General features: G+C 68.1%; 56 protein-coding genes, 2 tRNA genes, 1 pseudogene and 1 riboswitch (2 of these 60 cut by a window edge). Of the genes and pseudogenes, 37 read left to right on the top strand and 22 right to left on the bottom strand.

Annotated features, from left to right (window positions below; genetic code table 11):
• The 7 genes from HNP47_RS10085 to HNP47_RS10055 all read left to right on the top strand — a co-directional run.
• Positions 1 to 923, top strand: partial view of an alpha/beta hydrolase gene (locus HNP47_RS10085; RefSeq protein ID WP_184279446.1) — the 3' portion only. It extends 544 nt beyond the left edge of the window; the window shows 923 of its 1467 coding nt (coding positions 545-1467); its start codon lies off the left edge, out of view; the stop codon is at positions 921 to 923.
• Positions 924 to 928: 5 nt separating this feature from the next.
• Positions 929 to 1303: a hypothetical protein gene (locus HNP47_RS10080; RefSeq protein ID WP_184279445.1), complete on the top strand. Its 375-nt coding sequence runs from the start codon at positions 929 to 931 to the stop codon at positions 1301 to 1303.
• Between the two features lie 9 nt (positions 1304 to 1312).
• Positions 1313 to 1774 (top strand): tol-pal system-associated acyl-CoA thioesterase, encoded by a 462-nt coding sequence (ybgC, locus tag HNP47_RS10075; RefSeq protein WP_184279444.1) that lies wholly within the window; start codon positions 1313 to 1315, stop codon positions 1772 to 1774.
• 27 nt (positions 1775 to 1801) lie between these two features.
• Complete coding sequence (locus HNP47_RS10070) at positions 1802 to 2236, top strand: hypothetical protein (RefSeq protein ID WP_184279443.1); 435 nt, start codon at positions 1802 to 1804, stop codon at positions 2234 to 2236.
• A gap of 140 nt (positions 2237 to 2376) precedes the next feature.
• Positions 2377 to 3129, top strand: coding sequence for a protein TolQ (gene tolQ / locus HNP47_RS10065; RefSeq protein ID WP_184279442.1), 753 nt, complete (start codon positions 2377 to 2379; stop codon positions 3127 to 3129).
• Between the two features lie 3 nt (positions 3130 to 3132).
• Positions 3133 to 3585: an ExbD/TolR family protein gene (locus HNP47_RS10060; protein ID WP_066554427.1), complete on the top strand. Its 453-nt coding sequence runs from the start codon at positions 3133 to 3135 to the stop codon at positions 3583 to 3585.
• Positions 3586 to 3590: 5 nt separating this feature from the next.
• Positions 3591 to 4469 (top strand): cell envelope integrity protein TolA, encoded by an 879-nt coding sequence (locus HNP47_RS10055; protein WP_184279441.1) that lies wholly within the window; start codon positions 3591 to 3593, stop codon positions 4467 to 4469.
• Between the two features lie 3 nt (positions 4470 to 4472).
• On the opposite strand, the gene HNP47_RS10050 is transcribed toward HNP47_RS10055, so the two are convergent.
• The gene (locus HNP47_RS10050) at positions 4473 to 4895 is read right to left on the bottom strand and encodes a TA system VapC family ribonuclease toxin (protein ID WP_260394780.1); all 423 of its coding nucleotides are present in this window, start codon (positions 4893 to 4895) and stop codon (positions 4473 to 4475) included.
• 8 nt (positions 4896 to 4903) lie between these two features.
• On the bottom strand, positions 4904 to 5137 hold the full coding sequence (locus HNP47_RS10045; protein ID WP_184279439.1) for a CopG family transcriptional regulator: 234 nt from the start codon (positions 5135 to 5137) through the stop codon (positions 4904 to 4906).
• Between the two features lie 141 nt (positions 5138 to 5278).
• Between HNP47_RS10045 and tolB the strand changes: the two genes are divergently transcribed.
• The 11 genes from tolB (at position 5279) to HNP47_RS09990 (ending at position 15881) form a co-directional block, all read left to right on the top strand.
• The gene (gene tolB, locus HNP47_RS10040) at positions 5279 to 6643 is read left to right on the top strand and encodes a Tol-Pal system beta propeller repeat protein TolB (protein WP_184279438.1); all 1365 of its coding nucleotides are present in this window, start codon (positions 5279 to 5281) and stop codon (positions 6641 to 6643) included.
• Between the two features lie 140 nt (positions 6644 to 6783).
• The gene (gene pal, locus HNP47_RS10035) at positions 6784 to 7347 is read left to right on the top strand and encodes a peptidoglycan-associated lipoprotein Pal (RefSeq protein ID WP_055753951.1); all 564 of its coding nucleotides are present in this window, start codon (positions 6784 to 6786) and stop codon (positions 7345 to 7347) included.
• 127 nt (positions 7348 to 7474) lie between these two features.
• Positions 7475 to 8617, top strand: coding sequence for a DUF3667 domain-containing protein (locus HNP47_RS10030; protein ID WP_184279437.1), 1143 nt, complete (start codon positions 7475 to 7477; stop codon positions 8615 to 8617).
• Between the two features lie 41 nt (positions 8618 to 8658).
• Positions 8659 to 9504: a tol-pal system protein gene (locus tag HNP47_RS10025; protein WP_184279436.1), complete on the top strand. Its 846-nt coding sequence runs from the start codon at positions 8659 to 8661 to the stop codon at positions 9502 to 9504.
• Positions 9402 to 10739, top strand: coding sequence for a tRNA lysidine(34) synthetase TilS (gene tilS / locus HNP47_RS10020; protein ID WP_311770067.1), 1338 nt, complete (start codon positions 9402 to 9404; stop codon positions 10737 to 10739). Before HNP47_RS10025 ends, tilS begins: the two co-directional genes overlap by 103 nt.
• An 86-nt stretch (positions 10740 to 10825) precedes the next feature.
• Positions 10826 to 12781, top strand: a complete 1956-nt coding sequence (ftsH, locus tag HNP47_RS10015; RefSeq protein ID WP_055753954.1) for an ATP-dependent zinc metalloprotease FtsH — start codon at positions 10826 to 10828, stop codon at positions 12779 to 12781.
• A gap of 93 nt (positions 12782 to 12874) precedes the next feature.
• Positions 12875 to 13705: a dihydropteroate synthase gene (gene folP / locus HNP47_RS10010; protein ID WP_184279435.1), complete on the top strand. Its 831-nt coding sequence runs from the start codon at positions 12875 to 12877 to the stop codon at positions 13703 to 13705.
• 63 nt (positions 13706 to 13768) lie between these two features.
• Entirely contained in the window at positions 13769 to 14125 is a 357-nt protein-coding gene (locus HNP47_RS10005) for a DMT family protein (RefSeq protein WP_184279434.1), read from the top strand.
• A gap of 42 nt (positions 14126 to 14167) precedes the next feature.
• Positions 14168 to 14512: a multidrug efflux SMR transporter gene (locus tag HNP47_RS10000; protein ID WP_184279433.1), complete on the top strand. Its 345-nt coding sequence runs from the start codon at positions 14168 to 14170 to the stop codon at positions 14510 to 14512.
• Positions 14509 to 15309, top strand: coding sequence for a bifunctional hydroxymethylpyrimidine kinase/phosphomethylpyrimidine kinase (gene thiD / locus HNP47_RS09995; protein ID WP_184279432.1), 801 nt, complete (start codon positions 14509 to 14511; stop codon positions 15307 to 15309). The genes HNP47_RS10000 and thiD overlap by 4 nt, the downstream gene beginning before the upstream one ends.
• The gene (locus HNP47_RS09990; RefSeq protein ID WP_184279431.1) at positions 15306 to 15881 is read left to right on the top strand and encodes a nucleotidyltransferase family protein; all 576 of its coding nucleotides are present in this window, start codon (positions 15306 to 15308) and stop codon (positions 15879 to 15881) included. Before thiD ends, HNP47_RS09990 begins: the two co-directional genes overlap by 4 nt.
• On the opposite strand, the gene HNP47_RS09985 is transcribed toward HNP47_RS09990, so the two are convergent.
• Positions 15878 to 16267 carry a DUF983 domain-containing protein gene (locus HNP47_RS09985; protein WP_184279430.1) on the bottom strand — a complete coding sequence of 130 codons (390 nt, stop codon included), beginning with the start codon at positions 16265 to 16267 and terminating at the stop codon, positions 15878 to 15880. The genes HNP47_RS09990 and HNP47_RS09985 overlap by 4 nt on opposite strands.
• Positions 16268 to 16390: 123 nt before the next feature.
• Between HNP47_RS09985 and HNP47_RS09980 the strand changes: the two genes are divergently transcribed.
• Positions 16391 to 19240 carry a lipopolysaccharide assembly protein LapB gene (locus HNP47_RS09980; RefSeq protein WP_184279429.1) on the top strand — a complete coding sequence of 950 codons (2850 nt, stop codon included), beginning with the start codon at positions 16391 to 16393 and terminating at the stop codon, positions 19238 to 19240.
• A 78-nt stretch (positions 19241 to 19318) separates the two neighbouring features.
• Here HNP47_RS09980 and HNP47_RS09975 read toward each other — a convergent pair whose 3' ends face one another.
• From HNP47_RS09975 to HNP47_RS09965, 3 genes are all read right to left on the bottom strand, one after another.
• The gene (locus tag HNP47_RS09975) at positions 19319 to 19597 is read right to left on the bottom strand and encodes an HU family DNA-binding protein (RefSeq protein ID WP_017506838.1); all 279 of its coding nucleotides are present in this window, start codon (positions 19595 to 19597) and stop codon (positions 19319 to 19321) included.
• Between the two features lie 114 nt (positions 19598 to 19711).
• Positions 19712 to 20524 carry a flagellar type III secretion system pore protein FliP gene (fliP, locus tag HNP47_RS09970; RefSeq protein ID WP_039244769.1) on the bottom strand — a complete coding sequence of 271 codons (813 nt, stop codon included), beginning with the start codon at positions 20522 to 20524 and terminating at the stop codon, positions 19712 to 19714.
• On the bottom strand, positions 20521 to 20811 hold the full coding sequence (locus HNP47_RS09965) for a flagellar biosynthetic protein FliO (RefSeq protein ID WP_153923046.1): 291 nt from the start codon (positions 20809 to 20811) through the stop codon (positions 20521 to 20523). The genes fliP and HNP47_RS09965 overlap by 4 nt, the downstream gene beginning before the upstream one ends.
• Before the next feature lie 145 nt (positions 20812 to 20956).
• Here HNP47_RS09965 and flgB point away from each other — a divergent pair, with 145 nt between their 5' ends.
• Genes flgB through HNP47_RS09950 form a run of 3 tightly spaced genes read left to right on the top strand, consistent with a single transcriptional unit; the run spans position 20957 to position 22120 of the window.
• Positions 20957 to 21361: a flagellar basal body rod protein FlgB gene (gene flgB / locus HNP47_RS09960; RefSeq protein ID WP_017506835.1), complete on the top strand. Its 405-nt coding sequence runs from the start codon at positions 20957 to 20959 to the stop codon at positions 21359 to 21361.
• Positions 21362 to 21387: 26 nt separating this feature from the next.
• Complete coding sequence (gene flgC, locus HNP47_RS09955) at positions 21388 to 21807, top strand: flagellar basal body rod protein FlgC (protein ID WP_369796239.1); 420 nt, start codon at positions 21388 to 21390, stop codon at positions 21805 to 21807.
• A gap of 10 nt (positions 21808 to 21817) precedes the next feature.
• Positions 21818 to 22120, top strand: coding sequence for a flagellar hook-basal body complex protein FliE (locus HNP47_RS09950; RefSeq protein ID WP_045809720.1), 303 nt, complete (start codon positions 21818 to 21820; stop codon positions 22118 to 22120).
• Positions 22121 to 22127: 7 nt separating this feature from the next.
• On the opposite strand, the gene HNP47_RS09945 is transcribed toward HNP47_RS09950, so the two are convergent.
• The 4 genes from HNP47_RS09945 to HNP47_RS09930 form a co-directional block, all read right to left on the bottom strand.
• Positions 22128 to 22664: a polysaccharide biosynthesis/export family protein gene (locus HNP47_RS09945; protein WP_184279428.1), complete on the bottom strand. Its 537-nt coding sequence runs from the start codon at positions 22662 to 22664 to the stop codon at positions 22128 to 22130.
• Between the two features lie 249 nt (positions 22665 to 22913).
• A complete protein-coding gene (locus HNP47_RS09940) occupies positions 22914 to 23993 on the bottom strand; it encodes an FAD/NAD(P)-binding protein (RefSeq protein ID WP_184279427.1) in 1080 nt (359 codons plus the stop codon).
• Positions 23897 to 24244 (bottom strand): FAD-dependent oxidoreductase, encoded by a 348-nt coding sequence (locus tag HNP47_RS09935; protein ID WP_184279426.1) that lies wholly within the window; start codon positions 24242 to 24244, stop codon positions 23897 to 23899. Before HNP47_RS09935 ends, HNP47_RS09940 begins: the two co-directional genes overlap by 97 nt.
• 99 nt (positions 24245 to 24343) lie before the next feature.
• The gene (locus HNP47_RS09930) at positions 24344 to 25204 is read right to left on the bottom strand and encodes a WecB/TagA/CpsF family glycosyltransferase (RefSeq protein ID WP_184279425.1); all 861 of its coding nucleotides are present in this window, start codon (positions 25202 to 25204) and stop codon (positions 24344 to 24346) included.
• 224 nt (positions 25205 to 25428) lie between these two features.
• Between HNP47_RS09930 and HNP47_RS09925 the strand changes: the two genes are divergently transcribed.
• The 8 genes from HNP47_RS09925 to ptsN all read left to right on the top strand — a co-directional run bounded on the left by HNP47_RS09925 (position 25429) and on the right by ptsN (position 31276).
• Positions 25429 to 25515, top strand: a tRNA-Leu gene (locus tag HNP47_RS09925).
• 145 nt (positions 25516 to 25660) lie between these two features.
• The gene (locus HNP47_RS09920; protein WP_184279424.1) at positions 25661 to 26275 is read left to right on the top strand and encodes a ribonuclease D; all 615 of its coding nucleotides are present in this window, start codon (positions 25661 to 25663) and stop codon (positions 26273 to 26275) included.
• Between the two features lie 7 nt (positions 26276 to 26282).
• A complete protein-coding gene (gene lptC / locus HNP47_RS09915; protein ID WP_045809723.1) occupies positions 26283 to 26942 on the top strand; it encodes an LPS export ABC transporter periplasmic protein LptC in 660 nt (219 codons plus the stop codon).
• The gene (locus tag HNP47_RS09910; protein WP_055754030.1) at positions 26939 to 27433 is read left to right on the top strand and encodes an LptA/OstA family protein; all 495 of its coding nucleotides are present in this window, start codon (positions 26939 to 26941) and stop codon (positions 27431 to 27433) included. The genes lptC and HNP47_RS09910 overlap by 4 nt, the downstream gene beginning before the upstream one ends.
• Before the next feature lie 29 nt (positions 27434 to 27462).
• Complete coding sequence (lptB, locus tag HNP47_RS09905; RefSeq protein ID WP_184279423.1) at positions 27463 to 28254, top strand: LPS export ABC transporter ATP-binding protein; 792 nt, start codon at positions 27463 to 27465, stop codon at positions 28252 to 28254.
• 254 nt (positions 28255 to 28508) lie between these two features.
• A complete protein-coding gene (gene rpoN, locus HNP47_RS09900; RefSeq protein ID WP_184279422.1) occupies positions 28509 to 30011 on the top strand; it encodes an RNA polymerase factor sigma-54 in 1503 nt (500 codons plus the stop codon).
• A 74-nt stretch (positions 30012 to 30085) separates the two neighbouring features.
• The gene (gene hpf, locus HNP47_RS09895; protein ID WP_184279421.1) at positions 30086 to 30730 is read left to right on the top strand and encodes a ribosome hibernation-promoting factor, HPF/YfiA family; all 645 of its coding nucleotides are present in this window, start codon (positions 30086 to 30088) and stop codon (positions 30728 to 30730) included.
• A gap of 78 nt (positions 30731 to 30808) precedes the next feature.
• Positions 30809 to 31276 carry a PTS IIA-like nitrogen regulatory protein PtsN gene (ptsN, locus tag HNP47_RS09890; RefSeq protein ID WP_184279420.1) on the top strand — a complete coding sequence of 156 codons (468 nt, stop codon included), beginning with the start codon at positions 30809 to 30811 and terminating at the stop codon, positions 31274 to 31276.
• A 32-nt stretch (positions 31277 to 31308) separates the two neighbouring features.
• Here ptsN and HNP47_RS09885 read toward each other — a convergent pair whose 3' ends face one another.
• The 5 genes from HNP47_RS09885 to HNP47_RS09865 all read right to left on the bottom strand — a co-directional run bounded on the left by HNP47_RS09885 (position 31309) and on the right by HNP47_RS09865 (position 39456).
• Positions 31309 to 31560 (bottom strand): DUF1150 domain-containing protein, encoded by a 252-nt coding sequence (locus HNP47_RS09885; protein WP_017506777.1) that lies wholly within the window; start codon positions 31558 to 31560, stop codon positions 31309 to 31311.
• 64 nt (positions 31561 to 31624) lie between these two features.
• Entirely contained in the window at positions 31625 to 32062 is a 438-nt protein-coding gene (locus tag HNP47_RS09880) for an Hsp20 family protein (RefSeq protein WP_184279419.1), read from the bottom strand.
• 115 nt (positions 32063 to 32177) lie between these two features.
• Complete coding sequence (locus HNP47_RS09875) at positions 32178 to 33491, bottom strand: ammonium transporter (protein ID WP_184279418.1); 1314 nt, start codon at positions 33489 to 33491, stop codon at positions 32178 to 32180.
• 29 nt (positions 33492 to 33520) lie between these two features.
• Positions 33521 to 38032, bottom strand: coding sequence for a glutamate synthase large subunit (gene gltB / locus HNP47_RS09870; RefSeq protein WP_184279417.1), 4512 nt, complete (start codon positions 38030 to 38032; stop codon positions 33521 to 33523).
• The gene (locus HNP47_RS09865; protein ID WP_184279416.1) at positions 38029 to 39456 is read right to left on the bottom strand and encodes an NAD(P)-dependent oxidoreductase; all 1428 of its coding nucleotides are present in this window, start codon (positions 39454 to 39456) and stop codon (positions 38029 to 38031) included. Before HNP47_RS09865 ends, gltB begins: the two co-directional genes overlap by 4 nt.
• A gap of 232 nt (positions 39457 to 39688) precedes the next feature.
• Between HNP47_RS09865 and HNP47_RS09860 the strand changes: the two genes are divergently transcribed.
• The gene (locus HNP47_RS09860) at positions 39689 to 42100 is read left to right on the top strand and encodes a membrane-bound PQQ-dependent dehydrogenase, glucose/quinate/shikimate family (RefSeq protein ID WP_184279415.1); all 2412 of its coding nucleotides are present in this window, start codon (positions 39689 to 39691) and stop codon (positions 42098 to 42100) included.
• Between the two features lie 92 nt (positions 42101 to 42192).
• On the opposite strand, the gene HNP47_RS09855 is transcribed toward HNP47_RS09860, so the two are convergent.
• Positions 42193 to 43455, bottom strand: a complete 1263-nt coding sequence (locus HNP47_RS09855; protein ID WP_184279414.1) for a glutamate-5-semialdehyde dehydrogenase — start codon at positions 43453 to 43455, stop codon at positions 42193 to 42195.
• Positions 43452 to 44609 (bottom strand): glutamate 5-kinase, encoded by a 1158-nt coding sequence (gene proB / locus HNP47_RS09850; protein ID WP_184279413.1) that lies wholly within the window; start codon positions 44607 to 44609, stop codon positions 43452 to 43454. Before proB ends, HNP47_RS09855 begins: the two co-directional genes overlap by 4 nt.
• A gap of 67 nt (positions 44610 to 44676) precedes the next feature.
• Here proB and HNP47_RS09845 point away from each other — a divergent pair, with 67 nt between their 5' ends.
• The 4 genes from HNP47_RS09845 to HNP47_RS16400 all read left to right on the top strand — a co-directional run bounded on the left by HNP47_RS09845 (position 44677) and on the right by HNP47_RS16400 (position 50131).
• Entirely contained in the window at positions 44677 to 45456 is a 780-nt protein-coding gene (locus HNP47_RS09845; protein WP_184279412.1) for a ZIP family metal transporter, read from the top strand.
• 230 nt (positions 45457 to 45686) lie between these two features.
• A complete protein-coding gene (locus tag HNP47_RS09840) occupies positions 45687 to 47924 on the top strand; it encodes a glycoside hydrolase family 3 N-terminal domain-containing protein (RefSeq protein ID WP_184279411.1) in 2238 nt (745 codons plus the stop codon).
• Positions 47925 to 48021: 97 nt separating this feature from the next.
• The gene (gene carA / locus HNP47_RS09835) at positions 48022 to 49182 is read left to right on the top strand and encodes a glutamine-hydrolyzing carbamoyl-phosphate synthase small subunit (protein ID WP_184279410.1); all 1161 of its coding nucleotides are present in this window, start codon (positions 48022 to 48024) and stop codon (positions 49180 to 49182) included.
• A gap of 4 nt (positions 49183 to 49186) precedes the next feature.
• A complete protein-coding gene (locus tag HNP47_RS16400; RefSeq protein ID WP_260394773.1) occupies positions 49187 to 50131 on the top strand; it encodes a hypothetical protein in 945 nt (314 codons plus the stop codon).
• 10 nt (positions 50132 to 50141) lie between these two features.
• On the opposite strand, the pseudogene galE reads toward HNP47_RS16400, so the two are convergent.
• The 5 genes and pseudogenes from galE to HNP47_RS09810 all read right to left on the bottom strand — a co-directional run.
• Positions 50142 to 51131 (bottom strand): annotated as a pseudogene (gene galE, locus HNP47_RS09830) (UDP-glucose 4-epimerase GalE); the annotation flags it as partial.
• 78 nt (positions 51132 to 51209) lie between these two features.
• Entirely contained in the window at positions 51210 to 51476 is a 267-nt protein-coding gene (locus HNP47_RS09825; protein ID WP_184279408.1) for a hypothetical protein, read from the bottom strand.
• A 216-nt stretch (positions 51477 to 51692) separates the two neighbouring features.
• Positions 51693 to 51767 (bottom strand) — tRNA-Glu (locus HNP47_RS09820).
• A 52-nt stretch (positions 51768 to 51819) separates the two neighbouring features.
• Positions 51820 to 53001, bottom strand: coding sequence for a cystathionine gamma-synthase (metB, locus tag HNP47_RS09815; protein ID WP_184279407.1), 1182 nt, complete (start codon positions 52999 to 53001; stop codon positions 51820 to 51822).
• The gene (locus tag HNP47_RS09810; protein ID WP_184279406.1) at positions 52998 to 54050 is read right to left on the bottom strand and encodes a homoserine O-succinyltransferase; all 1053 of its coding nucleotides are present in this window, start codon (positions 54048 to 54050) and stop codon (positions 52998 to 53000) included. Before HNP47_RS09810 ends, metB begins: the two co-directional genes overlap by 4 nt.
• A 75-nt stretch (positions 54051 to 54125) precedes the next feature.
• A riboswitch (SAM riboswitch) is annotated at positions 54126 to 54242 on the bottom strand.
• A 187-nt stretch (positions 54243 to 54429) separates the two neighbouring features.
• Here HNP47_RS09810 and HNP47_RS09805 point away from each other — a divergent pair.
• On the top strand, positions 54430 to 54570 hold the full coding sequence (locus tag HNP47_RS09805; protein WP_184279405.1) for a hypothetical protein: 141 nt from the start codon (positions 54430 to 54432) through the stop codon (positions 54568 to 54570).
• 103 nt (positions 54571 to 54673) lie between these two features.
• Positions 54674 to 55221: the start of a homoserine dehydrogenase gene (locus HNP47_RS09800; RefSeq protein ID WP_184279404.1), read on the top strand. 1204 nt of this gene lie beyond the right edge of the window; the window shows 548 of its 1752 coding nt (coding positions 1-548); its start codon is at positions 54674 to 54676; its stop codon lies beyond the right edge, outside the window.

Raw genomic sequence — 55221 nt, 5'->3', positions numbered from 1 at the left:
TCGCCGACGATGTGAAGGACATGGCCCAGGCCCTGGGTCTGGCCAAGATCGACCTGTGGGGCGGATCGTACGGGCCGCGCATCGAGGCGGCGGTGATCACCCACCAGCCCCAGATCGTGCGCGCCGCCGTGATGGACAGCCCCTGGCCGCCCGAGGGCAACTGGGCCGTCGGCACGCCCGAACAGGTTTCGGCGGCGGTGAAAATCATCCTGGCCAAATGCGCGGCCCAGGCGGCCTGCGCGGCGCAGCATCCGGACCTTCAGGCGCGGTTTGAGGCCGAGGCGCGCAAATGGCTGGCCGGTCCAGTGACGGGCAAGGACGGGCGCACCTTTAACGTCGACGACCTGTCGGCCTTCTTGATGGACACGACCTATAGCGCGACGGGCGTGCGCAGCCTGCCGGTTGATCTGGACAAGATCATCGCCGGCGACCTAACGCCGGTCGCGGAGATCGCCGAGGACCGCACCTACTATTTCGAGGGGCAGCACATGGCCCATCTGTGCAAGGAGGAACTGCCGTTCGAGTCCAAGGCGCGGCTGGCGGCGGGGGCGTCGGGCGATCCGGTGGCTGAAGTGCTGGTCCCGTCGCTGTCGCGGCTGTTTGACGTCTGCGCGGCAGTGGGTGAACGGCCGGCGCTGCCGATCGAGAATCTGCCGGTCCAGACCGACATCCCGACCCTGTTCGTCGCCGCCGAGATCGATCCCGGGTGCCCGCCGCCGCTGACCGAGGCGGCCGCCAAGGGCTATGCGAACAGCCAGGTGGTGATCGTGACCAACGCGACCCACGGCGTCATCAACGCCAGCCCCTGCACGCGCAAGATGGCGCGCGATTTCCTGCGTGATCCGTCCAAGCCGGTGGATCGGACCTGCCTGCCCGCCTCCGACACGCCGCTGGACTTCACCCTGGATGCGCCCGCCGCATGAGGGTGATGCGCCATGGAAGCCTGCTTCAGCAGCGTGTGATGATCGCGGCGGCGCTGGTTCTGGCCCTGTGCGCGGTCGGCGTCTGGATGCTGATGCAGCCGGCGCACACCCCGTCGCCCGAGCCGGCCGATGCGCGGGTGATGCGCCAGATCCGCACCCAGGCGGGGCGCGGCGCCGAACTGCGCTACGCCGAGAACGGGCAAAGGCGATCGGTATGCGGCTATGTCGGGCGCGCCGCCGGCGGGCCGGCGGTGGGCTTCGTTTCCATCCCCAATCGCATCCTGTTCAGCGACGATCCCCTGCCGACCGAGTTCCGCGAAATGCGCCAAAGCTACTGCCCCGGATTTTTGGAGAGGCCGGGATCGCAGGTGGTGCGCTAAAGTCCGTCCATGAACATCGACCAACCCACCGCCGGCCGTTTCGAGGGGCGCGATCACCTGTTGCCGGTGCGCGTCTATTATGAAGACACCGATTTCACCGGCCTGGTCTATCACGCCAACTATGTGCGCTATTTCGAGCGGGGACGGTCCGATTTCCTGCGCGCCATCGGGGTGGGGCACGCCGATCTGCTGGAGGAGGCCGAGCCGCTGGCCTTCGTGGTCTCCGAGTTAAATATCAGATATCTGAAACCGGCGCGGATCGACGACGCCCTGGTGGTGCGCACCGTCTATGAGCAGGTGAAGGGCGTGCGGCTGATCATCCGCCAGAGCGTGGAGCGGGCCGGCGAGGTGTTGTGCCGGGCCGAGGTGACGGCGGTGTGCATTCATCTGGACGGGCGGCCGCGACGGCCGTCGAAGGGTCTGGTCGAGAAGGTCACGCCGTGGCTGGCGGCCAGTGGAACGGCCGACTAGGATCGCGCCAACGAGGGGGAAAACGTCATGCCCGCAGAAACCTACAAGATGTCCGCCAGCGCGGTGATCGTCACGATCCTGCTGTTCGTGCTGCTGGTCGGCGGCGGGCTGGTGGGCTGTCCCTATTACAAGGTCTGGGAACGCAAGATGGCGGGCCAGGCCGAGCTGCAATACCAGCAGGGCGCGCGCCAGGCCCTGATCGCGCAAGCCGCCGCCGAGGACGAGGCGGCGATCAAGCGGGCCGAGGCGGCGACGCGCCGGGTCCTGGGTTGGACCGATGCGGCCAAGCGCGGCTGCGCCGAACTGGGCCGGGCGGGCGATCGCCAGTGCGAGGAGCAGCTGCTGAAGGACGCCGCCACCTATTCCATCGCCAAGGAAGGCCACGAGGGCGTCATCATCAGCGTCGGCGCCCCGGTCTCTGTCGCGGTCGATCCGAACGCGCGGCGGACGGCGTCCGAGTAACCTTCCGTTAACCCTTATGACGCGCCTGTCAGATGACGGGCGGACGGGTCGGGGCTAAACGGGCCGGACGCCACACAATGGTCACGTCCGCTCGGTCGAAGAGGGTACGTGACGATCTCGATTCCGCCCGGAGCGCCTGAATGACCACGCCTGTCGACGCCGCGATGATGAACCCGGTCGAGCTGTTCCTGACCGCCGACTGGGTGGTCAAGAGCGTGATGATCGGGCTGGCGGCGGCCTCGATCTGGTCGTGGACCATCATCATCGACAAGGCGGTGCGGTTCACGGCGCTGAACAAGCGCGCCGATGAGTTCGAAAAGTCGGTTCAGTCCGGCCGGTCGCTGGAAGAGGTGGCGTCTCAGGCCGGACCCGAGCCGGACCATGCCCTGCCACGCATGCTGGTGATCGCCCTGTCGGACTGGCGCGAGGCGCGTCAGCGCGGGGCGTTGAACGAGCACCAGGGCGACCTGCTGCTGGTGCGCATCGACAAGGCGATGAACAGCCTGATCTCGCGCGAGGGCCAGCGGATCGAGAACGGCCTGGGCGTGCTGTCGGTGGTGGCGACGGCCTCGCCCTTCATCGGCCTGTTCGGCACGGTGTGGGGCATCATGAATGCGTTCGGCAGGATCGCGGCGGCGGGCAACACCAATCTGACGACGGTGGCGCCGGCCATCGCCGAAGCCTTGTTCGCCACCGCCATCGGTCTGGCTGCGGCCATCCCGGCCTATATCGCCTACAACAAGTTCTCGATCGACGCGGGCAAGTTCACGGGGCGCCTGGAGGCGTTCGCCGACGACCTGCAGGCCGCCGTGGCGCGCCGACTGGGCAGCCCGTCGGCCCCGCCGCCTCCGCCCCCGCCGTCCAGCGACCTCAGCCTGAAGCGGGGCGTCTGAGCCATGGCCCTGGGCGGTGGTGCGAGCGGCGGCGGGCGTCGAGGGCGCAGAGGGCGTAAAGGGCCCCTGACCGAGATCAACGTCACGCCCCTGGTGGACGTGATGCTGGTGCTGCTGATCATCTTCATGATCTCGGCGCCGCTGCTGACGGTGGGCGTGCCCGTCGAGCTGCCCAAGACCGAGGCCAGCGCGGTCGAGATCAAGTCCGAACCCCTGTCGGTCAGCATCGACCAGCAGGGCGCGATCTTCGTCGGCGACAGCGAGACGGCGTTCGACGCCCTGTCCACGCGCCTGTTGACCGAGGCGGGCGGCGCCGACAAGGCGGCCGAGCGGCCGGTGTTCGTGCGGGCCGACGGCCGCGCGCCCTATCAGGCGGTGGCGCGGGTGATGGCGCGGTTGAGCGCCTCGGGCTTCACCAAGCTGAACCTGATCACCGACACGGCGCCGGAGGCCTGAAGCCGTTGCGTCGGCCGAGCCCCGCCATCCTCGGATCGCTCGCCCTGCACGCCGGGGTGGTCGCGCTCGCCTTCTTGATGGTGTCGCACAAGATGGACGAGGACGAGACGCCGCTGGTGGCCTCGGTGCCGGTAACCATCGTCTCGAAGGAGGTGATCCAGGCGGCGCCGGCGGATAATCCGCAGCCCGAACCCTCGCCAGACGACGCCGCGACCGCCCCGGTGCAGCAGCCCGATCCCGTGCTGCCGACGCCCGAGCCGACGCCGCCGCAACCCCAGCCGCGCCCCACCCCGACACCGCCGCGGCCCACGCCGCCGCGCCCGGCCCCGACGCCCACGCCGACGCCGAGGCCCACGCCGACGCCGACGCCGCCGCGTTCGACGCCTCGACCCCAGCCGCCGACGCCTGCGCCGCCGACCAAGGCTCAGCCGACCCCGCGCCCGGCGACGCCCGCACCCGCCCGCCCGGCGCCCCAGCGCACCGAGCCGAGCCTGGATCTGGACGCCTTGGCCGGCCCGACGCGCCCGACCAACAATCGCGGCCGACCGGCGACGGGGCAGCAGGGGGCGGGCACGGCGTCCCAGGCCACGGGGCCGCAGATCACGGCCATCTTCAATCAGGTCTATCCGAACTGGATTCTGCCCTGCGACATCCCCGGCGCGGATCAACTGCGCATCCAGGTCGAGTTGACCCTGTCGGCCGATGGACGGATCACGCGCGGACCCAGCCTGATCAACGCCCAGTCGTCGAACGTCTACCGCGCCGCCGCCGACGGCGCCCTGCGCGCCCTGCGCCAGACCGCGCCCTTCGACGTGCCGCAGGGTTTCCCCGGCGGGGTCTATCGCCCGACCTTCAACACCGAACGGGCGTGCCGCAATCGCTGACTGTCAGGCCGTTATGAGATGCAGGGCAGCCTTGCCGCCCTTCACCGCGTCGGGCGCCAGTCGTCGGTCGAACGTGGCCAGCCGCCCGCCGTTCGAGACGGCTAAGGCCAGCAGATAGGTATCCGTCAACTGGCCCGAGGTGAGCAGGCGATTCTGCGCGATCAAACGGTCGCCCAGCAGACTGATGTCGTCGGGCCAGAACGCATGGCCGGGTTGGCTCAGCAAGGAATGAAGCGCGGGCAACACCTGCGCAGGCGCGCCCGGCGAGTTCGGATATTTCGGATTGCTGAGGATTCGAAGCGCGCCGTTTTCGGTCAGCGGGCAGGTCGCCCAACCAGCCTGATGCTCATTTGCGAACCAGGCGTGGGCGGTGAGATGCTCGGTATGGGCTGGATCGATCAATGCGATCAGGACGCTGACGTCCAAAAGCGCGATCAAGGCAGCTCATCGCGCAGAGCGTTGATCTGTTCGGTCGTCACCACAGCGCCCTTGCGGTGCGGCAGGAGGCGAATGCCGTTACGAAATTCGGGCGACGTGTCCGGCTTGGCCTGCGCGATCGAGCGGCGCGCAAGATCGGAAATGACTTCGCCCACAGAGGTTCGGGTCTGAACCGCGATGGCCCGTGCGGCGTTTAGCACGTCGTCGTCGATGGCGAGTGTAGTGCGCATGGCTTAAAGATAATGCATCACGCATCACGCATCAATGATCGCTCCCGTCCCGAATGTCGCCCCATTCCCCGTGAAGCTGGCGAAAGTCGAACGGCCCGGCGATAAGGGGCGGCGATCCTTCGAGACTTATGGGAGCATCTGATGCGTCTGAACCTTCTTCTGGCCTCCGTGGCGGCTGTCGCAATGGCGGCGCCCCTGACCACCGCCGCCCAGACGCCTCAACAAACGCAGCCGGTCGAGGTCGAGATCGATCAGGGCGTGCTGCGCCCGCTTCAGATCGCGGTCGTGCCGTTCGCCGGGACGCACGGATCGGACATCTCCAATGTCGTCAGCGCCAATCTGAAGCGGTCGGGCTTCTTCGAGCCGCTGAACCCGTCCAGCTTCATCGAGACCGGCCTGACCTTGGCCAATGCGCCCAACTTCCCGCAGTGGACCCAGATCGGCGCGCAGGCGGTGCTGTACGGCGGGGTGACGACGCGCGGCGACGGGCGACTGGACGTCGGCTTCCGCCTGTATGATCCCTACCGCCAGTGCCAGCTAGTCAGCTATCAGTTCACCGCGACCCAGGAGCAATGGCGCCGGATCGCGCACAAGATCTCCGACGTCATCTATCAGCGCATGACCGGCGAGGCCGGCTTCTTCGACTCTCGCGTGATCTTCGTGTCCGAGGAGGGCACGCAGCTGAACCGGATCAACCGCCTGACCATCGCCGATCAGGACGGGTTCAACCCGACCTATCTGACGCAGGGTGACGAGGTGATCATGTCGCCGCGCTTCTCGCTGTCGCAGCCGGACGAGATCACCTATGTGGCGCTGGGCAAGGATTACAGCCGCATCTACCTGTATAATCTGACGACTGGCCGGCGCGAGAGCCTGGGCGAGTTCGACGGTCAGGTGCTGGCGCCGCGCTTCTCCAACGACGGCAACAAGATCGCGTTTTCGATCATCCGGGGCGGCAATACCGATGTCTATGTGATGGACCTGCGCAGCCGCCAGATCACGCGCCTGACCAGCGACCCGGGCATCGACACCTCGCCGTCGTTCAGTCCGGACGGCAGCCAGATCGTCTTCACCTCGGACCGTTCGGGTTCGGCGCGGCTGTATGTCATGCGGTCGGACGGATCGGGCCAGCGGCCGATCTCGCGCGGCGGCGGCATCTATACCGCCCCGTCGTGGAGCCCGACCGGCAATCTGATCGCCTTCACCAAACAGGGCGGCGGCCGGTTCTCGACCGGGGTGATGAACGCCGACGGTTCGGGCGAGCGCATCCTGTCGTCCAGCTATTTCGAGGAAGGCCCGAACTGGGCGCCGAACGGCCGATACGTAATGTTCGCGCGCCAGACGCCGGGCGGCGACACGCGTCTGTGGACCGTCGACCTGTCGGGGCGCGTGGTGTCGCAGGCGGGCTATAACGGACGCGGGACCGACCCGGCCTGGTCGCCGCTGCTGGACCGTGGCCCGAGCAATCTGGGCGTGAACCAGGGCGCCGACAGCTGCCCCGCTTAAACACCGCACCGACACCGTCGGAGCCTTAAAGCTCAACTGTGCGTTATCGCCTCTAGCGTCGAAGAATCGGCCGAGGCAGACAGTAAAGCCAAGCTTGAGGCCCGCCCCTTGCCAGAAACGATACGTCAGGAGACGACCCCATGAAGACTTCCCGCATTCTCAAACTGGCGATGGTCGGCTGCGCCGTCGCCGCCATGGCCGCCTGCACCCGAAAGCCCCCGGTCGAGACCGGCGTGCCCGGTCCAAACGACGGCACGACGCAACCGACGGGTCCGGCCTATCCGACCGCGCCGACCGGGCCGGTGACCGGCGGAAACATGGGTTCGGCCGCGCCGGGCACCGAACAGGACTTCGTCGTCAACGTCGGCGATCGCATTTACTTCGACCTGGACTCCTATGAGGTCCGGCCCGAGGCCATGCCGCGTCTGGACGCCCAGGCCCAGTGGCTGCAACGCTATCCGTCGGTGACGATCCGCATCGAAGGCAACGCCGACGAACGCGGCACGCGCGAATACAATCTGGCGCTGGGCGCCCGCCGTGCGGAATCGGTGCGCACCTATCTGATCAACCGGGGCATTCCGGCCGGCCGGATCGACACCATCAGCTTCGGCAAGGAGCGGCCGATCGCGGAAGGCTCGAACGAGGACGCCTTCGCCCGCAACCGCAACGCCCACACCGCCATCGTGTCGGGCGCGCCGCGCTAGTCGGCGAAAGACGACTGATCTGAAGGGAGGCGCCGACCGCAGGGTCGGCGCCTCTTTTCGTTTCCGCGCTTGTCCTGACGCCGGGCCGGCGGCAGATACGTCGTCACAGGGATCGGGGGATCAGCGAATGGATATCGAAGGGGCGGGCGCCGTCGTCACGGCCGGACTGGCCGCAGGCGCGATCGAAAAGCCGACGGGCAAGGCCGGCGAGGCCCACGCCCATGGCGTCTGTTCCGACTGCGGGGCCGAAACGAGCGGCAACTTCTGCGCAAACTGCGGCCAGCCGACCCATGTTCATCGCAGCCTGCTGCACCTGGGTGAAGAGCTGCTGCACGGGGTCATGCATTTCGACGCCCGGATTTGGCGCACCCTGCCGCTGCTGTGGCTGAACCCCGGAAAGCTGACGCGCGAGTGGGTCGAGGGCAAGCGCACGCGCTACGTTTCGCCGCTGGCGATCTTCCTGTTCACCCTGTTCGTGATGTTCTTCGCGCTCAGCTTCATGCCGCATCCGGAATCCAAGACTGGCGACGCGGCGGAGATGAGCGAACGGATCGCGTCCCAGCGCGTCGGCCTGGCTGAGGCTGAGAAGGCCCTGGTCCAGATGCGGGCCGAAAGCGGCGCCCAGCCGGACCCGACGATGCAGATGGCGATCAACGCCGGACAGAAGCTGGTCGACGACCGCCGCGCGGCCCTGGCCCGGCTGGAGATCGAGCAGCGCGACGGCCGCGCCGACGGCCTGAAGCCCGGCAGCTGGCAGGCCGGCATCAAGGATATGGCGACCGGCGAGGGCGGCGAGACCAAGCTGAAGGTCATGGGCAAGGACGCCGAGAAGGACGGCCACGGCATCGGCGCCACGGTGTTGAAGAAGCTGCAGAACCCGGACCTGGCGCTCTATAAGTTCCAGCAGACGATGTACAAGTTCGCCTTCCTGTTGGTGCCCTTGTCCATCCCGTTCGTGGCCCTGCTGTTCCTGTGGAAGCGCGGCTTCACCCTGTACGACCACGGGGTGTTCGTTCTGTATTCGCTGACCTTCATGGCCATGCTGCTGATGCTGATGGTGCTGTCGGCGACGATCGCCGGGTGGCTGGGCGCCATCGTCATTCCGCTGGGGCTGCTGGCCGTGCCCGTGCATGTGTTCGCCCAGATGAAGGGCGCCTATTCGCTGTCGTGGTTCTCGGCGCTGTGGCGGACGATCGCGCTGTTGGTGTTCTGCAACATCGTGATCGGCCTGTTCGTCACGGCTATCATCTATCTGGGTCTGGGGCACTAGCTCGGCCTTGCGGCGGCCCCAAATCGGTGAAAGCTAGACGCATGACCAAGCTCTCGATCTCTCGCGTTCATCTCCTCGCCGCCGCCGCCCTTGGCGTCCTACTGATCGGGGGCGGCGCGGTCGCCAAGCAGGCCCAGCCCAACATCATGGAGCGGACCCAGTGGGACAATCGCCGCCTGGACCAGCTGGATCGCAATGTGCGGCGGCTCGAGCGCGCCCTGACCCAGAGAAACGCCGCCGGCCAGCCTGTGCTGGTCGAGCCGGACCCCGAGGTGGTGACGCTTCAGGGGCAGTTCGCCCTGATGGACCGACGCCTGGGCGACCTGGAGGCCACGGTGCGCCGGATCAACGGCGACAACGAGCGGCTGACCTTCCAGCTGGACGAGGCCACGCGCGAGAACGAGACGCTGAAGACGCGTCTGGCGGACGCCGAGGGCCGGTTGCAGAAGCTGGAGACCCAGGCCGAACTGAATGCGCCGATCGAGGCGACTTCGCCCACCGGCGATGCGACGCGCGACCTGGCGGCGGCGGTGGCTCTGTTGGCGACCGACAAGCCGCGCGGCGAGCGGGCGCTGGAAACGGTGATCGCGGCCTGGCCCGATACGCCGCAGTCGCGCGAGGCCAACTCGCGCCTAGGCGACCTGCGGGTCGCGGCGAACGACAAGGCGGGGGCGGTGCCCTATTACGCCGCCGCGCTGAAGGACTGGCCGCGCATCGGCTGGGCGGCGGATACGACGCTGAAACTGGCCGACGCCCTGTTCGCGACGCAAAGGAAGCCGCAAGGGTGCGCGGCCCTGGCGGAGTTCACGCGCCGCTATGCGCCTGCCGCTTCGGATCCGCAAAAGGCGCGGGCGGCCCAGTTGAAGACGACGGGTTCCTGCGCCTGACGTCTGATCCGGATCTCAGAGCGCGAGCGTTCGCGCGGCTGGATGCGCGACTGACGCGGGATACGGGCCGGCCGCTGGCGCTGGCCCTGTCGGGGGGCGGAGACTCCATCGCCCTGTTGCGGCTGACGACGGACTGGGCGCGGACGCGGGGACGTTCGGTGCTGGCCCTGACCGTCGATCATCGGCTGAATGCGGACAGCGGCCGCTGGACCGACTTTGCGGCCGGGGCGGCGCGGAACGCCGGAGCCGACTGGCGCGGGTTGAGTTGGGACGGGGACAAGCCCGCGACCGGGCTGACGGCGGCGGCGCGGGCGGCGCGGCATGGGCTGATCGCCGATGCGGCGCGCGCGGCGGGGGCGTCGGTCGTCCTGTTCGCCCACACCGCCGACGACATCGCCGAGGCCGATCTGATGCGCAGCGAAGGCTCGACCCTGGGGCGGGTGCGCGAATGGTCGCCGTCGCCGGCCTGGCCCGAGGGTCGAGGCGTGATGCTGTTGCGGCCGCTGCTGGGCGAGCGGCGGGCGGGGTTGCGGGACTGGCTGGCGGGGCAGGGGGGCGACTGGATCGAGGACCCCGCCAACGCCGATCCCCGTTTCGGCCGCAGCCGGGCGCGGCAGGCTCTGGCGGGCGCGACGCAGCAACCGGTCGATCAGGCGCCGACGAAAACCGGCGCGCCGCCGATCATCGAGGGCGAGGCCATGGCGCGTGTGGACCGCGACGTGGGCGCGCGCGCGCTGGCGGCCGCCCTGGTCTGCGTCGGCGGCGGATCGACGCCGCCTCGGGGTGCGCGGTTGGAAGCCCTGATGACGCGGCTGAAGGCGGGAGAGGATTTCGCGGCGACCCTGTGCGGGGCGCGGATCGAGGCTGTCGGCGCGGCGGTGCGGCTGATGCGCGAGGCCGGCGAGCTGCGCAGACGAGACATTTCGCCGCTGGCGCTGACGCCCGGCGTCGAGGCGGTTTGGGACGGGCGGTTCGTCTTCTGCGCCGATTGTCCCGGCTGGTCTGTGGTTCCGGCGCGGGGGCGGTTGGCCAGCCTGTCGGACGCCGACAGGGCCGAGATCAATCGGCTGCCGGCGGCGACGCGCGGGGCCTGGCCTGTGTTGATCAGGGACGACGCGGTGGCCCCGGTTCTTGCAGGCGAAGGGGTCGAACGGCGCGGCCTTGTCGCGGAACGGCTCAGGCTGGCGCTGGACGAAACGACGCACGAAGACGACCTGATTTCCGCCACCCGATAGCGTAACGCTGATTAAGCCCCTATTTTCCCAGACAGACACATCCAGACCGTCGATCCCACCCGGGTCGCGGACGACCGAGGACCTCAATGAACCTGCGTAATCTGGCGATCACCGGCGTGATCATTCTGGCGTTGCTGGCGGGCTATGCGGCGCTGTCGCAGGGCGGCGCCATGAACGGCGTGACGGGCCAGCCGGCCGGCAAGCCCGAGGCCATCAGCTATTCCCAGCTGGTGCAGCGCGTGAACGCGGGCGAGGTCAAACAGGTAACCATCCGCCTAGACAAGGTGAACGGCGAGCTGAAGAACGGCGAACGCTTCACTTCCACCACCGTCTATCCGAACGAACAGCTGGTGGCTCAGATGCTGGCCGCCAACGTCGAGATCGACGCCAAGTCGGGCGGCCAGTCGATCTGGATGAGCCTGCTCCTGGGCATTCTGCCGATCGCGCTGCTGATCGGGGTGTGGATCTTCTTCATGCGCCAGATGCAGGGCGGGGCGAAGGGCGCCATGGGCTTCGGCAAGTCCAAGGCCAAGCTGCTGACCGAGCATAAGGGTCGCAAGACCTTCGACGACGTCGCCGGCGTGGACGAGGCCAAGGACGAGCTGCAGGAGGTCGTCGACTTCCTGAAGGATCCGGGCAAGTTCCAGCGTCTGGGCGGCAAGATCCCCAAGGGCGCCCTGCTGGTCGGCCCTCCTGGCACCGGTAAGACGCTGCTGGCGCGCGCGGTGGCGGGCGAGGCGGGCGTGCCCTTCTTCTCGATCTCGGGTTCGGACTTCGTCGAGATGTTCGTCGGCGTCGGCGCCAGCCGCGTGCGCGACATGTTCGAACAGGCCAAGAAGAATGCGCCCTGCATCATCTTCATCGACGAGATCGACGCTGTCGGTCGTCACCGCGGCGCGGGTCTCGGCGGCGGCAACGACGAGCGCGAACAGACGCTGAACCAGCTGCTGGTCGAGATGGACGGCTTTGAGGCGTCCGAGAACATCATCCTGATCGCCGCGACCAACCGTCCCGACGTGCTGGACCCGGCGCTGCTGCGTCCCGGCCGTTTCGACCGCCAGGTGGTGGTGCCGAACCCCGATGTCTCGGGCCGCGAACGCATCCTGCGCGTCCACATGAAGGACGTGCCCCTGGCCGCCGACGTCAACGTCAAGACGATCGCGCGCGGCACGCCGGGCTTCTCGGGCGCCGACCTGGCCAATCTGGTCAACGAGGCGGCCCTGACGGCGGCGCGCAAGGACCGTCGCATGGTCACCCACCGCGACTTCGAAGACGCCAAGGACAAGGTGCTGATGGGCTCGGAACGTCGCTCCATGGCGATGAACGAGGAAGAAAAGCGTCTGACCGCCTATCACGAGGCCGGTCACGCCATCGTCGCCATGAACGTCAAGATGGCCGACCCGGTGCACAAGGCGACCATCGTCCCGCGCGGCCGGGCGCTGGGCATGGTGATGCAGTTGCCGGAAGGCGACCGCTATTCGATGAAGTATCAGCAGATGATCGACCGGATCGCCATCATGGCCGGCGGCCGCGTCGCCGAGGAGCTGATCTTCGGGCCGGAGAATATCACCTCGGGCGCCAGCTCGGATATCGAACAGGCGACCAAGCTGGCGCGCGCCATGGTCACCCGCTGGGGCTTCTCGGACAAGCTGGGCACGGTGGCCTACGGCGAAAACCAGGAAGAGGTCTTCTTGGGCCACTCGGTCGCCCGCAGCCAGAACATCTCCGAAGAGACGGCGCGCACCATCGATGAGGAAGTCCGTCGTCTGGTGACCTCGGGCTGGGACGAGGCGCGCACGATTCTGACCACCAAGGCCGAGGATCACGAGAAGCTGTCTCAGGCCCTGCTGGAGTACGAGACCCTGTCGGGTGAGGAGATCAAGGACCTGCTGGAGAAGGGCGTCGCGCCGAACCGCGACGAGAACAACTTCCCCAACGCCGGGCCTTCGGTCTCGGTGCCGGTGACGCCGGTGTCGGACGGCACGGACATCGAGGTCCCGGTCGCCGCGCCCGCTGCGACCAGCGTGCCGACGGTTCACTGAACCCAGGCCTGATCTGAAGATGGACCCGCCGGGAGAGCGATCTCCCGGCGGGTTTTTCGTTGCGCCGCGCGGACTTGGGGCTCAGATCGCACCATGATCACCGAGAATAGAAGTGCGTGTGAACTCCCGGAGGTGATGGGCATCGTCAATGTGACGCCCGACAGCTTCTCGGATGGGGGGCGGTGGGCCTCGACCGAAGGCGCGATCGATCAGGCCATGCGGCTGGTTGCGGACGGGGCCGATGTGCTGGACATCGGCGGCGAGAGCACGCGGCCGGGGGCCGAGCCGGTGGGGGAGGCCGAGGAGATCGCCCGGGTCGCGCCGGTCATCGCCGGCATCCGCGCGCGCTGGGGCGGGGCGATCAGCATCGATACGATGAAGCCCGCCGTCGCGCGCGCCGCCGTCGCGGCCGGGGCGACGATGTGGAACGACGTGACGGCGCTGAGCCATGCGCCCGAGAGTGCGGCGGTCGCGGCCGAGCTGGGGTGCGACGTGGTGCTGATGCACATGCAGGGCGAACCCCGCACGATGCAGGCGGATCCGCGCTATGACGACGTGGTGGGCGAAGTGCGGGATTATCTGCGCGGGCGGGCCGAGGCGGCGATGGCGGCGGGCGTGGCGCGCGACCGGATCTGGCTGGATCCCGGCATCGGCTTCGGCAAGACCCTGGCGCACAATCTGGCGCTGACGGCGCGGTTGGGCGCGCTGATCGATCTGGGCTTCCCGGTGCTGTACGCCGCCAGCCGCAAGCGCACGATCCAGGCCATCGATCCAACAGCGACCTTGGCGACGGACCGGCTGGGCGGGTCGCTGGCCTTGGCGCTGGAAGGCGCGCGGCGCGGGGCGCGGATGGTGCGGGTCCACGACGCGCGCGAGACGGTGCAGGCGCTGAAGGTTCAGGCGGCGGTGATGGCGGCGAACTGAACCCCGCGACGGACGGTCGCAGCCGGTGTAGAGGGCAGGTCTGCAACAGCCCTGATCTGCCTCATGCCCCTGACCGCCTATATCGCCCCCATTGTCATGCTGTGCCTGTCGAACGTCTTCATGACCTTCGCCTGGTACGGGCATCTGAAGTTCGATCACAAGCCGCTGTGGCTGCTGGTCATGGCCAGCTGGGGCATCGCCTTCTTCGAATACTGGCTGGCGGTGCCGGCCAACCGGATCGGCATCCAGGTCTATTCGCCGGCCGAGCTGAAGACGATGCAGGAGGTGATCACCCTGTTGGTCTTCGCCGGGTTTTCGGTCCTGCATCTGGGCGAGAAGCTGACGGTGAACCATCTGGTCGGCTTCGCCTTCATCGCGGTTGGGGCCTTCTTCATCTTCAAGGGGCCGCTGGGCGGCTGATCGCGGCTTGCTCCGGACCGCGGCCTGTTCCATCTGGTCGCCATGTCCTGGGTGATGTCGATCAATCCGTGGGCGACGCTGGTCGTCGCCGGTCTGCTGGAGGTTCTTTGGGCCTCGGGCCTCAAGAACGTGGGCGTCAGCCGGCCGTGGACGTCGCTGGGGGTGCTGGTCGCGCTGGCGGGCAGCATGATCCTGTTGTGGGTCGCCACGCAAAAGCTGCCGATCGGCACGGCCTATGCGGTCTGGACCGGCATCGGGGCGGTGGGCGCGGCGGTGGTCGGCATACTGATCTACGGCGAGCCAGCGACGGCGGTCAGGGCCGTTTGCATCCTGCTGATCGTGGCGGGCATAGTCGGGCTGAAACTGTTTTCGGGAGCGGCGGCATGAGCGCGCTTCATCAAGGTCGCGTCTTGATCCTGGCGGGGTCCGACAGCGGCGGCGGCGCGGGCATCCAGGCCGACATCAAGGCCGTGACGATGATGGGCGGGTTCGCCGCCACCGCCATCACGGCCATCACGGTGCAGAACACCCTGGGGGTCCACGGCGTCCATCCGCTGCCACTGGATCTGATCGCAGCACAGGCGCGGGCGGTGCTGGAGGACATCGGGACCGATGCGGTCAAGACCGGCATGCTGGGCTCGGTCGAGGTGGTCGAGACGGTCGCGGCCCTGCTGGACGAAGCCGATTCGCCGGCCGTGGTCGATCCGGTCATGGTGGCCAAGGGCGGCCATCCGCTGTTGCCCGATGCGGCGGTGGAGGCGGTTCGGACCCTGATGATCCCGCGCGCGGCCCTGCTGACGCCCAATGCGCCCGAGGCCGAGGCCCTGACCGGGTTCGCCGTGCACGATCTGGACGGCCAGAGGCGCGCGGGCGAAGCCCTGCTGGGCATGGGCGCGCGGGCGGTGCTGATGAAGGGCGGGCATGTGTCGGGGCCGACGGTGATCGACCTGCTGATGACCGCAGACGGCGAGACGGTGCTGGAGGCCGAGCGCGTCGACACCCGCCACACCCACGGCACCGGCTGCACCCTGGCCAGCGCCTGTGCGGCGGGGCTGGCGCTGGGGCGGCCGCTGGAGGTCGCTGTGGCCGAAGCCTGGGCCTATGTCGGCGAGGCGATCCGCCGCGCGCCCGGCCTGGGCGGCGGACACGGGCCGCTGGACCACGGCTGGCCGGTGCGGGGATGAGCGACCTGGAGGCGGAACTGGCCGCCACCGTGCGCGCCGACGCTGGCCTGATGCACGTCCTAACGACCGTGAGGGCGCTGGACCTGCCCGACTGGCGGCTGGTGTCAGGGGCGGTCTATCAGGCCGTGTGGAACGCCAGGACCGGGCGGCCGGCGGCCTATGGGGTCAAGGACTACGACCTGGCCTATTTCGACGGTTCGGACCTGTCCTACGAGGCCGAGGACGTCGTCATCAAACGCGTCGCCGCCGCCTTCGACGAACCGGTCCGCAGCCAGGTCGAGGTCCGCAACCAGGCGCGGGTGCACCTGTGGTTCCAGAACCGGTTCGGCGAACCCTATGCGCCGTTGCATTCGACGGATGAGGCGCTGGGGCGGTTCGTGGCGCCGACCTTTGCGGTCGGGGTGCGGCTGGAGGCGGACGACAGCCTCAGCATCGCCGCACCTTTCGGGCTGGACGACGTGTTCGCGATGACGATCCGGCCCAACCCGAACCGGCCGGTGGCCAGGGGCTGGACCAAGGCCGTCGACAGCGCGCGGGCGCGCTGGCCCGAGCTGACGGTGATCGAACCCTAGAAGGGCCCGTGCTTGCCGTTCGAGGAGAACTCGGGCGGGGCGGCCTTGTGGACATATTGTTCGGCGACCAGCCAGGCCTTGAAGGGGCGCAGGCAGCCCAGGCACAGGGCGACCAGGATCGGCAGGGTCACGACCAGATGCACCCAGATCGGCGGGTGGACGGTGAAGTCAAACACCATCAGCAGGATCATCCCCACCACCCCGACGGCCGTCATGACGAAGAAGGCCGGGCCGTCCGCCGGATCGGCGAAGGCGTAGCTGAGCCCGCACTCGGGACAGTCGGCCTGAAGCGTCAGATAGCCCTTGAACAGCGGTCCCTTGCCGCAGCGGGGGCAGCGACAGGCCAGGCCGGTCTTCAGGGTGCTGAGGCGCGGATAATCGGTCATGGAACGACTATGGGCGCTTAAATCGGCGCTGTCGCGTGGACCGGTTGTCCTAACGCCATCCCTCATCACGGTGAACGGCGGTTAACCGCGATTAAAGGCCTTGTGCGGCATGGGTCGGGAGATATGTCCGGGGCCTCGCCGACAAAGCGCATCCTGAAGACGACCGTGGCCGCCGCCACGGCCGGCGCCGTCGTGTTCGCGCCGATGGCGCCGCTGGCCCAGGAAGTCGGGCGCTCGCGAGATCCGCTGTCCATCAATATCGGCGCAAACGCCGAGTTCACGCGGGTCGAGTTCGGCGGCGTGATCGGGGTGCGCTCGCGCGTCAGCCGCGAGGGCGACAAGGTCGTCGTTCGGCTGGGGACCACCGCTGCGCCCGACGTCTCGCGACTGAAGGTCGATCCGCCGGCCGGGGTGAAGTCGGTCGAGACGCGGCCGAGCCGGGGCGCGGGCGGCACGGACCTGATCCTGACGCTGGAAGAGGGCGCGGATGCGCGCTCGGGCGTGGCGGACGGGGCGGTGTGGCTGAACCTCTATGCGCCCGGCAAGGCGCCGGAGGGCGGGGACGCGGCGAAGCCGCAGACGACCAAGGCCGTGGTGCCGGTGCGGGCCGAGACGGCCGGCGGCAAGACCGTCCTGACCTTCGACTGGGGCGCGCCGGTGGGGGCGGCCGTCTTCCGCCGGGGCGCTGCCGTGTGGGTCGTGTTCGACACGGCCGCGCGCATGGACATGAGCGGCGCCAAGGCGCTGGGGTCGGCCAAGAACGCCCAGTGGGCGGCGGGGCCGGGCTATACGGCCCTGAGGATCGCCGAACCCGAAGGGCTGGGCGTCTCGGCGCAGGGGCAGGGCGGGACCTGGACCGTGACCCTGGGCGGCTCAGACGGTGCGGCGGGCGGGGTCGAGGTTGGCCGGTCCGACGACGGCGCGCCGGTGCTGGTGGCGCAGATGGCCGGGGCGACCAAGGCGGTCTGGCTGACCGATCCGCTGGTCGGGGACCGGTTCGCGGCGGTGACGGCACTGGCGCCCGGCAAGGGTTACGCCGGCGGACGGCGCACGGTCGATCTGAGCCTGATCCCGACCGCGCAGGGCCTGGCGGTCGAAACGTCGGCCGACGACCTGAAGATCGAGGCGGCGGGCGACCTGGTGACCCTGAGCCGGCCCAAGGGGCTGGCCTTGTCGTCGCCGACGGCCGGGCTGGAGACGGGCGACCACAATGCGGATGCGCCCAAGCGGGCGGCCTATCCGGCGCTGATCGACGAGGCCTGGGCCGCGACGGGCGAGGCGGGATTCTCGGACCGCTATCGCCGGCTGCAAGACGCAGCGGGGCTGGAGACGATCGCGGCGGCGGACAATCCGCGCGCGCCGATCGAGGCGCGGATGGCGCTGGCGCGGTTCCTGGTCGGGTCGGGCCTGAACTATGAGGCCATCGGGGTGCTGAACGCCCTGATCGCCAAGGCGCCCAATCTGCAAGGCGAGCCTGAGGTGCGGGGGCTGCGCGGCGTGGCGCGTGTCGGAGTCGGGCGGTTGGAAGAGGCACAGGTCGATTTCGCGGGCGCGGCCCTGGCCAACGATCCGGCGACCAAGGTCTGGCTGGGCTATATCGCCTCGGAGATGGGCGACTGGGAGGGGGCACGTCGCAACTTCGCCGCCGGCGCCCCGGCCATCGACAGCTTCCCCAAGGAATGGCGCGCGCGGTTCGGCGCGGCCCACGCCATGGCCGCGATTCAGTTGAATGATCTCGCCGCCGCCCAGCAGCTGTTGACCTATGTGTTCAGCCAGGATGCGCCGGCGGTCGATCAACTGACCGCGCGTCTGGTGCAGGCCCGGATGTTCGAGCTGAACGGCGACAAGAGCCGGGCGCTGGCGGTCTACAAGGCCGTGGCGCGCGCGCCGCTGGACGGAATCGCGACGCCGGCGAAACTGGGCGCCATCAGCCTGGAGCTGGACAAGGGCGCGATCACGCCGGATCAGGCGACGGCCCAGCTGGAACAGCTGAAATGGCGCTGGCGCGGGGATGCGACCGAGATGGCGGTCGTGCGCAAACTGTCAGGCATCTATCTGCAGCAGGGGCGATACCGCGAGGCGCTGGACGCCCTGCGCGGCGCGGGCAAGCGGATGGCGGGCGTGCCGGGCGCAGCCGAGGTGCAGGCGGATCAGGCGAACGCCTTCCGCGCCCTGTTCCTGGACGGGGCGGCGGACGGTTTGCAGCCGGTGCAGGCGCTGGCGCTGTTCTATGACTTCCGCGAACTGACCCCGATCGGGGCGGACGGCGACGAGATGGTGCGGCGTCTGTCGCGCCGGCTGATCGACGTGGACCTGCTGGATCAGGCCGCCGAACTGCTGAAGCACCAGGTGGACGAGCGCCTGGACGGGGTGGCCAAGGCCCAGGTCGCGACCAATCTAGCCACCGTCTATCTGATGGACCGCCAGCCGGAGAAGGCGTTGCAGGCCATCTGGGGCTCGCGCACCACACTGCTGCCCAATGCGATGAACAGCGAGCGCCGGGCGCTGGAGGCGCGCGCCCTGATGGATCTGGGCCGGTTCGACCATGCGCTGGAGGTGCTGGACCGGGATCAGTCGAACCCGGCGCGCGAGGTGCGGGCCGACATCTTCTGGAAGCAGCAGAAGTGGGGCGAGGCGGCGCCGATCTATGAGGCGCGGCTGGGCGATCGTTACAAGACCGCGACCACGCCGCTGACGCCGGCCGAGGAAAGCTGGCTGATCCGGGCGGGCGTCGGCTATTCGCTGGCCGGCGATCGGGCCGCGTTGCAGCGGCTGAGCGGGCGCTTTGGGCCGATGGTTCCCGGCGCGCGGTCGGCGGCGGCGCTGCGGGTCGCGCTGGACGACAATCTGTCGGGCGTGGCGGGGACGGGCGACTTCGCCAATCTGTCCAGCCAGGCCGACACCTTCGTCGGCTGGGTCAACAGCGCCAAACAGGCGTTCAGAAAAGAAGCTGACGCCAAGAGCGCCGCCTGAAATTGAAGCGGGCGGAGATCGCATCGCGCCCCCCGCCCGTCGAGCATTGCCGGTCCTGCATCGCAGGACCGAAAAGGCTTAGCCGTTGACGGCGTCCTTCAGCGGCTTGGAGACGCGGAAGCGCACGGCCTTGGAGGCGGCGATCTTGATGGTCGCGCCGGTAGCCGGGTTGCGGCCTTCGCGCTCAGCGCGGTCGGCGGTGTCGAAGACGCCCAGGTTCGAGATGCGGATGTCGCCGCCCGACTTCAGGGTCGAGTGGATGTTTTCGACGATCGCGGTCAGCACCTTGCCGGCGTCGGCCTGCGAAACACCAGCGTCCTTGGCGACGGCGGCGATCAGTTCGGCTTGAGTGGTCATAAGAAGCGTTTCCAGTGTTAGTCGCCCGATTCCGAGCGAGGACCGGGGGATCAACACGGATTTCCATACGCTTTGCAAGCGCCGATGACGCTTAAAGCCATATGGGGCGGGGGATTATCCGGTACCGGACGCCCGCTGGAAGCTCTCGACCAAGCTTCCAGCGACCAATCGCCAGCCGTCCACCAGCACGAAAAAGATCAACTTGAAGGGGAGGGAGACCACCACCGGAGGGAGCATCATCATGCCCATCGACATCAGCACGCTGGCCACCACCAGATCGATCACAAGGAACGGAACGAAAAGGAGAAATCCGATTTCGAAGGCCTTCTTCAGCTCGCTGATCATAAAGGCCGGGGTGACCACGCGCAGGGGCAGGTCCTGAACGTTCTGGGGCGGGTCGATCTTCGACAGCCGGGTGAACAGAGCGAGGTCCCCGCGGTCCACCTGGGCCAGCATGAAGGTTTTTACGGGTTCGGACGCCTGATCGAAGGCCTGGGGCAGTTCGATCTGCTGATCCATCAGCGGACGGATGCCCGAATCATAGGCGTCCTGCCAGGTCGGGGCCATGACGATGGCGCTCAGGAACAGCGACAGAGACACTAGGACGGCGTTCGGCGGCGACTGTTGCAGGCCCAGCGCCGTGCGCAGCAGCGACAGGACCACGATGATCCGCACGAAGCTGGTGGTCATGATGACGATCGACGGCGCCAAGGACAGGACGGTCATCAGACCGACAAGCTGGACCACGCGCTGGGTCAGACCGGCCCCAGTGCCCAGATCGATGTTCAGGGCCGAGCCGCTTTGCGCCGCCTGCTGAGCCAGGGCCGCGACAGGCCAGGCCAGGCAGACAAGAGTGGTGAACAGCGACAGCAGGGCCGCGCGTTTCAGCTCGGCGCCGGTCGGCTTGACGAAGACGGCGGGCTTCACTGGCCGCCTCCCATTTTGCCGATAGTGGGCTGACGCGGTTCGATCAGTTCACGGCCTTCGCCCAGCAGGATCAGCCGCTCCTCGTCATCGACGCGCACCAGAACGAGGCGACGGGCGGGGTCCAGCACCAGGGTCTCGACGACCTGAAGCCGGCGCTCGCCCCGCTCCGCATTCAGCCGGGCCAGGATTTGCGGCGCATAGCGGCGCGCAGCCCAGGCCGCGATCCCGATCAGGCCGAGGGTGAAGGCCAGGCCGAAGACCGCCCGGGCGAGATCGAGGAAATTCATGACGCTGCAAAGGCCCCGCGCAGTCCGCGCTTAGACCCTGAATGTTAACCACCACGGTTAACGACCCGTTGAGATAACCCCCTATTAACCATCCAGGCGGCATTTTCTGCCCATCGCGCGCATTCGCGTCGCACGGGAGACCGCCATGGGCGTCGCCGACATACCGCTGCTGGGGCAGATCAAGGGCCGACTGGGCTGGCTGGACGCCCGCCAGCGGGTCATCGCCGAGAACGTCGCCAACGCCGATACGCCGGGCTTCGTCGGGCGCGACCTGAAACAGCCGACCGACTTCGCCGCCGCCATGCGCTCGGGCGGCGGGCTGCAGATGGTGCGCACCAATGCAGCCCATATCGCGCCGGCCGGTTCGCCGGTCCGGTTCGCTCCGACCAAGGCGCCCGATTCGGAGACCACGCTGGACGGCAACTCGGTCGTCGTCGAAGAGCAGATGCTGAAGATGGCCGAGAGCCGCATGGCCTATGACGCCGCCATCGGCTTCTACCAGAAATCCATGTCCATGATCCGCATGGCCGCCAAGCGGCCGGGCGCCTGAGGCCGATGGCCGAGAAGGACTGACCCATGCCTGATCCCATCCCCCCTTCGAACAGCGCCATGGCGGTGGCGGCCTCGGCCCTGAAGGCGCAGCAGTCGCGCATGCGCGTGATCGCCGAGAACATCGCCAACGCCCAGTCGACGGCGCGCACGCCGGGCGGCGAGCCCTATCGCCGCCAGATCCCGGTCTTCCAGGCGCGCGAGGTCGATGGGGCGACCGGCGTTACCCTGGCCGAGGTCCGGCCCGACCAGGGCGACTTCAAGATGGACTATGACCCGTCGCACCCGGCCGCGAACGCGCAAGGCTATGTGATGCGGCCCAATGTCGACACCCTGGTCGAGGCGATGGACATGCGCGAGGCGCAGCGCGCCTATGAGGCCAATCTGAACGTCATCGAGACGGCGCGGTCGATGGACAGCCGCACCCTCGACATCATCAAACGCTGAGGGCTAGGCCATGAACCCGATGATGGCCGCCAAGGCCTATGCCGCCGTTCAGGGCGGCGCCATGCCGACCGCAGCCCAGGCGCCCGGCGTCGGGGACGGCGGCTTCGCCGACCTGGTCAAGAACGCCATGACCGACATGACCCAGCAGTCGCGCGCGGCCGAAACCCAGATGACCCGCTCAGTCCAGGGTCAGGGCAATCTGATCGATGTGGTCACGGCGCTGAGCTCGGCCGAGGCGTCCCTGGAAACGGTGATCTCGGTCCGCGATCAGGTGATTTCCGCCTATAAGGAAATCATGGCGATGCCGATCTGACAGCGGGTCAGAAGTAGCGTTCGCCGATCCGCAGGGTGTCGCCGGGCGAAACACGCGCATCGGCGGTCAGCGGCTGGGCCTCTTCGACCGGTGATCCGGCGCGACGCACGAAGACGCGGCGCGTGTTGGCGCGATAGGTGAAGCCTTGGGCCGTCGCCACGGCGTTCAGCACCGTCAGGTCCGGCAGATAGGGGTATTCTCCCGGCCGATTGACCTCGCCCAGGATGTAGATCGGCCGATAGGTCAGGACCTGGGCGGTGACGCGCGGCTGGTTCAGATAGCCCTGGCTCAAGGCTTGAGCGACGGCGTCCTGAAGCTGGGCGCCCGTCAGGCCGGCAGCCTGGACCTCGCCGATCAGGGGCAGGGCGATCCGGCCGTTGGCGTCGATCACGAACTCGCCGCTCAGCGCCGCCTCGCCGAAGACGTCGATGCGCACCTTGTCTGCGGAGGCGAGGCGATAGTCCGATACGGTCTGGGGCGTGAAGGCCGCGAGGCCCAGCGACAGGATCGCGACCAGCAGGCCGATGCCTCTTCTTGCCCTCATGTCGTCGCCCCCGATCGTTTCAGGTGCGAAGGCTAAACGCGTCGGTTGTTCCGGTCTAGGGGCGGTCCGACCGTCAAAATAATCGTCTCTCTGCTCGTCATTCCGGGGCTGAGCGGGGCGAAGAACCCGGAACCCAGGGCAGCAGTCGCGCCGCTCAACGCGTCCAATGCCTGATGCGCCTCTCATGGGTTCCGGGTTCGTCCTTCGGACGCCCCGGAAAGACGTCCCCATACTGAATTCTGATTGGACCTAGGGGTGGTCCGAAAGGATACGGGCGGCGAGGTCGCGGGCCTGGCCGCGCAGGTCGGGCACGGCCGTCATCTCCCAAAAGGCGCCGCGCGTCAGGGGTCCGATGGCGTGAAGGCCACGCGCGGGTGCGCCCGCCCCGTCCAGCAAACCGCCCTCGTCGTCGACCTGCAGGCCCAGGCCCAAGGGGTCGGGGCGACCGTAACCCTTGTCCAGGATATCGCGGATCATTGGTTCGGTGCTTTTAGAGATCACGCCCAGCGGCCCGGTGCAGTTCACGACCAGATCGAACCGCTCCTTGATGGCGCGCTTCTTTCCGCGCGGACGCCACGAGACCTCGATGACGTCGGTCGCCTTCAGGTCGGTCAGCTTGCCGGCCAGGATCGTCAGTTCGCCGCCGGCCAGCATGGAATGGATGTCGCGCGCCGGGCCGGGCGACAGGCGGTGACGATGCACGTCCCACAGGGGGCGCAGATGGCGCAGGAAGCGGCTGCGCTCGGCACGCGACCAACCGCGCCAGATGTCGCGCGCGGAACGGCGCAGGCGGTCGAACACGGCGCGCCAGTCGGCCTCGGACGTCGCGGCGCGGATCTGACGCAGGATTTCGGCCGGGCTGCCCGAAAACGCGCCGGCATAGGGCGTGGGCGGAACGGTCGCGTGGGCGCGGGGCAAAAGGCCGTGACGCGACAGGGCGGTCAGGCGGCGTCCGGGCTGGCGCAGGGTGATGGCCGCATCCACCATCGTCAGGCCAGAACCGATCAGCAGGACATTGCGGGCGTCGCGCGCCGTCTGAGGATCGAACCGCCAGGGGTTTTCGACATAGGCGGGGGAGGCGCGCACCGCGTCCTCGACGCCGGGGGGCGAGGCGGGCTCCAGATTGCCCAGCGCCAGCACGACCTGATCGGCCGCGACCTCTCCGTCGCTGGTCAGGATGCGCCAGCCGTCGTCCCGGCGATCGATGGACTGCGCCTCGGCGCCGATCAGGTTCAGCGGTCGGGGGCGTCGTCCAGCGCCTCGTCCAGCAAGGCCTGAAGATAGTCGCCATAGACGCCGCGGGTGATGAACCCGTCCTGGGCGCGCCACGACGGCTGTTCGGCCAGCCAATCGGCGAGGTGGCTGGGCTGGTCGGGAAAGGCGCTCATATTGTCCAGGCGGACGTTCAGCAGATGGCCGGGATTGCCGGTGTCATAGGCGGTGCCGGGACCGAAAACGCCGCGCCGTTCGATCAGGGTGACGCGCACATCGCGCGAGGCCTTCAGCAGATTGACCGCGGTCAGCAGGCCGCTGAAACCCGCGCCGACGATGGCGACATGCGGTCCATTCTGCTGCGGCACGCGCACCCCCGTTTCCCGTTTCTGTCGCTGTCGATAACACGCGGCGGTCCAGAGGGATCATGGCGATAAATATCTATCTGACCAGTAGGAATAACGTGATCAGCGGTTGCGACGCCCGGTCTGGCGGATGTCGCGCAGGGCTAGCGGGAGGAGCGTCCAGGGCTCGACGCAGTAGCGGACGAACAGCCGTTTCGGGTCGTGCAGCAGGCGATAAGCCCATTCGATGCCGGCCCGACCCATCCAGCGCGGGGCCGCGCTTTGAACCCCCGCCTCATAGTCGAAGGCGGCGCCGACCGACAGGATGACGCAATCGGGCAGGCGCTCGAAGTTTTCAGCGATCCAGAGCTCCTGGCGCGGCATCCCCATGCCGACGAACAGGATATGGGGCTGGAAAGCCGTGATCCGATCCAGGACGGCGGCGTTCTCGGACGAACCGGGCCGGGCGTCGAAAAAGCCGTGGTGAATGGCGATGTCGGCGTCGGGATAGCGGGCCTTCAGCCGGCGGGCCGCCTCGTCGCCGACGCCGGGCGCGCCGCCGACGGACAGGACGCGCCAGCCCTGACGGTTCGCCACGCTCCAGAAATGGTCGCGCCAGTCCAGATAGGTGCAGCGGTGAAAGCCCCGGCTGTGCAGGCCCAGGGCGCGCGAAAAGGCCAGAAGCGGCGTCGAATCGACCTCGACCAGATCGGCCTTGTCGTAGAAGGCGCCGAGTTCGGGCCGCTTCTGCATCAGATACAGACTGTGCAGGTTGTGATTGGCGATTAGCGTCTTTGCGCCCTGGCGCACGGCCTGCTGAATGTGGTGCAGCACCTCTTCAGGCTTCACCAGATCCATCGGTTGACCCAGGATCGTGACCCGCTCGCGGGCGCGGCGGTTCTGGCGGAACGGCGCGCGCGGCCGGGCGCGGCGCTCCGAGACGAAGCGCTCCGGCGCAGAGGGGTTGAGAGACGGGTCCGCCATGAGGCGCTTCTAGGCGTCCTGGCCTCAAGACGAGGTTAGAAAACAGGCTTAGCGCGCATTAAGTCGCCGCCGAACGCGGATCGAAAATGATGTGCGGCCAGGCTTGCCGCGCCGCGCGCGCAAGAAATCTCGCAAAGGCGAAAAATCCTTGTTGACCCCGCCCGGAGCCTCCCTTAGAGGTCCGCGCCTTCCCGATGGAAACGCCGCAAGGCGCTGCCGACGGGGCCCAGATGGCGGAATTGGTAGACGCGCTGGCTTCAGGTGCCAGTGGCTTAACGGCCGTGGAGGTTCGAGTCCTCTTCTGGGCACCATCTTTCAGAAAGCGTCGCACCGAACGGTGCGGCGCTTTCTTTGTTTTGGCCTATCGAAATGCGCGCGGCGCTCCGCTGCTTGAGGCCCGTTCGTGGTTGAGCTTGCCCGTTTCGCGCGCCGCGTTCGCCGTGTAAGAGCCTGAGCATGACCGTTTACCTGCATGAGGGCGACCTGCCCGACGATCTGGACCTGGGGTCCGAGGTCGCCATCGATTCCGAGACGATGGGCCTGCGTTTCCGCCGCGATCCGCTGTGCGTGGTGCAACTGTCGTCGGGCGACGGAAACGCCCATGTCGTGCGGCTGAACCGGCCCGCCTATGACTGTCCGAACCTGAAGCGGGTGCTGACCGATCCGGCGGTGATCAAGATCTTCCACTTCGGCCGGTTCGACATCGGCATGTTTCTGCTCCACCTCGGCGTCGAGACGCGGCCGGTCTATTGCACCAAGATCGCCTCCAAGCTGGCGCGCACCTATACCGACCGGCACGGGCTGAAGGACGTGGTGCGCGAGACGGTGGGCGTGGACCTGTCCAAGGCGCAGCAGTCCTCGGACTGGGGCGCCGAGACGCTGAGCCAGGCGCAGCTGGACTATGCGGCGTCGGATGTCCTGTATCTGCACGCGGCGAAAGCCAAGCTGGATATGATGCTGGCGCGCGAAGGGCGAACCGATTTGGCCGCCAAATGTTTCGACTTCCTGCCGACGCGGTCGGCGCTCGACCTGGCCGGCTGGGACGAGACCGACATCTTCGCCCACAGCTGAGGCGCGCTTGACCGAACACGGCGAACAGTCCCGCATCGAGGCCGACGAGGCCAGGGTCGCCCTGGCCGGCGCCCGCTGGCGTGCGCGCTCGCGGCGGGTGAAGCTTTATCGCCGCGTCCTGCCGATCGTCATTCTGGTGCTGGCGGGCGGCGCCCTTACCTGGACCGTGTTCCGCACCGTCATGTCGGGGGTGGAGCGCAAGGCCAGCCAGAGCCAGGAGGTCCGCCTGGACGCCCCCCTGTTCCACGGTCAGGATGCACAAGGCCGCGCCTTCACTGTCGGCGCGCAAGGCGCCGTGCGCGACCCCAATACCGGCAAGTTCAAACTGATCGGCCCGGCGCTGAAGCTGAACCTGGGCGGGCGCAAGGTCACGGAACTGACCGCCGACGGCGGCATCTATGACGAGCAGGCCAAGACGGTGACGATCGGCCCGAACGTGCGCATTTCGGACGGCGGCACGGGCTTCGTCCTGACCACGCCCGAGGCGGTGGTCGACACCTCGACCGGAAACGTCACCGGTTCAAAGGGCGTTCAGGGTTCCGGCCCTATTGGAACCATCAACGCATCGTCCTATGCGATCTACGATCAGGGACAGCGCGTCGTGTTCGACGGCGCAGGCGACAACAAGGTGAAGGGCGTTCTGACGCCCAAGGGGTCAGGCGGATGATCGTGACGAAGATTTCGAAGGCGCTGGCTGTCGTCGCGGCGGCGGCCGTCGTGGGCATGCCGGCCCTGGTGGACGCGCAGGCTCAGGCGACCAATCAGCCCGTCGCCTATGGCGCGGACTCGGTCGAATACGCGCCGAACCGCATCATCCTGCGCGGCCGGGCCGAGGCGACGCAGGGCGGCAACCGCTTTCGCGCCGACACCCTGACCCTTGTCAGCGGCGAGGGCGGCGATCTGCAACGCGCCGAGGCCAGCGGTACGGTCTATTTCGTGACGCCCGACCAATCGATGCGAGGCGACCGCGCCGTCTACAACCTGGGCAACGGCGAGATCGTGGTGACGGGCAACGTCATCCTGACCCAGGGCAAGAACGTCCTGACCGGCTCGCGCCTGGTCTACAACATCAACACCGAGACCGCCCGCATGGACGGCGCGCCGCGCGGCGCCGCCGGAAGCCGCGTGCAGGGCGTCTTCTATCCCAACTCGAACTGAGGCCGTCTGGCCGTCACGGACCTGAGCATTTGGCGCGCAAGGAACTGTCAGCCCTGAACCTGGACGAGCGGCCGCAACCGGCCGCCGTGGCGCCCGCGCCTGCAGAAAAGGGCCTGCGGGTGATGAACCTGGCCCGCTCGTTCGGCCAGCGTCAGGTCGTGCGCGACGTGTCCCTGACGGTGCAGCGCGGCGAGGTCGCGGGCCTGCTGGGTCCCAACGGGGCCGGCAAGACCACCTGTTTCTACATGATCACCGGCTTGATCCCGCCGGATTCGGGCGCGATCTGGCTGGACGGCGAGAACATCACCGGCCAGCCGATGTATCAGCGCAGTCGCATGGGCCTGGGGTATCTGGCGCAGGAAGCCTCGATCTTTCGCGGCATGACGGTCGAGCAGAACGTCAAGGCGGTGGTCGAGCTGAATTATCCGCGCGACCAGATCCGCGCCGAGACCGACCGGCTGCTGAACGAACTGCACATCGACCATCTGCGCCATGCGCGGGCTACGGCCCTGTCGGGCGGCGAGCGTCGGCGGGTGGAGATCGCGCGGGCGCTGGCCGGACGGCCGTCCTTCATGCTGCTGGACGAACCCTTCGCCGGCATCGACCCCCTGGCCATCGCCGACATCCGCACCGTGATCCGCTATCTGGCCAGCCAGGGCATCGGCGTACTGATCACCGACCACAATGTGCGCGAGACCCTGGATATCACCGACCGGGTTTCGATCATCTCGAACGGCGCGGTGCTGTTCGAAGGCACGTCCGACGAGGCGATCCGCGACGCCGAAGTGCGCCGGGTGTATCTGGGCGAAAACTACATCTGATCCGCCTCGTCTCCTCCCCACTTGTGGGGAGGGGGACCGCGCGCAACGTGGTGGAGGGGTTCTTTTGAGCACCACGAGCGCTAGCGATGCGGTGAAGACCCCCTCCGTCACGGCGCTTGAAGGACGCGCCGCGCCACCTCCCCATGAAATGGGGAGGAGCCAAAAAGCGCGTTCGTCTCGCGTTAACCGGTTCGGCGACATTCTGTCCCAGCAAGTTCCGGGCCACTTGGCGGCCGGGCGGGAAGATTTCGAACGTGATCGGGCAACGATTAGAGGTCAGGCAGGGGCAGGGGCTGGTCATCACGCCCCAGCTGCAGCAGGCGATCAAGCTGCTGCAACTGTCGAACCTCGAGCTGGAGGACTTCGTCGAGGCCGAGCTGGAACGCAATCCGCTGCTGCAACGCGAGGAGCCGGAAGGCGACGCGCCCGAGCCTGTCGAGCGCGTCGAGGCGACGGCGGACGGTGAAATGTCGTTCGGCGACGGGGTTGCGGACGCAGCGGCGTCTTCGATGGACGCCGGTTCCGACGATGTCTATGGCGACGCCGCGCCTGGCGAGCGCACCAGCGACCGGATGACCGACGAGGCCCAGCCGGGGCTGTCGGACTGGTCCAGCGCCGGCAAGGGCGGCCAGACGTTTGAGGGCGAAGGCGGCGAAAGACCGGACGCCCACGAGCTGACCCTGTGGGAGCATCTTCAGGCCCAGGCGTCGAGCGCGGGCCTGTCGCCGGCCGACCACGGCATCGCCCTGACCCTGATCGATGCGACCGACGAGGGCGGCTATCTGCGCGGGGAACTGACCGAGTTCGCGGACCGGCTGGGCGTGCCGCTGGAGCGGATCGAGGCGGTGCTTGCCGTCTGTCACGGCTTCGAGCCGACCGGGATCATGGCGCGGTCGGTGCCGGAATGCCTGAAGCTGCAGCTGATCGAGCGCAATCGGTTCGATCCGGCGATGGCGGCGCTGCTGGACAACCTGGACCTGCTGGCCAAGCGCGATCTGGCGGGCCTGCGCCGCGTCTGCGAGGTCGATGGCGAAGATTTGACCGACATGATCGCCGAACTGCGGGCGCTGACGCCGCGTCCGGGCGCAGGCTTCGGCGGCGAGCCGGCGCAGACGGTCGTGCCCGACGTGCATGTGCGGCCCGATCCCGCCGGCGGCTGGCGGGTCGAGCTGAACGCCGACACCCTGCCGCGCCTGCTGGTCGATAAACGCTATCACGGCCTGGTTCAGGCCGGCGCGCGCTCGGATACCGAAAAGACCTTCGTCGCCGACTGCGCCGCCCAGGCCAACTGGCTGGTCAAGTCGCTGGATCAGCGGGCCAAGACCATTCTGAAGGTCTCGTCCGAGATCGTGCGCCAGCAGGACGCCTTCCTGGCCTTCGGCGTCGAGTTCCTGAGGCCGCTCAATCTGAAGACCGTCGCCGACGCCATCGGCATGCACGAATCCACGGTCAGCCGCGTCACCTCGAACAAATATATCGCCACGCCGCGGGGCGTGTTCGAGCTGAAATTCTTCTTCACCGCCGCCATCCAGTCGGTGGACGGCGCATCGACCCATTCGGCCGAAGCCGTCCGTCACAAGATCAAATCCATGATCGACAGCGAGGGGGTTGAGGGTGACGTCTTGTCCGACGACCGGATCGTCGAAATCCTGAAGGAAACGGGCATCGACATCGCCCGCCGCACCGTGGCCAAATATCGGGAAGCCTTGAGGATTCCGTCTTCGGTCGAGCGCCGCCGGATGATGAAGACGGGCTGACATCCACAGCCAAGCGTGACCACAAATCGGTGATCTGGATTGACACCAAATCGGGTCGGGCGCGTTCTATCGGCATGCAAGTCCAAGTCAGCGGCAAGCAAGTGGATGTCGGCGAAGCGTTAGGCTCGCGCATCTCCCAGGAACTCGAAGACGGGGTCGGAAAATACTTCGCCCGAGGCGGTGAAGACGCCGAGGTCGTGGTGTCCAAGGACGGCCACAACTTCAAGGTGGACTGTTGGGTCCGCCTCGCGTCGGGCCAGACTCTGGTGACGACCGGAATGGGCGGCGACGCCCACTCGGCCTTCACCGAGGCGCTGGATCGGCTCGAAAAGCGGGTTCGCCGCTACAAGCGCCGGCTTAAGGACCACCACATCGGACCCAAGGGTCTGTCCCCCGAGAAGACCGAAAACGCCGCCCGCGAAGTCGCTCGCAGCATCGTGCTGCGTGATCCCGACAGCGTGGAGGACGATGTCTTCGGCGACACCGGCGAGAATGACGGCCCGCCGCCGGTGGGCATGGTCATCGCCGAGACCGAGCACGAAATCCGCACGATCACGGTCGGACGGGCCGTGCTGGAGCTGGACATGACGGGCTATCCGGTCGTGCTGTTCCGCAATGCGGCGCACGGCGGTCTGGCGGTCGTCTATCGTCGTCCGGATGGCAATGTGGGATGGATCGATCCCGAACGGACGGCCAAGTCCAACGGTTCGATGAACTAAGCCTCAGTTTGACTTCGGCGCGGTTGTCTCTAAACGGGCGGCCGCGCCGTTGTCTGCTGCGTGTATCGAGGTTGTGTAATGGACATCGGTGATCTGCTCGCGCCCAAGGGCGTGGTGCTGCGCAGCGGCGCGTCGTCCAAACGACAGGCGCTACACGCGCTGGCCGAGGCGGCGTCGCATGCGCTGGGCCTCGACGAAGCCCGCATCTTCGACGCCTTGATGGAACGCGAGACGCTGGGATCGACCGGGCTGGGATCCGGGGTCGCGGTGCCGCATGCGCGTCTGACCGAGGTCGACAAGGTTACGGCGGTGTTCGTGCGACTGGATACGCCTGTGGCCTATGATGCAGTGGACGACCGGCCCGTCGATCTGATTGTCGGCCTGTTTGCCCCGCCCAAGGCGGGAGCCGAGCATCTGCGCGCATTGGCGGCGGTGTCGCGCGCGCTGCGGTCGCCCGAACTGCGGGAGCAGCTGAAACAGGCGCGCACGACCGATGCTATCCGCGCCCTGTTCGTCAAGGACGGTGCGGCCGCAACGGCGGCCTGAACGGCGGCGCCTGCGCGCCGCCATCCATCAGATCAGTGAACGGAAACCGGCTCCAGCTCGTGCGCCACGGCGGCGGCGAAGGCGGTGTCGCGGTCGATCATGACCGCCAGACGCTCGCCGTCGGCGCTGTGGACGGCATAGAGCATCTGGCCGGGGTTCAGATCCACGTCCTTGATCTCGACCGCCTCTTCAAGCAGGTCCGAGGCCTTGATCTCGCGCACATAGACGAGGTCGGGGGCGCCCAGTCCGGCAAAGTCTTCCTTGGTCATCGTCATCGGCGTCATTAGGACCGCCTCCTTCATATTTGACAACGCCCGGATCGCCGGGCGGTTCGAATGGCTGTGGTTTTCAGCCGGCCGTGATCGGCCCAGACGTAATGGGAATGCGTCGCACCTGGCGCTCGGCCTCGGGCCGGATCAGGTCGACGTGCAGCAGGCCGTGCTCCAGCCGGGCGCCCTCGACCTCCAGCCCGTCGGCTAGGACGAAGTTGCGAACGAAGCCGCGCGCCGCGATGCCGCGATGCAGGAAGGCCTGTTCGCCTTTGCCGGCATCGTCGCGCTTGCCGGCGATGGTCAGCTGGCGGCCGTCCAGGGTGATGGCCAGTTCGTCCGGCGCAAACCCGGCGACGGCCAGGCTGATGCGGACGCCCGCATCGCCGATCTGTTCGACATTGTAGGGCGGATAGCTTTCGGCCGCGGCCTTGGCGGCGCGGTCGATCAGGGCGCGGGTGTGGTCGAAGCCCAACAGAAAGGGGCTGTCGAACAGGAGGGTGCGCGTCGTCGTCATCTGGGGTCCTTACGTCAGCGACCGAGCGGTCGGTCTCCCGCAATCGGCAAGACCGTCCGTCACAGATGAAGATGGGGGCTGGCGAAGGCGGGATCAACCGGCAGCCCCTGTGGGGTCAGTGGATGGCCTCGCCGTGCTGGGTATAGTCCAGCCCCTCGACCTCTTCGTCCCTGGTCACGCGCAGGCCGGTGGTGAACTTGCAGATCATCAGGACGACGAAGGTGCCGGCGGCGCTCCAGGCGATGACGCCGACCAGTCCGACGGCCTGTTTCCACACGGTCGCCCCCTCCGACAGGGCGTTGACGGTCGTAGTGGCGAAGACGCCGGTCAGCAGGGCGCCGACGATGCCGCCGACGCCGTGAACGCCGAAGGCGTCCAGGCTGTCATCGTATTTCAGCGCGTGCTTCAGCCAGACCGCGCCCGCATAGCAGGCCGGACCGCCGATCAGGCCGATGAAGAAGGCACCCTTGGGATCGACGAAACCGGCGGCGGGCGTGATGGCGACCAGACCTCCGACGACGCCTGACAGCAGGCCAAGCAGGGTCGGGCGCTTGCGATCGAACCATTCGATGGTCATCCAGCCCAGGGCGGCGCTGCCGGCGGCCAGGATCGTATTGAACGCGGCGGTGGCGGCCAGCGCGTCCGCCGCGCCCGCCGATCCGGCGTTGAAACCCAGCCAGCCGACCAGCAGCAGGCCGGTGCCGATGGCGCTATAGACCAGGTTGGCGGGGGCCATGTTGTCGCGCCCGAAGCCGTGACGCGGCCCCAGCACCAGGGCGCAGACCAGGCCGGCGATCCCGGCGTTGACGTGGACGACCGCGCCGCCCGCGAAGTCGAGCACGCCCAGTCCGCCCAGATAGCCGCCGCCCCAGATCTGATGGCAGATCGGCGCATAGACGATCAGATGCCACAGGCCGAAGAACAGCAGGCTGGCCGAGAACTTCATCCGCTCGGCGAAGGCGCCGGCGATCAGGGCCGGGGTGATGATGGCGAAGGTCATCTGGAAGCTGACGAACAGCAGTTCGGGCAGGCCGGGCAGCAGGCTGTGGGCCGTCTGGGCCGTCACGCCGTTCAGGAAGGCGGCCTGTACCCCGCCGATGAAGCTGTTGATCGCGTCCGGCCCCTTGCCGAACGACAGGCTGTAGCCGACCAGGAACCACAGCACCGAGACGATGGCGAAGGCGGCCGCCGACTGGGCGACGACGCTGATGACGTTCTTCTTGCGCACCATGCCACCGTAGAACAGCGCCAGGCCCGGCAGTGTCATCAGCAGCACCAGCGCCGTCGAGGTCAGAATCCAGGCCGTCGCCGCCGTGTCGATGACCAGCGGCGCCTGATGCGCCAGCAGCGCCGGGGCCGCCAGGGCCGGTGAGGCGAAGGCCGCCGCCCCGGCGACGAGCGTGACGGCGAGGGCGGCGGATCGGGTCATGGCGGCTTTCTGAGGCAGGCGGTTCGGTATCAGGCGGAGGTCTTCAGGCGTTCCGTGCGGGCGACGATGTCGGTCAGGGGCACGATGCGGACGAAGCGTTTCAGGCTGTTGTCCCAATCCGTCAGCAGACGCCGCGCCAGGGGCGAGGCCGTCGCGGTCAGATGGGCCTCGATCAGGCCCTTCAGTCGATCGGCCGCCTGTGCGTCAATGTCGGTCACGCCCGCCAGGTCGCCATTCAGGGCGCGCTCGGCATGGCCCGGCTGGTCCAGCACGAACACCTCGCCGCCGCTCATACCCGCCGCCAGGTTCCAGCCGACCGAACCCAGGACGACCACGCGCCCGCCGGTCATATATTCGCAGCCGTGCGCGCCCAGACCCTCGACCACGGCCTCGGCGCCGGAGTTTCTGACCGCAAACCGCTCGCCTGCCGCGCCGGCGACGAACAGACGGCCGGAGGTCGCCCCATACAGGGTGGTGTTGCCGCAGATCAGTTGATCCTCGCGCCATTCGGGCGTGCGGATCGAGATTTCGGCGCCCGACAGCCCCTTGCCGACATAGTCGTTGGCCTCGCCGGTCAGGTGCAGTTCCAGACCCTTGGCCGCAAAGGCGCCGAAGCTCTGACCCGCGATGCCTTCCAGCCGCAGCTTCAGACGGCCCGCCGGGCCTTGCGCGCCGAAGCGCCGCACGATGGCCGAGGACAGGGCCGCGCCGACCGTGCGCTGGGTGTTGTTCAGCGGATAGGACAGCTCCAGCGTCTGGCCGCGATCCAGGAAGCGCACGGCGTCCTTCAGCACGGCGGCGTCCAGGCTGTCGGCGATGGGCTTGCGCGTCGTCTTGTCGGCCCATTTGCCGGCCGCGCCCTCGTCCACCTGAACCAGCAGGGGGTTCAGGTCCAGGTCGTCCAGGTGCGAGCCGCCGCGACGGACCTGACGCAGCAGGTCGGTGCGGCCGATGATCTCGTCCATCGTGCGCGCGCCGATCGAGGCCAGGATCTCGCGCGTCTCCTCGGCGATGAAGGTGAACAGGTTCACCACCTTGTCGGGCGTGCCGGTGAACTTCTCGCGCAGGCGCTCGTCCTGGGAGCAGACGCCGACGGGGCAGGTGTTGGAATGGCACTGACGCACCATCAGACAGCCCATGGCGATGAGGGCGGCGGTGCCGATCCCGTATTCCTCGGCCCCCAGCATGGCGGCGATGACCACGTCGCGACCCGTGCGGACCCCGCCGTCGGTCCTCAGCGTGACCGAGCCGCGCAGATTGTTCAGCGTCAGCACCTGGTGGGCCTCGGCCAGGCCGATCTCCCACGGCAGGCCTGCGTGCTTGATCGAGGTCTGGGGCGAGGCGCCGGTGCCGCCGTTGTGGCCGGCGATCAGGATGGCGTCAGCGTTGGCCTTGGCCACGCCCGAGGCGATGGCGCCGATGCCCGAGGCGGACACCAGTTTCACCGTCACCCGCGCATCGGGGTTGATGGCCTTCAGGTCGTAGATGAGCTGGGCCAGATCCTCGATCGAATAGATGTCGTGGTGCGGCGGCGGGCTGATCAGGGTCGTGCCGGGCACGGCGTGGCGCATCCGGGCGATGAACTCGGTGACCTTGAAGCCGGGCAACTGCCCGCCCTCGCCGGGCTTGGCGCCTTGCGCGACCTTGATCTCGATCTCACGGCACTGGTTCAGATATTCGGCGGTGACGCCGAACCGGCCCGAGGCCACCTGTTTCACCGCCGAGTTGGCGTCATCGCCATTCGGACGCGGGTGATAGCGTTCGGGATCCTCGCCGCCCTCGCCCGAGACCGAGCGGGCGCCGATGCGGTTCATGGCGATGTTCAGCGTCTCGTGCGCCTCTGGCCCCAGCGCGCCCAGCGACATGGCCTGGGTCAGGAAGCGGCGGCGGATGTCCGACACGCTCTCGACCTGATCGACCGGAATGGCGACGCCCTCGCGGAAGTCGAGGAGGTCGCGCAGGGACAGGTCGGCCTGGGCGCGGACGACTTCGGAAAACTGCTTGAAACGGCGATAGTCGCCGCGGTTGCAGGCGTCCTGCAGCAGGTGGATCGTCTTGGCCTCATGGGCGTGGGCCTCGCCGCCCGAACGGATCTTGAAGAAGCCGCCGATGGCGGGCGAGGGCACAGCCTCGCCCCAGGCGATGCGGTGCCGCTTCATCGCCGCCTGCTCCAGGCCGGCCAGACCGATGCCAGAGATGCGCGACGGGGCGCCGGGGAAGAACTCGGCGGTCAGCGCCCGCGACAGACCCAGCACCTCGAACTCGCAGCCGCCGCGATAGGCGGAGATGACGCTGATCCCCTTGCGGGCCAGCGTCTTCAGCAGACCCGCCTCGATGCCGGCCTTGTAGTTCAGGCACGCGTCGCGCAGCGTCAGGCCGGGATAAAGGCCCCGGTCCAGGCGTTCCTGGAACAGGTCCTGAGCCAGCCAGGCGTTAACGGTGGTGGCGCCGACCCCGACCAGGACGGCGAACCCGTGCGGGTCCAGCGTCTCGGCGGTGCGCACCACGATGGAGCAGTAGGAGCGCAGGCCCGCCTTGGTCAGGCGGCCGTGGACCCCGGCGGTGGCCAGGATCATCGGCGCGGCCAGACGATCCGCCGAGCCGGCCTGGTCGGTCAGAACGATCAAGGCGGCGCCGTCGCGGGCGGCGGCCTCGGCCTCGTCCATGATCCGGTCCAGCGCGGCGCGCAAGGCCACGCCCGGACGGGCCTCGTCCGAGGGAACGTCATAGCTGCAGTCGATGACTACGGTCGAACCGGCGCCGACCGTGTCGATCATCCGCTCGTACATGCCGTTGGTCAGAACCGGGCTGTCGAGCACGAAGACGTCGGTCTGGGCCTCTTCCTCGGCCAGGATATTGCCCAGGTTCTTGAACCGGGTCTTCAGGCTCATGGCGCCCGCTTCGCGCAGCGGGTCGATCGGCGGATTGGTGACCTGGCTGAAGTTCTGGCGGAAGTAATGCGACAGCGGACGGGGCAGGGCCGACAGCACCGCGGGCGGGGCGTCGTCGCCCATGGAGCCAACGGCCTCCTTACCGTCACGCACCAGCGCGTCCAGCAGCAGGTCCAGGTCCTCGCGGCTGTAGCCGGCGGCGATCTGGCGGCGGGTCAGGGCCTCGCCCGAGGCCGAGCGCGGCTCGGGTCCGGGGCCGATGATCGGCTCCAGATCGACCATATTGTCCAGCCAAGCCTCATAGGGGTGGGCGGCGGCCAGGGCGTCGACGGCCTCGTGCTCGTCATAGACGCGGCCGTGCTTCATATCGACGGCGATCAGCTTGCCGGGGCCGATGTGCAGGCGGCGCTTCACCCGGCTCTCGGGGATCGGCACCAAACCGGCCTCGGAGCCTGCCATCAGCAGACCATCGACCGTCTCGACGGCGCGCAATGGGCGCAAACCATTCCGGTCCTTGCCCGCCACGATCCAGCGGCCGTCGGCGGCGCAGATGGCGGCCGGGCCGTCCCACGGCTCCATCACCGCATTGCAATAGGCGTAGAAGGCCCGGTGTTCGGCGGGCATGACCACGTCGTCCTTGGCCCAGGCCTCTGGGATCAGCAGGGCCTTGGCCATCGGCGCGGGGCGCCCGGCGTGGACCAGCACTTCCATGACATTGTCCAGGGCGGCGGAATCCGATCCGCCCGGCTGGACCACCGGCTTGACCTCGCCGTCGCGGTCTCCGAAGGCGCCGGCCGCCATGCGGATCTCGTGCGACTTCATCCAATTCAGGTTGCCCTTCAGCGTGTTGATCTCGCCGTTGTGGGCCATCATCCGGAAGGGCTGGGCCAGCTTCCATTCGGGGAAGGTGTTGGTCGAATAGCGCTGGTGGAAGACCGCGTAGGCCGAGACGAAGCGCGGGTCCGCCAGGTCGGGATACAGGTCGCCCAGCAGTTCGGCCCGCACCATGCCCTTGTAGGCGATCGAGCGCGCGGACAGGGTGCAGATATAGACGCCGGCCAGGTTCTCGGTCTTGACCGTCTTTTCAATGCGGCGGCGGCACAGATACAGTTCGCGCTCCAGCGCCTCGCCGTCCAGCGGCTGTCCGGCGTCGTCCAGCGGCGGGGCCAGCATGATCTGTTCGATCTCGGGCCGGGTCGCGCCGGCCTTGGTCCCGACGACCGACAGGTCGATGGGCGTCTGGCGCCAGCCATAGATCCAGAAGCCTCCGCGCAGGGCCTCGGTCTCGACGATGGCGCGGGCGCGGTCCTGGGCGCCCAGATCGGTGCGCGGCAGGAAGACCTGGCCGACGCAGATCGGGCCGGGACGCAGGGACTGACCGATCGAGGCCACCTGTTCGGCGAAGAAGCCTTGCGGCAGCTCGGCCATGATGCCAGCCCCGTCGCCCGATAGGCCGTCAGGATCGACCGCGCCACGGTGGGCCACAGCCTTCAGGCTGCGGATCGCATATTCGACCACGTCGCGGCGGGGCGTGCCGTCGATGGAACAGACCAGGCCGACACCGCAGGCGTCGCGCTCCGAGCTGCGGTCGTAGGCGTTGCCGGCTTCCAGCCGGTCGCGGGTGTCGTTGTACTTGTCTAACCAGGTCATGCCGCGACCTCCTCGGTGCGGGTCTTGAAGTAGCGATCGATCTCGGCGGCGGCGTCCTGGCCTTCGCGGACGGCCCAGACGACGAGCGAGGCGCCGCGCACCGCGTCGCCGGCGGCGAAGACGCCGGGCAGGCTGGTGGCGAAGCTAACCGAACTCACCTTGATGGTGCCGTCGTCGCGTAGGCGCAAATCGGCCTCATGCGCCGCGAACGGCTCGGGAGAGAAGCCCAGCGCCTCTATGACGATGTCGGCCGGCACGTCGAAGTCGGCGCCGGGAACCGGCACGATGTCGCGACGCTGGCCGGGCAGGCCTTCCGTCAACTGCATGCGGGCGGCGCGCACGCCCGTGACTTGGTCGCCTTGCGAGAGCAGGGCCTTTGGTGCGGCCAGCCATTCGAAGACGACGCCTTCTTCCTCGGCGTTGACGACTTCGCGGGCCGAGCCGGGCATGTTCTCGCGGTCGCGACGATACAGGCAGGTGACGCTGGCCGCGCCCTGACGGACGGCGGTGCGGACGCAGTCCATGGCGGTGTCGCCGCCGCCGATGACGACGACACGCTTGCCGCGCGCCTCGTGCCAGCCGTCCTGTTCGGCGTCGCCCAGGTCGCGCCGGTTCTGATGGGTCAGATAGGACAGGGCCGCCACGGTCGAATCCGGCCCGCGACCCGGCGCGGACAGGGTGCGCGGCTGATAGACGCCCATGGCCAGCAGGACGACGTCGTGGCGGTCGCGCAGTTCGGTCAGTGTCACGTCCTTGCCGACCTCGCAGCCCAGAACGAACTGGACGCCGCCGTCGATCAGCCGGTCCACGCGACGCTGGACGACGTGCTTTTCCAGCTTGAAGCCGGGGATGCCGTAGATCAGCAGCCCGCCGGCGCGGTCGTGGCGGTCATAGATCGTGACCTGATAGCCCTCGCAGCGCAGCCGGTCGGCGGCGGCCAGACCGGCCGGGCCGGCGCCGACGATGCCGACGGTTTCGCCGCGTTCGGCCGCCGGGCGGATCGGCTCGACCCAGCCGTTGGCGAAGGCCTGGTCGCCCAGCCAGGCCTCGACCGAGCCGATGGTCACGGCGTCCCAGCCGGACTGGTTTAACGTGCACGACCCCTCGCACAGTCGGTCCTGCGGGCAGATGCGGCCGCAGATTTCGGGCATGGTCGAGGTCAGGGACGCGACGCGCCAAGCCTCGCGCGGCTCGTTCTCGGCCGACAGGCGTAGCCAGTCGGGAATATTGTTCTGAAGCGGGCAGGCGTTTTGGCAGAAGGGCACGCCGCAATCGGTGCAGCGCGACGCCTGTTTCTCGGCCGTCTCGGTCGAGGGCGGAATCGTGATCTCGCCGAAACCGCGTGCGCGCAGTTCGGCCGAGGCCTTGGACAGGCGGCGAGGTTCGACGACGAATGTCCCGCCTTGCTTCAGGGTCTTATGCATATCTCGCATATGCCGCAAACGAGGCGTTAGAGGCAAATATTATTGCCGTCAGGCGTTCTCGGCGGAACAAAAAGAATAAATCATCCAATCGGGCGCGTTTCGTCGTCAAAAGTTGCTGATGTGAGCCGTTTGCGCCGCAACAGGATTTTGTTCCAGGGGTGCGACAATAGGAACCGGGGCAGCTTCGAGGCGTTTGAAGGACGGATTTCAGCTGACCATAGAGAGTGCGCTCATGCCCCGATGGACAACCCCGACCGGCCTGGGCGGATGGCTGACGTTGCTGCTCGGGATCCTGCTGGCCGTGATCGGTCTGGTGCTGACGGTCGGCGGCGTTCAGCTCGCGATGCTGGGCGGCTCCTGGTATTATCTGATCGCGGGCCTGGGGCTGATCGTGTCGGGCCTTTTGCTTGTCTGGCGCGATGTGCGCGGGGCTTGGCTCTATGGCGCGGTCTTCGTCGTCACGGTGATCTGGGCGCTGTGGGAGAAGGGCCTGAACGGCTGGGCCATGATCCCCCGCCTGGTCGGGCCGCTGGTGCTGATGTTCCTGGTGCTGGCGACGCTGCCTGTGCTGCGCTCGCGCGGCGGCGGCAAGACGGCGGGCCTCGGCGCGCTCGGGCTGGCGGTCCTGACGGTCGTGTTCGGCCTGGTGGTCGGTCAGATCAATGCGCCCGGCGTCGACAGCCCGGTGCCCGGCGCGCGCGGACCGTTCGGCGATCCCGCCCTGATCAAGGCCGGCATGGATTGGCCAGCCTATGGCGGATCGGACGCCGCCCAGCGCTATTCGCCGCTGAACCAGATCAACAAGACCAACGTCGGCCAGTTGGAGCGCGCCTGGACCTTCCGCACCGGCGACCTGCCCGGCGAACGGTTCGGCGCCGAGACCACGCCGCTGAAGATCGCCGACACGGTCTATCTCTGCTCGGGTCGCAACAAGATGTTCGCCCTGGACGCCAATACCGGCCGGCAGAAGTGGGCCTATGATCCCAAGGTGGCGGACGAGCAGATCCCCTACACCGCCGCCTGCCGGGGCGTGACCTATTACGCCGCGCCCAACGTCGATCAGGCCCAGCCCTGCGCGACGCGCATCATCGAAGGCACGCTGGACGGCCGGATCATCGCGGTCGATGCGCGCACCGGTGTGCCTTGCCCCGCCTTCGGAACCAACGGCGCCGTCAGCATTAAGGAAGGTATGGGCAATCCCTATCCCGGCATGGTGTCGATCACCTCGCCGCCCGTCGTCGTCCGCGGCGTCATCGTCACGGGCCATCAGGTGCTGGACGGTCAGAAGCGCTGGAACGCCTCGGGCGTGATCCAGGGCTATGACGTCGTCACCGGTCAGATGCGCTTCGCTTGGGACATGATGCGTCCCGACATCACCACCGCTCCGCCGGCCGGTCAGACCTATACGCCGGGCACGCCCAACATGTGGACGACGGCGACGGGCGACGAAGCCCTGGGCCTGGTCTATCTGCCGATGGGCAACTCGGCCGCCGACTATTATTCGTCGCTGCGCCGGCCCCAGGAGAACCAGTATTCCAGCGCCCTGGTCGCGCTGGACGTCACGACCGGCAAGCCGCGCTGGAGCTATCAGACCGTCCGCCGCGACGTCTGGGACTATGACCTGGGTTCGCAGGTGACGCTGGTCGACATGCCGACCGCAGGGGGCGTGACGCCTGCGGTGATCCTGCCGTCCAAGCGCGGCGAAATCTTCGTGCTGGATCGCCGCACGGGCCAGCCCCTGCACGGCGTTCAGGATCGTCCGGCGCCGCGCGGCGGCGTCGAACCGGCGCAGCGCGCGGCGACCCAGCCCTATTCGCTGTTCAACACCCTGGCCAAGCCTGACCTGCGCGAAGTTGACATGTGGGGCATGTCGCCGATCGATCAGATGATCTGCCGCATCCAGTTCAAGAAGGCGTCGTATCAGGGCCAGTTCACGCCCCCGACAGCCGACCGTCGCTTCATCGAATATCCGGGCTACAACGGCGGTTCGGACTGGGGCAGCGTGGCTCTGGATCCGCGTCGCGGCGTGATCATCGCCAACTATAACGACATGCCCAACTACAACCGTCTGGTGCCGCGCGCCGAGGCGAACAAGTTGGGCTGGTTCCCCCGCGACGACCCTCGCTATCAGGAGGAAACGACCGGCGAGGGCGCCAAGGCCGAGGGCGCGGGCGATCCGCAGATGGGCGTGCCCTATGCGATCGACGTCAACGCCGGCTGGCGGATGCCCTTCACCGGCCTGCTGTGCAAGGAGCCGCCCTATGGCGGGATCCGCGCCATCGACGTGCAGAGCGGCAAGACTCTGTGGGACCGTCCGTTCGGCACGGCGCGCAAGAACGGCCCGTTCGGCATCCCTTCGATGCTGCCGCTGGAAATCGGCACGCCGAACAACGGCGGCTCGGTGGTCACGGCGGGCGGCCTGATCTTTATCGCCGCAGCGACCGACGACCTGATCCGCGCCATCGATATCGAGACGGGCAAGACCGTCTGGTCCGACGTCCTACCCGCCGGTGGCCAGGCGAACCCGATGATCTATGAGCAGAACGGCCGCCAATATCTGGTGATCGTCGCCGCCGGCCATCACTTCATGGAAACGCCGGAGGGCGATTACGTGATCGCCTATGCGCTGCCGCAACGGGGGTAAGCCCGCTGACAAATCTCCCTCCCCAGCGGGGGAGGGTGGTCGCGCAGCGACCGGGTGGGGGCGGCTTGGCAACAAGCCATCTTTTCCTCACATCAGGGCCTGATCTGCCCCTGGCCGCGCACCACATATTTGTAGGTGGTCAGCTGCTCCGCCCCGACCGGACCTCGCGCGTGCAGGCGGTTGGTGGAGATGCCGATTTCGCCGCCGAAGCCGAACTCGCCGCCGTCGGCGAACTGGGTCGAGGCGTTGATCAGGACGATGGCGCTGTCGACCTTGGCGGCGAACCGGTCGGCAGCTTGGGCGTCTGTGGTGACGATGGCCTCTGTGTGGCCTGAGCCGTAGCGGGCGATGTGATCGGTCGCGGCGTCCAGATCCTCGACGACGCGGACGGAGAGGATCGGGGCCAGATATTCGGTGGTCCAGTCGGCCTCGGTTGCGGGCGCCATGGCGGGGACCAGGGCGCGGGCGTCGGCGTCGCCGCGCAGTTCGCAGCCGGCGGCGATCAGGTCGGCGGCGACGGAGGGCAGCAGGCGCTGGGCCGCCGCCCGATCCACCAGCAGGGTCTCGGTCGCCCCGCAGACCGAGACGCGTCGCATCTTGGCGTTCAGGACGATGGCGCGGGCGGTCTCAAGATCGGCAGCCTCGTGCAGATAGGTGTGGTTCAGGCCTTCCAAGTGGCTGAGCACGGCCGTTCGCGCCTCGGCCTGGACGCGGGCGACCAGGCTCTTGCCGCCGCGCGGGACGATGACATCGATGGCGCCGTTCAGCCCGGTCAGCATCAGGCCGACCGCCTCGCGGTCGGGGGTGTCGACCAGTTGCACCGCATCGGCTGGCAGTCCGGCCTCGGCCAGGGCTTCCGCGATCAGGGCGGCGATGGCCAGGGAGGACTGAAGGCAGTCCGAGCCGCAGCGCAGGATGGCGGCATTGCCCGAGCGGATGCACAGAGCGGCGGCGTCGGCTGTGACGTTTGGGCGACTTTCGTAGATCACGCCCAGCACGCCGATGGGGGTGCGGACGCGTGCGATGTCCAGGCCGTTGGCGGGGGTCCAGCGTTCGGTCTCGACGCCGAGGGGGTCGGGCACGGCGGCGATGGTCGCCACCGCCTCGGCCATGCCGGCGATGCGGGCGGGACTCAACGACAGCCGGTCGATCAGGGCGTCGGTCATGCCATTCGCGCGGGCGGCGTCCACGTCGCGGGCGTTGGCGGCGAGCAGGGCGGGTTCGGCGGCCGTCAGTTTTGCGGACAGGCTTTCCAACGCGCGGGTGCGAGCGGCGGCGGGAGCTTCGCGCAAGAGCACGGCGGCGGCGCGGGCGCGCCGGCCCAGATCGAGCATTCGGGTCTTCAGATCGGTCATCGGTCGTCCAGCACCATGTCGTCGCGGTGGATCAGCACCGAGGCCCCGCGATAGCCCAGCAGGGTCTCGATCTCGTCCGAGCGTCGGCCGCGAAGGCGCGCGGCCTCGTCGGCGGCGTAGGCGGCCAGACCCACGCCGACGGCCCGACCGTCCGGGTCGATCAGACGCACGCAGTCGCCCTTTTCAAAACCGCCCGCGACCCCCGTGACGCCGGCGGGCAGCAGGCTCTTGCCCGCCTTCAGCGCCGTGACGGCGCCCGCGTCCAGCGTCAGGGTTCCGGCCGGCGACAGGCTGCCGGCGATCCACTGTTTGTAGGCGGCCATCGGTCCGTCGGGCGCGGCGATCAGGGTGGCGCGCGCGCCGTCGCGGATGGCGCTGAGCGGCGACAGGGTCTGGCCCGAGGCGATGATGGTGGCGCAGCCCGCCGAGCGCGCGATCTGGGCCGCCGCCAGCTTGGTCGCCATGCCGCCGGTTCCGACGCCCGCATCCGCGTTGGCGCCCCCGCCCATGGCCAGAATGTCGGGGCTCAGCGTCTCGATCAGTGGCAGATGGGCGGCGTTCGGATCGCGGCGCGGATCGGCGGTGTACAGGCCGTCCACGTCCGACAGCAGGATCAGCAGGTCCGCCCGCGCCAGCTGAGCCGTGCGCGCCGCCAGCCGGTCGTTGTCGCCGTAACGGATTTCCTCGGTCGCCACCGTGTCGTTCTCGTTGACGATGGGGATGACGCCGTGGGTCAACAGGGCCTCGACGGTCGCGCGGGCGTTCAGCCACCTCCGACGGCGTTCGGTGTCGTCACGCGTCAGCAGCACCTGGCCCGCGATCAGGCCGTGCGGGTCCAGCGCCCCGGACCAGGCCGCCATCAGCAGCGATTGCCCGACCGAGGCCGCCGCCTGCTTGTCCTCCAGCCGTGCGCCCAGCGCGGGCAGACGTCCCCGGCCCAGGGCGATCGAGCCGGACGAGACGACGATGACTTCGCGCCCCTCGGCCTTCAGCGCCGCCAGATCCGAGGCTACGGCCGCCAGCCAGTTGCGCGTCGGCTGGCGCGTGGCCGCGTCGATCAGCAGGGAGGATCCGATCTTGACCACGACCCGCCGGGCGGCGCCCAGCGCCGACGCAGCGTTCGGGCCGACGGGGAGGGCGGCGCGCTGGGACATGAAGCTTTCTCTAACGCCACGGTTCGGGCTTGTCTCTTGCCGTGTCTCGCCGCAATGCAGACGGATGATGGAATCCCTTTCTCCCATCGCCGCCGGCGGTCTGGGCAGTCTGGCGGCGGGCATGATGACGGCGGTGGGCGCCGTGCCTCTGCTGTTCTTCCGAAAGGCGGGGGTGCAGACCCAGAGCGCCCTGCTGGGATTCGCCGCCGGGGTCATGCTGGCGGCCTCCTTCTTCTCGCTGATCATTCCGGGCGTGGACGTGCTGCAAGCGGGCGGGGCCAGCCAGGCGGCGGCGGCCGGCGTCATGGGGGCGGCGGTGCTGATCGGGGCGACGGTGATCGGCGTGATGAACCGGTTTGCGCCGGTGGACATGCTGGCCATCGGACCGGCGGGATCGCGCGACCTGTCGCGGCGCATCTGGCTGTTCATCATCGCCATCACCCTGCACAACTTCCCCGAGGGGGCGGCGGTGGGCGTCAGCTTCGGCGGCGGCGACATGCATCAAGGGCTGTCCACGGCGCTCGGCATCGGCATCCAGAACATGCCCGAGGGGTTGGCGGTATCGGCGGCGATGGCGACCCTGGGATACGGTCGCTGGCCGGCGTTCGCGGCGGCCCTGGCCTCGGGCCTGGTCGAGCCGGTCGGCGGGCTGATTGGGGCCAGCGTGGTCGATCTCTTGCCCGGCGCCCTGCCTTGGGGTCTGGGCCTGGCGGCGGGGGCCATGATCTATGTCGTCACCGCCGAGATCATTCCCGAGACCCGCGAGAAGTCCAAGGGCGAGGGGTCGATGATCGGTCTGATGATCGGCCTGGTCGGAATGATGTTCCTGGACATCGCCCTGGGATGATGGCGGCGAAACGCGGCGTGACCGCGCAGCGGGGCGTTACATCGATTTACATGGCAGGCGGGGGTTGAAGCCGTCGGGGCCGAGAGGCTAGGCCTCTCGCTTCGCTGCTCGATTGTCCCCCGAAAGGAGCGCCAGCTTAAATGACGCGACCTCTCAAGCCTGCGGCTTCCCGTAGAAATTTCTTGTCTGGCCTGGGGCTTTTGGCCCTCATGGGCGCCGGAGTGTTCCCCATGCCTGTTTCCGCCCAAGCGTCCCGCACCGTCGCCCGTCACCGCCAGAAGATCGAGGATCTGATCGCGGCCATGACGGTCGAGGAGAAGGCGGGCCAGCTGAACCTGCTGGCCGATCCGTTTCGCTGGATGCCGACGGCGGTGAACCCGCTGGACGGCACGGGCGATCCCGCGCGCGTCACTGCCCTGATCCGCGAAGGCAAGGTCGGCAGCCTGTTCAACGGCATCGGCGCCGAGGCGGGCCGTCGCATCCAGCGCGTGGCGATGGAGGAGAGCCGGCTCAAGATCCCGCTGCTGTTCGCGGCGGACGTGATCCACGGCCTGTCGACCATCTTCCCGGTGCCTCTGGCCGAGGCGGCGGCCTTCGACACCGAACTGGCGCGGCGCACGGCGCGGGCCGCGGCGGTCGAGACGGCGGCGTCGGCGGTTCACCAGACCTACGCCCCCATGGTGGACGTGGCGCGCGACCAGCGCTGGGGCCGCAACGTCGAGGGCGCGGGCGAGGACGTTCTGCTGAACAACCTGCTGGCCGCCGCTCGCGTGCGCGGCTTCCAGGGCGAAAAGGGTCTGGACGACCGTGACGCGGTCCTGGCCACCGCCAAACACATGGCCGCCTATTCCGCCGCCGTCGGCGGGGTCGAGTACAACACCACCGACATGAGCGAGCAGACGCTGCGCGGGGTCTTCCTGCCGCCGTTCAAGGCGTCGGTGGACGCCGGCGCCCTGTCGATCATGAGCGCCTTCAACGACGTCAACGGCGTGCCGGCGTCGGGCAGCCGCAAGCTGCTGACCGACATCCTGCGCGGCGAATGGGGCTTCGAGGGCTTCGTGGTTTCCGACTACACCTCCGAGCAGGAGCTGGTGGCCCATGGCTTCGCCGAGGACGGCCGCGACGCCGCCCGCCTGGCCTTCAACGCCGGGGTCGATGTGTCGATGGTGTCGGGTCTCTATCTGGAACATCTGCCCAGCCTGGTCGCCTCGGGCGAAGTGTCGATGGCGCGGCTGGACGAGGCGGTGCGCCGCGTCCTGAACACCAAGGCGGCGCTGGGCCTGTTCGACGACCCCTATCGCGGCACCGATCCGGTGCGTGAAAAGGCGGTGGTCGGGTCTCGCGAACACGTCGAACTGTCGCGCGAGGCGGGCCGCAAGTCGGTCGTGCTGCTGAAGAACGCTGACGGCCTGCTGCCGCTGAAGAAGAGCCAGAAGATCGCCCTGGTCGGCCCGTTCGCCGACGACGTGGACAATGTCTGGGGGCCGTGGACCATCTGGGGCGCGCCCGAGCGACGCGTTTCGCTGGAGGCGGGCTTCCGCGCGGCCATGAGCGATCCGCAGAACCTGACCATCGCGCGCGGCTCGGGCGTCGAGACGCCGTTGGACGGCGGGATCGAGCAGGCCATCGCCGCCGCCCGCGACGCTGAGGTCATCGTCCTGGCCATCGGCGAGGCGACCAATATGTCGGGCGAGGCCCAGTCGCGCACCGAGATCGTGGTGCCCGCGCCGCAGGTCGCCCTGGTCGACGCCATGGCGGCGCTGGGCAAGCCCATGGTCATCCTGCTGAGGAATGGCCGGGCGCTTGCGCTGGAAGGCAATGTGAAGAACGCCCAGGCCATCGTCGTAACCTGGTTCCTGGGCGAACAGATGGGCCACGCCGTCGCCGACGTCCTGTTCGGCGATCACGGCCCGTCGGCGCGCCTGCCGGTCAGCTTCCCGCACAAGTCGGGCCAGCAGCCCTATTCCTACGACCGCAAGACCACCGGCCGCCCGGCCAATCCTGATCTGGCGAGCGAGGAATATAAGGCCCGCTATCGCGAAACGACGAATACGGCGCTGTATCCCTTCGGCTATGGCCTGACCTATGGCGCGATCAGCTATGGGCCGGTCGAGATGGAAAGCGACAAGCTGGCCTGGGCCGGCACGCTGGACCTGGCCGTGACCGTAACCAACACCGGGTCGCATCCGGCCGAGGAACTGGTGCAGCTTTATATCCACGACCGGGTCGCCAGCCTGACCCAGCCGGGCCGATTGCTGAAGGACTTCAAGCGGGTGTCGCTGAAGCCGGGGCAAAGCACGAGGGTGAGCTTCACCCTGAACGCCCGTCAGCTGGGCTTCATCGGCGCGGACGAGACCTGGCGCATCGAGCCCGGCCTGTTCGACGTCTGGCTGGCGCCGCACGCCCAGGGCGGGGCCAAGGCGACGTTCCAGCTCATCGGTCCGGCGTCGATCACCGACGGGCGGTGACGCGCGCCACGTTGACGGGGCAGGCGGCAGGGCTTAACGACGCCGCCGTTTGCCTTCGGCCTTCGTATCGGCCGGATTCGATTTTAGGAGCGCGCCCATGACGACGAAGATTCTTCCGGGCGCCACCGGCGTTCTCGCGCTTGCGGACGGCACGATCCTGCAGGGCATCGGCGTGGGCGCCGTCGGCTCGGCCCTGGGCGAGGTGGTCTTCAACACCGCCATGACCGGCTATCAGGAAATCCTGACCGACCCGTCCTACATGAGCCAGATCCTGGCTTTCACCTTCCCGCACGTCGGCAATGTGGGGACCAATGTCGAAGACATCGAACAGATGGGCGGCGGGTCCGACACCTCGGCGCGCGGCGCCATCTTCCGCGACGTTCCGACCGATCCGGCCAACTATCGCTCGGACGCCAGTTTCGACGACTGGATGAAGCGACGCGGCGTCGTGGGTCTGGCCGGCGTCGACACCCGCGCCCTGACCAAGATCATCCGCGACAAGGGCGCGCCCCACGCCGTCATCGCGCACGACCCGAACGGAAACTTCGACCTGGAGGCCTTGGTCGCCCAGGCCAGGGGCTGGACCGGGCTGGTCGGTCTGGATCTGGCCAAGCCCGCCTCGACCCTGCAGGCGTTCGAATGGAACGAGGGGCTGTGGGACTGGCCGGAAGGCCACCCCAAGACCGAAGGCCGCAAGGACGTGGTGGTCATTGATTACGGCGTGAAGCGCAACATCCTGCGCGCCCTGGCCTCGACCGGCGCACGCATCACCGTGGTCCCGGCGACGACGACGGCGGAAGAGGTTCTGGCCCGCAATCCCGACGGCGTGGTGCTGTCGAACGGTCCAGGTGATCCCGCCGCCACGGGCGAATACGCCGTGCCTGAAATCCAGAAGCTGATCGCTAGCGGCAAGCCGCTGATGGGCATCTGCCTGGGCCACCAGATGCTGGCCCTGGCCCTGGGCGCCAAGACGGTGAAGATGGTTCAGGGCCACCACGGCGCCAACCATCCGGTCAAGGACCTGACCACCGGCAAGGTGGAGATCGTGTCGATGAACCACGGCTTCACCGTCGATCGCGACAGCCTGCCCGACGCCGTGACCGAGACCCACGTCAGCCTGTTCGACGGCACCAACTGCGGCATCGCCGTCAAGGACAAGCCGATCTTCAGCGTCCAGCACCACCCCGAGGCCTCGCCCGGGCCGACCGACAGCCTGTATCTGTTCGACCGGTTCGCCGATCTGATGGGCGCGCGCTGAGGCCATGAAGCAGGGGGCGGTTCGGTCGGACTATCTGGACTGGCTGGCCGAGGCGTTCGATGTCGGTCACCGGTTTACGCCCTTGCCGGACGGCGATGTCGTCGTCGGCTATGCGACCGGATACGACGCGGCCGACATCGCGCCTTTCGTCCTGTCGCTGCGGGCTGTGTTCGAGGGCCCTGTGGCCCTCGTGGTCGACGCCGAACCGGATATGCGCGCCTTTCTGGCCCAGCATCGGGTGACCGCCGTCGATGCGCCGGTCTGGCGCGGATGGGCGCCGCATCCGGTGATGCAGCGGTTCGTGGCCTTCGCTGGTTTGCTGGGCGACCGACCCGGCGCCGCCCTGGCCTGCGACGTGCGCGACGTGATCTTTCAGGCGACGCCCTTCGATCCGGCGCCCGAGGGTCTTGAGGCCTATGTCGAAGCCGAGACGCCGCTGGCCGATCATGCCTTCAACATGAAGTATCTACGCGCCCTGTTCGGCGAGGCGCAGGCGCGGCAGATCGCCGACAAGGCCTGTCTGTGCGTCGGCACCCTCGTCGGGCCGCGTGCCGACGTCTCGCGCCTGTCGCGACTGATCCTGTCGCTGGCGGCGACGCCGCGATCCGAGATCGGCGGGGCGTTCGGCGCCGATCAGGCGGCCTTCAACCTGGCGATCCATCAGGGTCTGACGGCGATGACCGTGCGGCCCAACTATGGTCGCGTGGCGACGCTGGGCCTGACGCCCGGCAAGATGCTGAGGTTTGAAGGGGGCAAGGTCGTCAATCCCGACGCCAGCGTCAGCCCCATCGTCCATCAGCATGATCGCCATCCGCATCTTGAAGCGCCGGTCCATGCGCTGTGGGGTGGCGGGCTGGAGCTGCGTCGGCGGGTAAGGCCCAAGTCGGCGGGGCAGAAGTTCGAAAAGCTGAAAGCCTCGCTGCGCCGCCGGATGCCCGAACTGCGCTGAGCCGGGTGTGCCAAGCCCAGGCGCTGGCGACGATGGAGGCCAGGTCCGACTGGCGTGGCTCAAAGCCCAGCGCCTGACGCGCCAGGGTGATGTCCGACACTAGGTGCGGCGGGTCGCCCGCGCGACGTGCTCCGGCCACGTCGGGCAGGCGGAGGCCGCTATGGTTCGTGATAGCCTCAAGCACCTGCCGCACCGAATGGCCGCGACCCGCCCCAAGATTACAGGCGAGAAAGCCGCGTCGGTCGCCGAGCAACTGCGTCAGGGCGGCGAAATGGCCGCGAGCCAGGTCGCAGACGTGGACATAGTCGCGCACCGCCGTGCCGTCGGGCGTCGGATAATCGGTCCCATGAACGGCGAAGTCGTCGATCTGGCCGCGTAAGGCCATCATGGCGCGCGGGATCAGATGGGTCTCGACTGGCCGATCTTCGCCGATCAGGCCTGACGCCGAGGCGCCGCTGGCGTTGAAATAACGCAGCGCGATCACATTCAGCCCGTGCGCGGCGCTGGCGTCCGACAGGATCTGTTCGCAGCCCAGTTTGGAGCGGCCATAGGGGGTGACGGGCGCCAGCGGCGTCGCCTCGGTGATCGGATCGTCGCCGGGATCGCCATAGACGGCGCACGTGCTGGAAAAGACCAGCCGGTTCACGCCCGCTTCCCGCATCCCGCCCAACAGGCCGAACAGACCGCCGACATTGTTGCGGTAGTAGTCCAGCGGCGCGCGCACCGATTCAGGGACCACGGACGAGCCGGCGAAATGCATGACGGCACAGATGTCGTGGGCGACCAGGGTGTGGCGCACCTTGTCCGCGTCCCAGACATCCCCCTCGACCAGCGGCCCCCAGCGCACAAACCGGCGACGGCCAGTCGACAGATTGTCATAGGTGACGGGCCGATAGCCGGCGGCCGCCAAGGCCTCGCACACATGGGCGCCGATATAGCCCGCGCCGCCTGTAACCAGGATCGCCTTCGCAGATGTCAGCGCCGATCCGACTTCGCCCATCCGCTCTTGTCGGATACCGAGGGTTGGTAAATCAACCCCAAATCACCGTCGTGGATATTCAGGGATGTGCAGCGACTGTCAGGGGATCGGCGAGAAACTCCGCTCTTCGCGCAGGGCGCTGGCTTTCCGGACGGCGATCGGTGCGGCATGCAGCCAATAGTCGGCGTCATCGAGACGCTGCTCCCTGCGGCGCTCAAGCCCGCGCAGGCGGCGCAGGGCGGCGTTCTGGAGAAGGCGCGCATGCAGGGCGCGGGGCGACAGTTCGGCGATGGCGGGAGAGCCGGGGACGGCGACGGCGTCGGGGCCTTTGGGCTCCACCGCCGGGCGGGCGATGGCGATAAACATGAGGATCTCGGTGCAGGAGGGAGAGGCGCTTCTGCGCCGAGCTAACGAGGGGTTAACCACAGTCCCTGTGGATAGTTCCTGACTGCGTCCGAAAAAAGTCCGTGAATCGAAAGACTTACTGCCCGTTTCCGGACAAAATAGTTACCGAAATCTTAATCCGGGATCGGAGCGTTCGCTCGACGATGGTCGGGTAGGGCGCTGCAAAGGCGCCGCCGGTGGCAGTCCCTAGGGGAGTCGAACCCCTCTTTTCAGGTTGAAAACCTGACGTCCTAACCGATAGACGAAGGGACCGCGGCCGGGGCGGCGCATTTGCCCCGGTTCGGCTCCTCCTGCAAGCAAAAAGTTACGCCGCCGCGGCGGTTGCGGGCACGAGGGCGTCCAGCGCCGGGAACAGGTCGGCGATCAGATCCTCGACATGTTCCAGACCCACCGACAGGCGCACCAGGCCGTCGCCAATGCCGGCCGTCGCGCGCTGTTCCGGCGTCATGGCGGCGTGGGTCATGGTGGCGGGGTGGGCGATCAGGCTTTCGACGCCGCCCAGCGATTCCGCCAGGGTGAAGATCTCCAAGGTCTCGACCAGATCGCGCACGGCGTCCGTGCCGCCTTGCAGTTCGAAGCTGAGCATGGCGCCGGGGCCGGCCTGCTGGGCGGCGACCAGGGCGTGGTTGGGGTGGGACTTCAGGCCCGGATAGTGGACGGCCTTGACCGCCGGGTGGGCGGCCAGCTTTTCGGCGATCTTGCCGGCCGTGGCCTGTTGCCGCTCGATGCGCGCGAACAGGGTGCGCACGCCGCGCAGGGTCAGATAGGCGTCGAAGGGCGAGCCGGTCACGCCGGTGCAGTTGGCCCACCAGGCCAGGGTCTGGTGATCCTCGGCGTCGGCCGAGATGACGGCGCCGCCGACCACATCCGAATGGCCGTTGATGAACTTGGTCGTCGAGTGGACCACGAAGTCGGCGCCCAGCTTGATCGGGTTCTGCAGCGCCGGCGACAGGAAGGTGTTGTCGCACACGACCTTGGCGCCCGCCGCGTGTGCGCGGGTGCAGATGTCGGCGACGTCCACCAGACGCAGCAGCGGGTTGGACGGGGTCTCGACCAGAACCAGCTTGGGCTTCAGGGCCAGGGCGGCCTCGAAGGCGACGGGATCACCCTGGTCGACCAGCAGCAGTTCGAAATGCCCCTTTTTCGCGCGGGCGTTCAGCAGGCGACAGGTGCCGCCGTAACAGTCGTGCGGCGCGATCAGCAGGTCGCCCGGCTCCAGCAGGGTCAGGGGCAGGTCGACCGCCGCCATTCCGGTGGCGGTGATGACGCAGCCGGCCCCGCCCTCCAGCTCGGTCAGGGTCTCGGCCAGCACGTCGCGGGTCGGATTGCCCGAACGGCTATAGTCGTACTTCCGCTTCTGATCGAAGCCGGCGAAGGAATAGTTGGACGACAGATACAGTGGCGGCATGACCGCGCCGTGGGCCGTGTCCGTATCCACGCCCGTGCGGGCGGCGATGGTGTGCGGATTAGCGGGACGGGCGGTCATGCTTTGATATCCTTCAAGGCGGCGCGGAGGATGTCGCCGACGAAGGCGTCCTCCTTCAGAAAGGCGTCGTGACCATACAGAGAGGGCGCCTCGACGAAGCGCCACAGGGTCGGCAACCGCGCGGCCAGCTCGCGGATGTCGTCGATCGGCACAAGCCGGTCGGAGGTGAAGCCGATCAGGGTGATGGGGGTCGTGATGGCCTCGGGCGTCACGCTGTGGCGATCAAGAGAATCGGACATCGACAGCCAGCGGGCCGGGGTGGTGTGGGTCCGGTAGGCTTGGCCCCGCGCCGTCAGATAGTCGCAGACGGGATAGGCGCCGCCGACAGCCGCGGGCGCAGTGGTGTCGAACCGTCCGTCGAACTCCTCGGCCGTGCGATAGGTGGTCATGGCCAGTTCGCGCGCCAGGGCCACGCCTTCCTCGGGACGGCCGGCGGCGACGGCGAACTGCAGGATGCGGCGCTGGATGCCGCGCCAGGCGGTCGCCTGGGGATGGGCGCGGTGGGCGGCCGACACGATGATCAGCTGCTCGGCCCAGTCGGGGAACAGTTCGGCGAAGGCCAGGCCGACCATGCCGCCGTACGAGCAGCCGACGAAGGCGGCGACACGCTCGATCTTCAGATGGTTCAGCACCAGGGCCAGCAGGCGCGCCTGGTCCTGAGTGGTGATGGTGACGGCCTTGTCCAGGAACTCGGCGCCGGGGGCGAAATCGACGGCCAGGACCTGAAGCCGGCTCAGATCGATGGGTCCGCGCACCGAAACGGCGCCGGACCACCAGCCCAGGCCGTTGGTCTCCGTTCGGTGGACGAAGCGTCCGGCCGAGATGCCGCCGGCGACCACGACGACAGGGGCGCCGATCCGGCCATGCAGGCGTCCGACGATATTGGGCTGGTTCAGCTTTTCGCCCGAGGCGAGGCGGAAGTCGGCGGGAATGGGAACGATGACGTCGCGGGCGCCGCCGCGCTCACGCGTCGGTTCGCGGACAGGGGTAGGGGCTGTCGCGCGGCGACAGTCGGGGTCTTCGAGCAGGGTGGTTTCGGCCAGTGTCATCGTCGTTCCGCATCGTTCTCGCTCAGCAAGTCTCGATGCGGTGACAGAGCGTGGAGCGTCGTCTCGTCGATGCTCCACTCATCTCTCGCGACCCCGAAGGACCCCGCAGGAGTTGGCACCGTTTCGAGCTGTGAGACCCGATGGTTGCCCCAGCGTCAAAGGGCCTAATCCCTCGGCTGGTCTTGATGAGTGACTTTACGTTGATGATCCGGGCGGCGCCGGTCAAGCGAAAAATTCGACCTCATTGGTGGTATGCATCGACTCCAAAGGGGTGAAAACGCACAATAAACGCCCTGTCGCGAAAAAATCATCCAAGGCGACTTGACAGAGTCGGGGTCTTCCGATCACCCTAGGCTCAGATTTCAACCGGACCTGCCCTGTGCAACAGCGCTCGCTCATCGCCGAAGTTTCGACCGTCGCCGGCCTCGCCGCGACGCGTTTCGGCATGACTCTCGGCGGCACGATTATCGGCGGTACCACCGGCACCACCACCATGCCCGAACGGGCGGGACGAGTTTAGCGCGCCGAACCCCGGCAACCGCAGAACCCGAACCCCGCCCGGTCCGCCAGGCGGGGTTTTTCTTTTCACCCCCACCCCATTCCGATCTTTCCCGAGAACTCCGATGTCCGCCCAACTCGCCGTCGTAGAAAAATCCGAAAGCCTCGATCCCAGCAGTCAGCTTTCACCAGACCTGGTTGGGCCCGAGGTGGTGGTTCTGAAGTTCGGCTCGTCCATCCTGCGCAGCCCGGCGGAGGCGCCGCTGGTCGCGTCGGCCGTCTATGGCCATGTGCGGGCGGGGCGGAAGGTGGTGGCGGTGGTCTCGGCCTTCGGCGGGGCGACGGACCGGCTGCTGGGCGAGGCGAGGGCGCTGGGCCTGGCCCATTCCAACGACCTGCTGCCCGGCTATGTGGCCTTGGGCGAGGAGAAGTCGGCTGCCCTAGTCGCCATCGCTTGCGACCGGATCGGACTGGACGCTTGCGCCCTGTCGGTGCGAGAGCTGGGCATCGTGGCGGAGGGCGAGCCGGAGCATTCGCGCCCGTGCGGCCTGCGTCCCGACCATCTGAAACAGGCGCTGGACCGGCACGAGGTGGTGGTGGTGCCCGGGTTCGGCGCGGTGCGACCGGACGGCAAGGTGGCCTTGCTGGGACGGGGCGGATCGGACCTGACGGC

It is taken from the genome of Brevundimonas vesicularis, from assembly GCF_014204545.1.
Lineage (GTDB): Bacteria > Pseudomonadota > Alphaproteobacteria > Caulobacterales > Caulobacteraceae > Brevundimonas > Brevundimonas vesicularis_B.
The sequence above is the reverse complement of the archived record's forward strand: the minus strand, read 5'-3'. Positions and strand labels throughout refer to the sequence as shown.

Excerpts from the sequence above, each read along its gene's own strand:
- ptsN (WP_184279420.1), top strand. The coding sequence starts at position 30,809 with ATGGACATCGGTGATCTGCTCGCGCCCAAGGGCGTGGTGCTGCGCAGC.
- HNP47_RS09920 (WP_184279424.1), top strand. The coding sequence starts at position 25,661 with ATGACCGTTTACCTGCATGAGGGCGACCTGCCCGACGATCTGGACCTG.
- HNP47_RS09845 (WP_184279412.1), top strand. The coding sequence starts at position 44,677 with ATGGAATCCCTTTCTCCCATCGCCGCCGGCGGTCTGGGCAGTCTGGCG.
- HNP47_RS09865 (WP_184279416.1), bottom strand. The coding sequence starts at position 39,456 with ATGCATAAGACCCTGAAGCAAGGCGGGACATTCGTCGTCGAACCTCGC.
- HNP47_RS09945 (WP_184279428.1), bottom strand. The coding sequence starts at position 22,664 with ATGAGGGCAAGAAGAGGCATCGGCCTGCTGGTCGCGATCCTGTCGCTG.
- hpf (WP_184279421.1), top strand. The coding sequence starts at position 30,086 with ATGCAAGTCCAAGTCAGCGGCAAGCAAGTGGATGTCGGCGAAGCGTTA.
- HNP47_RS09980 (WP_184279429.1), top strand. The coding sequence starts at position 16,391 with ATGTCCGGGGCCTCGCCGACAAAGCGCATCCTGAAGACGACCGTGGCC.
- HNP47_RS09880 (WP_184279419.1), bottom strand. The coding sequence starts at position 32,062 with ATGACGACGACGCGCACCCTCCTGTTCGACAGCCCCTTTCTGTTGGGC.
- pal (WP_055753951.1), top strand. The coding sequence starts at position 6,784 with ATGAAGACTTCCCGCATTCTCAAACTGGCGATGGTCGGCTGCGCCGTC.
- flgB (WP_017506835.1), top strand. The coding sequence starts at position 20,957 with ATGGGCGTCGCCGACATACCGCTGCTGGGGCAGATCAAGGGCCGACTG.
- HNP47_RS09860 (WP_184279415.1), top strand. The coding sequence starts at position 39,689 with ATGCCCCGATGGACAACCCCGACCGGCCTGGGCGGATGGCTGACGTTG.
- HNP47_RS09875 (WP_184279418.1), bottom strand. The coding sequence starts at position 33,491 with ATGACCCGATCCGCCGCCCTCGCCGTCACGCTCGTCGCCGGGGCGGCG.
- proB (WP_184279413.1), bottom strand. The coding sequence starts at position 44,609 with ATGTCCCAGCGCGCCGCCCTCCCCGTCGGCCCGAACGCTGCGTCGGCG.
- HNP47_RS09965 (WP_153923046.1), bottom strand. The coding sequence starts at position 20,811 with ATGAATTTCCTCGATCTCGCCCGGGCGGTCTTCGGCCTGGCCTTCACC.
- HNP47_RS09810 (WP_184279406.1), bottom strand. The coding sequence starts at position 54,050 with ATGACACTGGCCGAAACCACCCTGCTCGAAGACCCCGACTGTCGCCGC.
- HNP47_RS16400 (WP_260394773.1), top strand. The coding sequence starts at position 49,187 with ATGAAGCAGGGGGCGGTTCGGTCGGACTATCTGGACTGGCTGGCCGAG.
- HNP47_RS10005 (WP_184279434.1), top strand. The coding sequence starts at position 13,769 with ATGCCCCTGACCGCCTATATCGCCCCCATTGTCATGCTGTGCCTGTCG.
- tolB (WP_184279438.1), top strand. The coding sequence starts at position 5,279 with ATGCGTCTGAACCTTCTTCTGGCCTCCGTGGCGGCTGTCGCAATGGCG.
- folP (WP_184279435.1), top strand. The coding sequence starts at position 12,875 with ATGATCACCGAGAATAGAAGTGCGTGTGAACTCCCGGAGGTGATGGGC.
- HNP47_RS10060 (WP_066554427.1), top strand. The coding sequence starts at position 3,133 with ATGGCCCTGGGCGGTGGTGCGAGCGGCGGCGGGCGTCGAGGGCGCAGA.
- carA (WP_184279410.1), top strand. The coding sequence starts at position 48,022 with ATGACGACGAAGATTCTTCCGGGCGCCACCGGCGTTCTCGCGCTTGCG.
- HNP47_RS10030 (WP_184279437.1), top strand. The coding sequence starts at position 7,475 with ATGGATATCGAAGGGGCGGGCGCCGTCGTCACGGCCGGACTGGCCGCA.
- HNP47_RS09930 (WP_184279425.1), bottom strand. The coding sequence starts at position 25,204 with ATGGCGGACCCGTCTCTCAACCCCTCTGCGCCGGAGCGCTTCGTCTCG.
- HNP47_RS09910 (WP_055754030.1), top strand. The coding sequence starts at position 26,939 with ATGATCGTGACGAAGATTTCGAAGGCGCTGGCTGTCGTCGCGGCGGCG.
- HNP47_RS09885 (WP_017506777.1), bottom strand. The coding sequence starts at position 31,560 with ATGACGCCGATGACGATGACCAAGGAAGACTTTGCCGGACTGGGCGCC.
- ftsH (WP_055753954.1), top strand. The coding sequence starts at position 10,826 with ATGAACCTGCGTAATCTGGCGATCACCGGCGTGATCATTCTGGCGTTG.
- thiD (WP_184279432.1), top strand. The coding sequence starts at position 14,509 with ATGAGCGCGCTTCATCAAGGTCGCGTCTTGATCCTGGCGGGGTCCGAC.
- HNP47_RS09825 (WP_184279408.1), bottom strand. The coding sequence starts at position 51,476 with ATGTTTATCGCCATCGCCCGCCCGGCGGTGGAGCCCAAAGGCCCCGAC.
- HNP47_RS09990 (WP_184279431.1), top strand. The coding sequence starts at position 15,306 with ATGAGCGACCTGGAGGCGGAACTGGCCGCCACCGTGCGCGCCGACGCT.
- HNP47_RS10080 (WP_184279445.1), top strand. The coding sequence starts at position 929 with ATGCGCCATGGAAGCCTGCTTCAGCAGCGTGTGATGATCGCGGCGGCG.
- HNP47_RS09975 (WP_017506838.1), bottom strand. The coding sequence starts at position 19,597 with ATGACCACTCAAGCCGAACTGATCGCCGCCGTCGCCAAGGACGCTGGT.
- HNP47_RS09855 (WP_184279414.1), bottom strand. The coding sequence starts at position 43,455 with ATGACCGATCTGAAGACCCGAATGCTCGATCTGGGCCGGCGCGCCCGC.
- tolQ (WP_184279442.1), top strand. The coding sequence starts at position 2,377 with ATGACCACGCCTGTCGACGCCGCGATGATGAACCCGGTCGAGCTGTTC.
- HNP47_RS10025 (WP_184279436.1), top strand. The coding sequence starts at position 8,659 with ATGACCAAGCTCTCGATCTCTCGCGTTCATCTCCTCGCCGCCGCCGCC.
- metB (WP_184279407.1), bottom strand. The coding sequence starts at position 53,001 with ATGACCGCCCGTCCCGCTAATCCGCACACCATCGCCGCCCGCACGGGC.
- HNP47_RS10000 (WP_184279433.1), top strand. The coding sequence starts at position 14,168 with ATGTCCTGGGTGATGTCGATCAATCCGTGGGCGACGCTGGTCGTCGCC.
- flgC (WP_369796239.1), top strand. The coding sequence starts at position 21,388 with ATGCCTGATCCCATCCCCCCTTCGAACAGCGCCATGGCGGTGGCGGCC.
- HNP47_RS09840 (WP_184279411.1), top strand. The coding sequence starts at position 45,687 with ATGCCTGTTTCCGCCCAAGCGTCCCGCACCGTCGCCCGTCACCGCCAG.
- ybgC (WP_184279444.1), top strand. The coding sequence starts at position 1,313 with ATGAACATCGACCAACCCACCGCCGGCCGTTTCGAGGGGCGCGATCAC.
- HNP47_RS10070 (WP_184279443.1), top strand. The coding sequence starts at position 1,802 with ATGCCCGCAGAAACCTACAAGATGTCCGCCAGCGCGGTGATCGTCACG.
- HNP47_RS09985 (WP_184279430.1), bottom strand. The coding sequence starts at position 16,267 with ATGACCGATTATCCGCGCCTCAGCACCCTGAAGACCGGCCTGGCCTGT.
- gltB (WP_184279417.1), bottom strand. The coding sequence starts at position 38,032 with ATGACCTGGTTAGACAAGTACAACGACACCCGCGACCGGCTGGAAGCC.
- HNP47_RS09950 (WP_045809720.1), top strand. The coding sequence starts at position 21,818 with ATGAACCCGATGATGGCCGCCAAGGCCTATGCCGCCGTTCAGGGCGGC.
- HNP47_RS10045 (WP_184279439.1), bottom strand. The coding sequence starts at position 5,137 with ATGCGCACTACACTCGCCATCGACGACGACGTGCTAAACGCCGCACGG.